This window comes from Pantoea sp. DY-5 (assembly GCF_019795955.1).
Lineage (GTDB): Bacteria > Pseudomonadota > Gammaproteobacteria > Enterobacterales > Enterobacteriaceae > Pantoea > Pantoea leporis.
The window spans coordinates 56,474-114,144 of the sequence record NZ_JAIMIE010000010.1; the positions used below are offsets into that span (position 1 = coordinate 56,474).

The 57,671-nt window shown below is 51.6% G+C and carries 55 protein-coding genes and 2 pseudogenes (1 of these 57 cut by a window edge); 14 read left to right on the top strand and 43 right to left on the bottom strand.

The window, feature by feature from the left end:
* Positions 1-718 carry the 5' end (the start) of a TraI/MobA(P) family conjugative relaxase gene (gene traI / locus K5Y30_RS23485; RefSeq protein ID WP_222213672.1) on the bottom strand. The gene continues 1,247 nt to the left of window position 1, outside the view, so only the first 718 of its 1,965 coding nucleotides appear in the window; the start codon lies at positions 716-718; the stop codon falls past the left edge of the window.
* Positions 715-1,059 carry a plasmid mobilization protein MobA gene (gene mobA, locus K5Y30_RS23490; protein WP_222213673.1) on the bottom strand — a complete coding sequence of 115 codons (345 nt, stop codon included), beginning with the start codon at positions 1,057-1,059 and terminating at the stop codon, positions 715-717. Before mobA ends, traI begins: the two co-directional genes overlap by 4 nt.
* Before the next feature lie 243 nt (positions 1,060-1,302).
* On the opposite strand from mobA, the gene K5Y30_RS23495 reads away from it, so the two are divergent.
* On the top strand, positions 1,303-1,632 hold the full coding sequence (locus K5Y30_RS23495; protein ID WP_222213675.1) for a hypothetical protein: 330 nt from the start codon (positions 1,303-1,305) through the stop codon (positions 1,630-1,632).
* Between the two features lie 40 nt (positions 1,633-1,672).
* Here K5Y30_RS23495 and K5Y30_RS23500 read toward each other — a convergent pair whose 3' ends face one another.
* From K5Y30_RS23500 to K5Y30_RS23595, 20 genes and pseudogenes are all read right to left on the bottom strand, one after another.
* The gene (locus tag K5Y30_RS23500; RefSeq protein WP_222213792.1) at positions 1,673-2,494 is read right to left on the bottom strand and encodes a DUF932 domain-containing protein; all 822 of its coding nucleotides are present in this window, start codon (positions 2,492-2,494) and stop codon (positions 1,673-1,675) included.
* A gap of 63 nt (positions 2,495-2,557) precedes the next feature.
* Complete coding sequence (locus K5Y30_RS23505; protein ID WP_222213677.1) at positions 2,558-2,806, bottom strand: hypothetical protein; 249 nt, start codon at positions 2,804-2,806, stop codon at positions 2,558-2,560.
* A 98-nt stretch (positions 2,807-2,904) separates the two neighbouring features.
* On the bottom strand, positions 2,905-3,165 hold the full coding sequence (locus tag K5Y30_RS23510; protein WP_222213679.1) for a hypothetical protein: 261 nt from the start codon (positions 3,163-3,165) through the stop codon (positions 2,905-2,907).
* Between the two features lie 696 nt (positions 3,166-3,861).
* Positions 3,862-4,053, bottom strand: a complete 192-nt coding sequence (locus tag K5Y30_RS23515; protein WP_222213681.1) for a hypothetical protein — start codon at positions 4,051-4,053, stop codon at positions 3,862-3,864.
* A 4-nt stretch (positions 4,054-4,057) separates the two neighbouring features.
* Positions 4,058-4,384 carry a hypothetical protein gene (locus K5Y30_RS23520; RefSeq protein ID WP_222213683.1) on the bottom strand — a complete coding sequence of 109 codons (327 nt, stop codon included), beginning with the start codon at positions 4,382-4,384 and terminating at the stop codon, positions 4,058-4,060.
* 90 nt (positions 4,385-4,474) lie between these two features.
* A complete protein-coding gene (locus K5Y30_RS23525) occupies positions 4,475-5,047 on the bottom strand; it encodes a hypothetical protein (RefSeq protein ID WP_222213684.1) in 573 nt (190 codons plus the stop codon).
* Entirely contained in the window at positions 5,044-5,193 is a 150-nt protein-coding gene (locus K5Y30_RS23530; protein WP_222213686.1) for a succinate dehydrogenase flavoprotein subunit, read from the bottom strand. The genes K5Y30_RS23525 and K5Y30_RS23530 overlap by 4 nt, the downstream gene beginning before the upstream one ends.
* A gap of 387 nt (positions 5,194-5,580) precedes the next feature.
* Positions 5,581-5,835, bottom strand: a pseudogene (locus tag K5Y30_RS24980) (DUF905 family protein); the annotation flags it as partial.
* Between the two features lie 795 nt (positions 5,836-6,630).
* Positions 6,631-6,948 carry a HigA family addiction module antitoxin gene (locus K5Y30_RS23540; protein WP_222213690.1) on the bottom strand — a complete coding sequence of 106 codons (318 nt, stop codon included), beginning with the start codon at positions 6,946-6,948 and terminating at the stop codon, positions 6,631-6,633.
* Positions 6,948-7,229 carry a type II toxin-antitoxin system RelE/ParE family toxin gene (locus K5Y30_RS23545; RefSeq protein WP_222213692.1) on the bottom strand — a complete coding sequence of 94 codons (282 nt, stop codon included), beginning with the start codon at positions 7,227-7,229 and terminating at the stop codon, positions 6,948-6,950. The genes K5Y30_RS23540 and K5Y30_RS23545 overlap by 1 nt, the downstream gene beginning before the upstream one ends.
* A gap of 79 nt (positions 7,230-7,308) precedes the next feature.
* On the bottom strand, positions 7,309-8,049 hold the full coding sequence (locus tag K5Y30_RS23550; RefSeq protein ID WP_222213694.1) for a plasmid SOS inhibition protein A: 741 nt from the start codon (positions 8,047-8,049) through the stop codon (positions 7,309-7,311).
* Positions 8,046-8,492 carry a conjugation system SOS inhibitor PsiB family protein gene (locus K5Y30_RS23555; RefSeq protein WP_222213696.1) on the bottom strand — a complete coding sequence of 149 codons (447 nt, stop codon included), beginning with the start codon at positions 8,490-8,492 and terminating at the stop codon, positions 8,046-8,048. The genes K5Y30_RS23550 and K5Y30_RS23555 overlap by 4 nt, the downstream gene beginning before the upstream one ends.
* A gap of 92 nt (positions 8,493-8,584) precedes the next feature.
* Positions 8,585-10,249: a DUF4942 domain-containing protein gene (locus K5Y30_RS23560; RefSeq protein WP_370634240.1), complete on the bottom strand. Its 1,665-nt coding sequence runs from the start codon at positions 10,247-10,249 to the stop codon at positions 8,585-8,587.
* A gap of 243 nt (positions 10,250-10,492) precedes the next feature.
* Positions 10,493-10,951, bottom strand: a complete 459-nt coding sequence (locus K5Y30_RS23565; RefSeq protein ID WP_222213698.1) for a hypothetical protein — start codon at positions 10,949-10,951, stop codon at positions 10,493-10,495.
* A gap of 170 nt (positions 10,952-11,121) precedes the next feature.
* Positions 11,122-11,499: a DUF1380 family protein gene (locus K5Y30_RS23570; protein WP_222213700.1), complete on the bottom strand. Its 378-nt coding sequence runs from the start codon at positions 11,497-11,499 to the stop codon at positions 11,122-11,124.
* A gap of 43 nt (positions 11,500-11,542) precedes the next feature.
* Positions 11,543-11,977, bottom strand: a complete 435-nt coding sequence (locus tag K5Y30_RS23575; protein ID WP_222213702.1) for an antirestriction protein — start codon at positions 11,975-11,977, stop codon at positions 11,543-11,545.
* A gap of 456 nt (positions 11,978-12,433) precedes the next feature.
* Positions 12,434-12,667: a hypothetical protein gene (locus K5Y30_RS23580; protein WP_222213704.1), complete on the bottom strand. Its 234-nt coding sequence runs from the start codon at positions 12,665-12,667 to the stop codon at positions 12,434-12,436.
* A gap of 13 nt (positions 12,668-12,680) precedes the next feature.
* Entirely contained in the window at positions 12,681-13,325 is a 645-nt protein-coding gene (locus K5Y30_RS23585; protein WP_222213705.1) for a DNA methyltransferase, read from the bottom strand.
* A gap of 321 nt (positions 13,326-13,646) precedes the next feature.
* Positions 13,647-13,892 (bottom strand): hypothetical protein, encoded by a 246-nt coding sequence (locus K5Y30_RS23590; RefSeq protein ID WP_222213707.1) that lies wholly within the window; start codon positions 13,890-13,892, stop codon positions 13,647-13,649.
* 36 nt (positions 13,893-13,928) lie between these two features.
* Positions 13,929-15,089 (bottom strand): DUF1281 domain-containing protein, encoded by a 1,161-nt coding sequence (locus tag K5Y30_RS23595; RefSeq protein WP_370634241.1) that lies wholly within the window; start codon positions 15,087-15,089, stop codon positions 13,929-13,931.
* 157 nt (positions 15,090-15,246) lie between these two features.
* Here K5Y30_RS23595 and K5Y30_RS23600 point away from each other — a divergent pair, with 157 nt between their 5' ends.
* Together K5Y30_RS23600 and K5Y30_RS23605 are read left to right on the top strand one after the other, a co-directional pair.
* Entirely contained in the window at positions 15,247-15,525 is a 279-nt protein-coding gene (locus K5Y30_RS23600; RefSeq protein WP_222213711.1) for a helix-turn-helix transcriptional regulator, read from the top strand.
* Between the two features lie 356 nt (positions 15,526-15,881).
* A complete protein-coding gene (locus K5Y30_RS23605) occupies positions 15,882-16,571 on the top strand; it encodes a hypothetical protein (protein WP_222213713.1) in 690 nt (229 codons plus the stop codon).
* Positions 16,572-16,722: 151 nt separating this feature from the next.
* Here the strand turns inward: K5Y30_RS23605 and K5Y30_RS23610 are convergent, their stop codons facing one another.
* Together K5Y30_RS23610 and K5Y30_RS23615 are read right to left on the bottom strand one after the other, a co-directional pair.
* Positions 16,723-18,426 carry an ATP-dependent helicase gene (locus K5Y30_RS23610; RefSeq protein ID WP_222213716.1) on the bottom strand — a complete coding sequence of 568 codons (1,704 nt, stop codon included), beginning with the start codon at positions 18,424-18,426 and terminating at the stop codon, positions 16,723-16,725.
* A complete protein-coding gene (locus K5Y30_RS23615) occupies positions 18,423-20,297 on the bottom strand; it encodes an ATP-dependent endonuclease (protein WP_222213718.1) in 1,875 nt (624 codons plus the stop codon). Before K5Y30_RS23615 ends, K5Y30_RS23610 begins: the two co-directional genes overlap by 4 nt.
* Before the next feature lie 554 nt (positions 20,298-20,851).
* Here K5Y30_RS23615 and umuD point away from each other — a divergent pair.
* The 4 genes from umuD (at position 20,852) to K5Y30_RS23635 (ending at position 24,186) form a co-directional block, all read left to right on the top strand.
* The gene (gene umuD / locus K5Y30_RS23620) at positions 20,852-21,301 is read left to right on the top strand and encodes a translesion error-prone DNA polymerase V autoproteolytic subunit (RefSeq protein ID WP_222213720.1); all 450 of its coding nucleotides are present in this window, start codon (positions 20,852-20,854) and stop codon (positions 21,299-21,301) included.
* Positions 21,302-21,309: 8 nt separating this feature from the next.
* Positions 21,310-22,584, top strand: coding sequence for a translesion error-prone DNA polymerase V subunit UmuC (gene umuC, locus K5Y30_RS23625; RefSeq protein ID WP_222213796.1), 1,275 nt, complete (start codon positions 21,310-21,312; stop codon positions 22,582-22,584).
* Between the two features lie 713 nt (positions 22,585-23,297).
* The gene (locus tag K5Y30_RS23630) at positions 23,298-23,522 is read left to right on the top strand and encodes a hypothetical protein (RefSeq protein WP_222213804.1); all 225 of its coding nucleotides are present in this window, start codon (positions 23,298-23,300) and stop codon (positions 23,520-23,522) included.
* On the top strand, positions 23,464-24,186 hold the full coding sequence (locus K5Y30_RS23635; RefSeq protein ID WP_255606772.1) for a replication initiation protein: 723 nt from the start codon (positions 23,464-23,466) through the stop codon (positions 24,184-24,186). Before K5Y30_RS23630 ends, K5Y30_RS23635 begins: the two co-directional genes overlap by 59 nt.
* A 2,595-nt stretch (positions 24,187-26,781) precedes the next feature.
* On the opposite strand, the gene K5Y30_RS23640 is transcribed toward K5Y30_RS23635, so the two are convergent.
* Entirely contained in the window at positions 26,782-27,741 is a 960-nt protein-coding gene (locus K5Y30_RS23640) for a ParB/RepB/Spo0J family plasmid partition protein (RefSeq protein WP_222213722.1), read from the bottom strand.
* The gene (sopA, locus tag K5Y30_RS23645) at positions 27,741-28,907 is read right to left on the bottom strand and encodes a plasmid-partitioning protein SopA (protein WP_222213724.1); all 1,167 of its coding nucleotides are present in this window, start codon (positions 28,905-28,907) and stop codon (positions 27,741-27,743) included. Before sopA ends, K5Y30_RS23640 begins: the two co-directional genes overlap by 1 nt.
* 499 nt (positions 28,908-29,406) lie before the next feature.
* Between sopA and K5Y30_RS23650 the strand changes: the two are divergent.
* A pseudogene (locus tag K5Y30_RS23650) lies at positions 29,407-29,742 on the top strand (Rpn family recombination-promoting nuclease/putative transposase); the annotation flags it as partial.
* Positions 29,743-29,785: 43 nt separating this feature from the next.
* Here K5Y30_RS23650 and K5Y30_RS23655 read toward each other — a convergent pair.
* Positions 29,786-30,349 (bottom strand): hypothetical protein, encoded by a 564-nt coding sequence (locus K5Y30_RS23655; RefSeq protein WP_222213726.1) that lies wholly within the window; start codon positions 30,347-30,349, stop codon positions 29,786-29,788.
* 321 nt (positions 30,350-30,670) lie between these two features.
* Here K5Y30_RS23655 and K5Y30_RS23660 point away from each other — a divergent pair, with 321 nt between their 5' ends.
* From K5Y30_RS23660 to K5Y30_RS23670, 3 genes are all read left to right on the top strand, one after another.
* A complete protein-coding gene (locus K5Y30_RS23660) occupies positions 30,671-31,378 on the top strand; it encodes a hypothetical protein (protein ID WP_222213728.1) in 708 nt (235 codons plus the stop codon).
* Positions 31,375-31,965, top strand: coding sequence for a hypothetical protein (locus K5Y30_RS23665; RefSeq protein WP_222213730.1), 591 nt, complete (start codon positions 31,375-31,377; stop codon positions 31,963-31,965). Before K5Y30_RS23660 ends, K5Y30_RS23665 begins: the two co-directional genes overlap by 4 nt.
* 1,333 nt (positions 31,966-33,298) lie before the next feature.
* The gene (locus K5Y30_RS23670) at positions 33,299-34,117 is read left to right on the top strand and encodes a hypothetical protein (protein WP_222213732.1); all 819 of its coding nucleotides are present in this window, start codon (positions 33,299-33,301) and stop codon (positions 34,115-34,117) included.
* A gap of 37 nt (positions 34,118-34,154) precedes the next feature.
* On the opposite strand, the gene K5Y30_RS23675 is transcribed toward K5Y30_RS23670, so the two are convergent.
* Complete coding sequence (locus K5Y30_RS23675; RefSeq protein WP_222213800.1) at positions 34,155-35,012, bottom strand: tyrosine-type recombinase/integrase; 858 nt, start codon at positions 35,010-35,012, stop codon at positions 34,155-34,157.
* 462 nt (positions 35,013-35,474) lie between these two features.
* Here K5Y30_RS23675 and K5Y30_RS23680 point away from each other — a divergent pair, with 462 nt between their 5' ends.
* Positions 35,475-37,172 (top strand): protein kinase, encoded by a 1,698-nt coding sequence (locus tag K5Y30_RS23680; RefSeq protein ID WP_222213733.1) that lies wholly within the window; start codon positions 35,475-35,477, stop codon positions 37,170-37,172.
* Between the two features lie 1,338 nt (positions 37,173-38,510).
* Positions 38,511-39,023, top strand: coding sequence for a ribonuclease E activity regulator RraA (rraA, locus tag K5Y30_RS23685; protein ID WP_222213735.1), 513 nt, complete (start codon positions 38,511-38,513; stop codon positions 39,021-39,023).
* Between the two features lie 73 nt (positions 39,024-39,096).
* Here rraA and dctA read toward each other — a convergent pair whose 3' ends face one another.
* From dctA to K5Y30_RS23735, 10 genes are all read right to left on the bottom strand, one after another.
* A complete protein-coding gene (dctA, locus tag K5Y30_RS23690; RefSeq protein ID WP_222213737.1) occupies positions 39,097-40,449 on the bottom strand; it encodes a C4-dicarboxylate transporter DctA in 1,353 nt (450 codons plus the stop codon).
* A gap of 70 nt (positions 40,450-40,519) precedes the next feature.
* Positions 40,520-41,461: a D-2-hydroxyacid dehydrogenase gene (locus K5Y30_RS23695; protein WP_222213739.1), complete on the bottom strand. Its 942-nt coding sequence runs from the start codon at positions 41,459-41,461 to the stop codon at positions 40,520-40,522.
* A complete protein-coding gene (locus K5Y30_RS23700; RefSeq protein WP_222213741.1) occupies positions 41,458-41,856 on the bottom strand; it encodes a VOC family protein in 399 nt (132 codons plus the stop codon). The genes K5Y30_RS23695 and K5Y30_RS23700 overlap by 4 nt, the downstream gene beginning before the upstream one ends.
* A 2-nt stretch (positions 41,857-41,858) precedes the next feature.
* Complete coding sequence (locus tag K5Y30_RS23705) at positions 41,859-42,836, bottom strand: hydroxymethylglutaryl-CoA lyase (RefSeq protein ID WP_222213743.1); 978 nt, start codon at positions 42,834-42,836, stop codon at positions 41,859-41,861.
* On the bottom strand, positions 42,833-44,020 hold the full coding sequence (locus K5Y30_RS23710; protein ID WP_222213745.1) for a CaiB/BaiF CoA-transferase family protein: 1,188 nt from the start codon (positions 44,018-44,020) through the stop codon (positions 42,833-42,835). The genes K5Y30_RS23705 and K5Y30_RS23710 overlap by 4 nt, the downstream gene beginning before the upstream one ends.
* Positions 44,021-44,220: 200 nt before the next feature.
* Positions 44,221-45,135, bottom strand: coding sequence for a LysR family transcriptional regulator (locus K5Y30_RS23715; protein ID WP_370634242.1), 915 nt, complete (start codon positions 45,133-45,135; stop codon positions 44,221-44,223).
* A 326-nt stretch (positions 45,136-45,461) separates the two neighbouring features.
* Positions 45,462-46,736, bottom strand: a complete 1,275-nt coding sequence (locus K5Y30_RS23720; RefSeq protein WP_222213749.1) for an LLM class flavin-dependent oxidoreductase — start codon at positions 46,734-46,736, stop codon at positions 45,462-45,464.
* Positions 46,733-47,734: a hypothetical protein gene (locus K5Y30_RS23725; RefSeq protein WP_222213751.1), complete on the bottom strand. Its 1,002-nt coding sequence runs from the start codon at positions 47,732-47,734 to the stop codon at positions 46,733-46,735. Before K5Y30_RS23725 ends, K5Y30_RS23720 begins: the two co-directional genes overlap by 4 nt.
* A 20-nt stretch (positions 47,735-47,754) precedes the next feature.
* Positions 47,755-49,071 (bottom strand): LLM class flavin-dependent oxidoreductase, encoded by a 1,317-nt coding sequence (locus K5Y30_RS23730; protein WP_222213753.1) that lies wholly within the window; start codon positions 49,069-49,071, stop codon positions 47,755-47,757.
* A gap of 25 nt (positions 49,072-49,096) precedes the next feature.
* Positions 49,097-50,365: an acyl-CoA dehydrogenase family protein gene (locus K5Y30_RS23735; RefSeq protein WP_222213755.1), complete on the bottom strand. Its 1,269-nt coding sequence runs from the start codon at positions 50,363-50,365 to the stop codon at positions 49,097-49,099.
* A 419-nt stretch (positions 50,366-50,784) separates the two neighbouring features.
* Between K5Y30_RS23735 and K5Y30_RS23740 the strand changes: the two genes are divergently transcribed.
* On the top strand, positions 50,785-52,386 hold the full coding sequence (locus tag K5Y30_RS23740; RefSeq protein WP_222213757.1) for an ABC transporter substrate-binding protein: 1,602 nt from the start codon (positions 50,785-50,787) through the stop codon (positions 52,384-52,386).
* 34 nt (positions 52,387-52,420) lie between these two features.
* On the opposite strand, the gene K5Y30_RS23745 is transcribed toward K5Y30_RS23740, so the two are convergent.
* From K5Y30_RS23745 to K5Y30_RS23765, 5 genes are read right to left on the bottom strand one after another with little or no spacing between them, the layout of a single operon-like run.
* Positions 52,421-53,092 (bottom strand): ABC transporter ATP-binding protein, encoded by a 672-nt coding sequence (locus K5Y30_RS23745; RefSeq protein ID WP_222213759.1) that lies wholly within the window; start codon positions 53,090-53,092, stop codon positions 52,421-52,423.
* On the bottom strand, positions 53,089-53,910 hold the full coding sequence (locus tag K5Y30_RS23750) for an ABC transporter ATP-binding protein (protein WP_222213761.1): 822 nt from the start codon (positions 53,908-53,910) through the stop codon (positions 53,089-53,091). The genes K5Y30_RS23745 and K5Y30_RS23750 overlap by 4 nt, the downstream gene beginning before the upstream one ends.
* A complete protein-coding gene (locus K5Y30_RS23755; RefSeq protein WP_222213763.1) occupies positions 53,891-54,832 on the bottom strand; it encodes an ABC transporter permease in 942 nt (313 codons plus the stop codon). Before K5Y30_RS23755 ends, K5Y30_RS23750 begins: the two co-directional genes overlap by 20 nt.
* On the bottom strand, positions 54,829-55,845 hold the full coding sequence (locus tag K5Y30_RS23760) for an ABC transporter permease (RefSeq protein ID WP_222213765.1): 1,017 nt from the start codon (positions 55,843-55,845) through the stop codon (positions 54,829-54,831). Before K5Y30_RS23760 ends, K5Y30_RS23755 begins: the two co-directional genes overlap by 4 nt.
* Positions 55,846-55,862: 17 nt before the next feature.
* Complete coding sequence (locus tag K5Y30_RS23765; protein WP_222213767.1) at positions 55,863-57,461, bottom strand: ABC transporter substrate-binding protein; 1,599 nt, start codon at positions 57,459-57,461, stop codon at positions 55,863-55,865.
* Positions 57,462-57,671 lie beyond the last annotated feature (210 nt).

Sequence of the window (57,671 nt, forward strand, 5' to 3'; positions counted from 1 at the left end):
AAAAGATTTCGCGCTTAGCAGCACCGCGAGGGGCAGAAGGCATGTCGCGGCGGGTACGATGGAGATCACCATACTGATCCATGTGCCAGCTGCCGTTATCCACGTTAAAACCAAACTCACGCTCCAGCACGCGGCAGCACTTCTGCAGCGTGTCCGCATCGTTCCACATGTTTTGTGCAGCATAGGTCTGCGGATGAACGCGGTTAGCCGACACGTGGCAGTGAACGTTGTCAGTATCGCGGTGAATGGCGGCCACGTACTGATGCTCTTCCATGCCGAGCTGTTTCAGGCTGTAGCGAACGGAGCGGAAAATCGCGTCCGGTGACGGGTCTTCTTCGCCCTGCCAGGAAAGAATGAAGTGATAAACCGCATCCTTACAGTGACGATTCTGGTCAGCTATCAGGTTCATTTCGGTTGCGGCAGTTTCCAGTGACCAGCAGTTGGTTTCACACAGCACCTCACCCGAGAGCACGCGCTGAATGCCCTCGGGTGAAATGCTGACAATTTCGCTTGCGGGTGCTGCACGCTTACGTCCGACGTAGTCAACCAGCTGACCAAATCCGGGCGTAGAAATGTACTCAGCTCCCGGAGCCTGCTCTGCTGCATCAGGGGATACAACCTCAGTACTTTTCTTTTCCTCGCGCGTGCTCACGTAGCTAACCAGCTTCTTAAAGCTGGTCTTCTTATCGCGGCGCTTTGGCGGGATGATCACGTTCATTCGTCTTTCATGTCCTCAACCGGCACCGGCGTCATGTCCAGCGCGTTAATAGCATGCTTGATGCTCGTCAGAACTTCGGAGAACTGGTGGCTGAGCTCGGTTGTCATGTTCGCCTGCATCTGGGTATACAGGTGTTTCTGCAGGCCGCCCAGACGTAGCAGCTCGTTCATCATGCGAATGTCGGTGCGTACGGTAATGCGTCGGTTGAGTGCCGTACGGCGCAGGTACTCAGATGTCGTCAGGCCGGCGGCCAGTGCCTTCTTATTGATGGCCTCAAACTCTGCATCGGTGCAGCGGCATTTAACCAGTTTTTCTCTCTGACGCTTTTCACTTTTCGACATAACTCAACCTTGGCACATTACCCGGGTCTCGGGGCGGAGCCCTGAGCAGGTCGTTTTGGGAATCACTGCCAGCGTGCTGGCGGTGGTCACAAAACATTTCCTGTCCCGTCATTTAATCAACTGTTCGTATTTTGCCACTTAGCTGGTCAGAAGTAAACCGGCGTCATGTGGGGTGAGGTACTGGAAATTCCCATGAATACGGGGCAGAATCACTGTTTTCACATGATTTTCATTGGAGTGGTTATGGCTACGCAGCAATTTTTCACACAGCAGCAGATTGAAGAGGCAAAAACCCGGCTGGAAAACCTTCCGGATTTATCGCCAACACGAATTACCAGAAACGATGCGCTGGAAAATCTTCGCTCCACAATTCTGATGCTGGCAAAAGAAAAGGGTTACACCGTTAAAGATATTAAGTCGGCGCTGGATTCAATGAAATTTGTTTTCAGTGAGCGATCAATTTCTGAAATTCTCAAAGAAGATGATAGCGGTAAAAAGCGTCAGGGCGGAAAGCTTAGAAGGAAAAGTGATTCAGTAAAAAATACAGGTGAGTCCGTTCAGCAGCAGAACTAATGACAAAAAAAAGGAGCCGTTTTGGCTCCCTTATCGTTTGTCAGGACTTCAGTTCCTTCATTTTTTCTGCAAGTGACCAGAGAAAACGATTGGTTTTAATATCACCATCAATACCGTTAATAGGGCGGGTTTTTGTAAGTCCACCTTTGGCCGTTCTCCCGCGCAGACCACCACGGATAACGTTCTCCTGTGTACGCTGATACACGGTCCACAGGTCATCCGCATTGTCTTCACGACGGCGAACCTGTAACAGCGAATCGGCACTGATTGGAACGTGCTGCCCGTCATAACGAAACTCCAGCGCAGTTTCAGCAAAAGCAGCCTGCTCGCCGCGATCGAGATAGATGCGCTTCATCTCTTCGCGTGAATGTTCGATTTCCCCGAACCGGTCCAGAATTTCATATGCGCCCTCAATCACCTTACCAACAATGTCGCCCTTGTGTGGCACGCGGATTTGCCCGAACACCTCGCCGCAAACCATACCGTTCGCACAGATGTGACGGAACTGGCCGGGGATCATCTGATAGCTGCTGCTGCCATCGTGGCTGTTCAGAAGCAGAATTTCTGAAACTTCTGAATCCTTAATCTGGTCGTGACGACGAAGGCGCAGAAGGTGCTTTGCGTGGTCGATGCGGTCAGTATCGCGCACGCGCTGCTGGCAGGCGTAAAACGGTTCGAAACCTTCCTGACGCAGACGGGTAAGCAGAGCGATTGTTGGGATATAGGTGTATCGCTCGCTGCGTGAGCCGTGCTTGTCTTCAGAAAAGACGCTCGGCACAACCTGCTTCAGTTCGTCGTCCGTTAGCGGACGATCACGACGAATAGCACCCGCACTGCGAAAACCGGAAAACATACGTCCCATCATAATTAAATCCTCACATCAAAATTTTTAGAAGCCGCCCCGTGAAGGGCGGCGGGTTGTTGGTCAGGCTACGGCACGGCGTATTTCAAGAGAGCGAAGGAATTCACCCCACTCGCTGCTGCGCATGGCAGGTACGCGAACGCTTTTACGCTTGCGCACGCAGTGCAACACGTGGCGGCTGCGCGCACGGATTTCCGGCGAAATCGCCTTCGTTTCCGGATCGCTGTGGCGATGACGCACCTGCACCTTCTTAACGCCGGGCTTTACATAACCTGCAACCGATGTGATGATGCTGAGGTCGGCAGTTTTCATGATTAACTCCATTTTTTCTGTTGACTATCCGGACGGTCATTTGGTCGTGTCGTCCGGGGTGAAGGGGCGGAATTTCCGCCCTTTTTCTTTGCCGCCTGTCAGGACTCGCGGCGGATAACCGTATAACCAATATCGAACTCGTAAACGGCAACCGGCCATCGGTTGCGCAGGTAAAGCTTCAGGGCTTCAGGCTCTTCAGTTGGCTCATCGATCACGTCCAGCCCTTCAAACGCATCACCGGTCAGACCCGACGGCCCCAGAAATTCACCGCATGACCAGACGTATTTGCAGACATCCAGAAACTGATTTGCTGTCAGCTCCGGGCCTGTAACTTCAGTACCTTCCAAAACGTTTTTCATCAGTCAGCCCTCATGCTGTGTGATTCTGTTCTGCAGCGCGTTGCGTTATCGCAGGACGGCGGCTGAAGCCAGAAAAGACCTCCTCTGACGCGGATTTTTCTTTTCCGGGCTGGCCTTTCGCGGCGAGGGCCGAGTAGCAACGACGAAGAGAGGGCATAAAGGGGCGGAGGCAAAAAGTTTTTGTGGCCCTTCCGCAAAAAGTTTTTGACGGAGTGCATTTCACCCCTTTTTGAACGAACCGGCGGTGCTACGAAAAGCCCCTCCGCGTAAGGCACGACCGGAAAAACGGGAAAGACGTCAGAAGGGGGAATTGCAGCCCGCAACGCGGGATGACAACAGAGTTCCGGCGGCTTTATGCCGGAACGGTGAAAGCAGACGGCGCAGCCGTCAGCGGCCGTTGACCCTGGACATCAGCCCGAAACCGCTTGCGGCCGAAACCCGAAGGGGTTCGGTGGCGCTTAGCGGCTTGCCGCTTAGCGACGTAGGGCTCGACGACCCGGCTTGCCGGGGAGCCGAAGGGGGCCCACGCAGTTGCTGTTGAATTGAATTTAACGGTGATCGGCGGGCAGAACGGATGAACAAAAAAGGTAAACGCACAGCATCATCACACCACAACGCAAAGGCGTGTTCAGCAGGACGGCGATGGCCGGTGCGTCAGCACCGGCTTTTCCCTGTCCCCTAGCTCGGGGTCAATGCTCAGGCGCCTGGCCCCGACTCTTTAAGCTGCCTGATAGCGTCGGCAATGGCGTTTTCAATAATGCTGCTGATCCTCAGGAGCTCATCGTCCTTCAGGCTGCGGTTGATACTGAATTCAACAGAATCTGTTACCAGCTGCACATAGCCTTCCTGCGAGCTGAACATCGCGTCGGTAATGTCGGTCAGGGTCATCTGTTTACTCTCCCACGGATTCAGAACTGAAATGCATCCGGGCCGTTTCCAGCAACGATTCAAACGAGGTGGCGCAGGCGTCCGGATAGCAGTGCGCGCACAGGTGCATCAGGTTTGACAGCAGGTCAGTGATGGCTGTTTCTGCCGGTTCGCAGTCGCCGTCAATATCGGTCGCGGCAGCAAAAAAGAGCAGCGTGGACGCTGCAACGCCCGTGCGGCGGGTGTTATCCGCTTCATACGGCAGCACATCGGTGTCAGCCGCTAAAATGCGCAAATCGTCGAGATCAGTCTCAGCGTCACAAGGTGCGGCAGCGGTTAATGCATGGTTCATAGAGGTTTCCTGGTCAGGCAGTCAGCTCTGCGGAGTCATCCGGAGCGGGTAACGAAAAGGGGCGGGGGCAACCCCCTGCCCCTTTTCGCATCAGGCGCAGATTTTGCGGTTATAGATGACTTTAAAATCGCTGCATTCAGCGCAATCGCGCAGCGGCACCAGGCGCACCACGTTTTGCGCAACACCGTTTATGGTCAGCACGCGCTCGATACCCGCGAGCCAGTCCTCCGCCGGATTCAGCGGGAACCAGAGATTGCTGTTGATGCCGCTCAGCAGCGGATCGCTGCAGACGTGTACCGCGCGACCGTAGCCCGTGGTTTCGCTGCATGTCACGGTAAGCTCTCCGCGCACGTCCCGGGTGACCGCGCTGCGGGCCAGCTGCGTGACGATATCGTCCCAGCTCCAGTCACTGTCATCGGGCACCGGCAGATCAAAACAGCGCAGCGATTTACTGCCCGCGCGCGCCATACGCTGGGCCAGCCCCATAATCGAGGCTTCGTGGCTCGCGGCGTCCGCGCCGGTTATCCAGTTGCCATTATGAAAAAATGCCTCATCGCCGTTATCCAGGCGGATAAAGCAGTATTCGCCCAGCACGCGGGTGATGTCAGCCTGGGTGACTGTCGGCAGGAAAACCGGGACGCTGAGGGTAATTTCGCTGCTCATGCTTTGTTCCCCGCCAGGTTATTAATGGTGGCCACGAACTGGCGCAGACGTGAAACCGGCCTGGCGATTACGCGCGCCAGCTGGCCATAGCGCAGTGCGTTTACAAAAGTCAGCACCTGTGCGACGATTTGCGGGTCAAAAATCATAAAACTCTCCTGAGGGTTTGGTTTTGATAAGGCAGTCAGGTGGGACTGGCCGCCGTGGAAAAAGCAGGGGCAACCCTGCTTTTTTTACGCCTGGTCGCTGTGAATATCAGAAGCTTTGTCCTGCCCTAGTTCGCGCGCAAGCCACTGACTGGCGTTCATCCAGACAGACTCGCCGTGAGGCCCGAATAGTGACAGAGCGATGTGCCCGGCCTTTGTCCAGGCCGCGATTGACGCTGCTGGAAGTGATGCGACCTGACCAGCCAGTGCAGTGGCTGCGACTGCTTTAGCCATATCATGCAACTCAAAACTGACAAATTCGCGGCGTTCGCTGAAGCTCAGGGCCTGCCTGTACAGCGCTTTCAGTGAAACCAGCCTTTCATCCAGCGACTTACATACACCGCTCTGCGTGATATGGCGACGAAGCCAGTAGCCCGCTTCAGATTCAAAGTTAAAAGCTCGCCAGATAAGAGCGCCCGACGGCTCACGCACGACCAGGCGGAAATGGCTGCCCTGATCGTCTTCAATGAACACATTGCTGAAGACGGCTGTGATGATTACAGCCTGCTCGCGTGTAAACGCACCGTCGCCCAGCGCCGCTACGCAGCGCAGTTCAGTGGTGGTGCCCGTCTGGGTTGAGGTCATGATGTGCTCCTTACTGGAAATTAATGGTCGGGCTGACGGCCGTGCGGTACCCGAAAAGCCCTTCTCTGACGCGGTTTTCTTCTTTCCGTTCTGGCCTTTCGCGGCGAGGGCCGAGTAGCAACGACGAAGAGAGGGCATAAAGGGGCGGAGACAAAAAGTTTTTGTGGCCCTTTCGCAAAAAGTTTTTGGCGGAGTGCATTTCACCCCTTTCTGCACGAACCGGCGGTGCTACGAAAAGCCCTCTGCGAAAGACCAGGACGGAATGCAGGGAAGCGTCAGAAGGGACGTTTCAGACCGCCCTGCGGGCTGGCCTTATAGTCCCGGCGGGGTTTACCGGGACGGTGAAAGCGACGGCGAAGCCGGCAGCAGCCGTTGACCTCTGCCATCAGACCCTAGCCATCAGGCACGGAACGCGTCCGTTTGCGTTCCGGCGGAGCTTGCCGGCTTTGCCGGTTAGCGGAGTGGGGCTCGACGACCCGGCTTGACGGGGAGCCGAAGGGGGCCATGCTGTTGCTGTTGCTGTTGCTGTTGCTGTTGCTGTTGCTGTTGCTGTTGCTGTTGCTGTTGCTGTTAAAACGTATTTTTATACGGCGGGCAGCCTGAATAGACAGAAGTAAGTCGGATGCTGAACCGGTTTTGAAGAGGGAGCTCATAAGCACTCGGGCGGAGAGGGCCGGTGCGATAGCACCGGCTTTTCCCGGGCCGCATCGCGGCGGTGTTGCCGTTCCCGGGCAGGCAGAAAGCGCAAAGCAAAACCGCGCCAGCCGGCGCGGTGTTAGGTATCATTCGCGAGGCCTACTTTCCTGGCCTGGCCTGTGCGGAATCGGCCATCATGCCCGGGTGCAGGTGCACGCCAGAAACGTCCGTGGTTTCACGCGCCTTGTGCAGGTCGCATGCGGCTTGCATGGATAACCAGAGACGCGCCGCAATACCCAGCCCCGCCTCCAGCCGCACCGCCATTTCAGGGCTGACGGACGCCTTTCCGCTGGCAACCTTGCTCAGCGCCGAGGCGGACACGCCCAGCTCTTTAGCAAGCACGCGCAGGCCGATATTGTTATCTTCAATGTATTCGGTGATCAGACCGCCCGGATGCGGGGGATTGAACATAGCCATCAGTGGTAGTCCTCCAGGTTGAGAATATAGGCGTCGCCGTCCGTGAATTCGAAGGTAATGCGCCAGTTAGCCCTGACCGTAATCGAAAACAGGTTTTTCCTGTCGCCTTTCAGGGGGTGGAAACGAAAGCCGGGATAGTTTTTGAACTCATCCGTGGAAAGCGCTTCATCGACGACCAGCAGGCGAAGCCGGATACGCTCGGCGTCCTGCGCCTGTACGCCACTGATATCGCCTTTTTCAAACAGCTTCTGTAATCCTTTGTGCTTCCAGCTCTTAATCACTTTTCGGCTCCATGTTTCCTGTCGAGAAACAGTATATCACATGTTTCGTATCGCGAAACAGTATGCGTATTAATATTTATCATTCCTGCTCTGACGATTTCCGGGTCGTCAGCTTGTTGGGCACCAGCCAGCGGTTCATGCCTTTCTGCGCGCTGTCCATGTGCAGCGACCGCAGGTGAATTTCTCCCGCCACCTCACAGGCGACGTCTCCGGCGTACGGCTGCAGGGTTTCCAGCCCGTTCAGTGACGGAAAGCGACGCGCCCACGTGGCGATCATGTTCTTCAGGTCGTTTTCCGGTACGTCGTCACACCAGACGGAAAACCAGCCGCGCAGCGTTTCCGGCGTGCGGAATGTCAGTTCTGTTTCAGCCTGCCGGATTCGGTTTTCAAGCTGGCGCTCCCGGTAGTCCTCTGCCTGCCTCTCGCGCCGCCCGGCATGGCCTACGGTCTTCATGGCGGCGTGTTTTGCGCGCTCCGCGCGGCGAAAAACGGCCTCCGGAAACAGGACCGTTGCCAGCTCGCCAGGCAGCGGCAGCGGGCAAACCTCGCCCGCCGTGCTGAGGAAGATATCCAGCGCACCTTCCCACTCCGGCAGCGGCGCGCGTTTTTCGCGCGGGCGCAGATAAATGCCCCGTATGCGGTTCAGTGTCTGGACGCTGACGCGGCTCCTGCCGCTCAGCTGCTTCATAAACGCGGCGGCCCAGGGATGGCGGGCCAGCCGTGTCCCCCGCTGCTGCGCGTGCTCAACCGCCGCGATTGCCTGCAGCGCGGCCTGACGTTCCGGCAGCAGGGTGACCAGTGAGTGTGATTTCGGGATCATGCGGCGTGCCCTCCCATCCGAAGCGCGGCGATCAGCTCACCGGCGCCGGTGAAGCCTGCCCGCGTGTACTCTGCGATTTTTTCAAGAGTTACGCACAGCGCCGCAGGGTCAAAGCGATAGCTGATGCTGAGAGGAACACGCGACCGGGTGCGGACATCGGTCAGCAGCGCGCACCACAGCGGCGAATCTTCCGACGGGCTGACCAGCTCGACGGCAAGCCCGGACAGATCGGCACGGGTCAGCCGCAGGTGAACCGGATGTGCTCCGCCCCACTCGCCGCGCATTTCGCAGTCAGTCTGCCAGCTTTCGGGCACCTGCAGCGCGTTCATCACGGCACCGCTCATGCGCTGGCGAAACGCCTCGCCCCGGTGGCGGTAGTCTTCAAAATCGCAGCCGGTAAAGCTCTGCAGGGTGTTAAGCGTAAATTTTTCTTCTCGGGTCATGATGTTGTGCTCTGCTCGATGTGCTGTTGTCCGGCCCGCTTTGCGGGCCGGTGCGGTATCCGGCAGGGTCGCCCCTGCCAGCCGGGCCGGTTTTATTCCGGCTTGTACGCCATGAGGCGCACCACACGAACACCGGTTCCCGCAAACATGCCCTCCATCGGCGCGGACCAGCTGCAGTCCCAGCCCGGCAGCAGGTCTTTGCGGTCGCTGCCTGCGGGCAGAATGGCCGCGAGGCGTCCGCCGTTCTTCACCAGTGCCGCCGCCGCGCTGAGGTGCGACACGGCGCGCCCTTCGCTGTACGGCGGATTCATCACCACCACGTCAAACCGCTGATCGGTCACATTTGCCCAATCCAGAAAATCGGCTTCGATCACCTGGTGGCCTTTGGCCTCCAGCACGCGGCAGTGCAGCGGCGAAATCTCCACGCAGGTTGTTTGCGCCTGCGGCATCAGGTCAGCAAGGCCGCCCATGCCTGCGCTCGGCTCCAGGCAGGTTTCACCCTCGCGGATGTCCGCATCGTCCAGCAGCTGCGCGGCGAGTTCGCCCGGGGTCGGGTAAAACTGGTGTGTTTTCTTTTCCGGCAGCGCGCCGGAAAGCTGAATATCTTCAAGCGCCGTGGTCGGGTCGTAATCGAATTCAAACCAGGTTAAGGCGTTGAGATTCTTTTTTACGCCGCCCAGGCTCAGCAGCACTTTTTCAGCTTCCGCACGCGCGGCCTTATCCTCGTCCGAATAGCCTTTAATGCGGCGGTTAAAAGGATTTGTCGTCACGGGCGGGAGCGGGTCCTCCCGGCGGTTGCGCTGCTGTGGCTCGGTGCGCTCTGTCTGAAGGTCGCTGAGCACGCCCAGCACGGAAAACGGCAGCAAATTTGTGTGCAGCTCATAGGTTTTCGGCTTCGTGCGCGGCTTCTGGCGGTGCTCCGCCGGGATGGCCGCCGGATGCAGATAGGCCAGAATGTCATTCAGGCGCCAGGCCATGTCCGGATGAATTTCAAGATGAATGGTGCCTTTCAGAAAGGCTTTCACGCGCAGCGCGCCGCCGTCGATCGCTACCCACTCCCCCGAACGGTCGCGCGCGATTTTCAGAATTTTATTGGTCGTGTTAAGGCCGGTCGCATCACGCCCCATAAACTTCGCGATCACCTTGCGCAGGTCGTCCACGTAGCCGGTGCGCTCGTAGTTGCACATGCCCCACTGATCGAACATGCATTCGATAATCATGCGCTTGCTGAAGCCTTCCGGGCGGTTGGTCACGTGGCTGCGTGACAGGATGCGGAAAATACCGTCAACGCGCTCGGAGAAAAATTTCTGACGTGAGAAAAGCAGTTCGGAGAGCGTCGCGCGCACCGCGTTTTCCTCAAAGTCCGGCGCTTTCTTTTCGCGGATCTGGTCGTTCCACTCGTTGCGGCGATCGTTAGGCATGTACTCGTAAACGTCCGTCAGGTTCAGCGCTTTCTGCCAGAAATCGGCATTCAGGGCCGCTACCGCGCCGGGCAGGTCAAATACCACGCGAACCGGCGGCATATTCAGACGTGTATCGCGCACGTTACCGCACAGAAAATACTCCACCGCCTCGCCGTTACCGCCTTCACGAATTGTGGCCGAAATATTCTTTAATTTTGCGTACATGTGTTCATAGCGGCCCAGCAGCCCGTCAATGACGTCAGTTTCAACGGGCGCAAAAAAGGTATCTGAAATCACTTCACCGGCGGCGGCGATCGGTGCGCGTTCTGTGGTCGCATCAGAGGTGACGTTCACGAGGGTATTTTGCATGGCATGGCTCCTTAAATCCGGCTGAGTAGGTGCAGCTCGCGCTGCGGACCCGAAAAAGACCTTCTCTGACGCGGGTTTTATCTTTCCGGTCTGGCCTTTCGCGGCGAGGGCCGAGTAGCAACGACGAAGAGAGGGCATAAAGGGGCGGAGGCAAAAAGTTTTTGTGGCCCTTCCGCAAAAAGTTTTTGACGGAGTGCATTTCACCCCTTTTTGAACGAACCGGCGGTGCTACGAAAAGCCCTTTGCGAAAGACCAGGACGGAATGCCGTAAAAGCCGTCAGGGACCGCCCCGGCGGTCTGCCCTGAAGCCCCGGAGGCCTTTTCCGGGGCGGTTAACGCACCGGCGCAAGCCGGTTGCAGCCGTTGACCTTCGCCATCAGACCGAAACCGCCTGCGGCCGAAACCCGCAGGGGTTCGGTGGCGCTTAGCGGCTTGCCGCTTAGCGACGTAGGGCTTGACGACCCGGCTTGCCGGGGAGCCGAAGGTGGAGCCATGCCCTTTAAGTGGATTTTTAATTTTTATAGCGGCCCGCAATCGCTCTCCGGCTCCGGCTGCAGGCATGCGTTTCTGGGCAGTTTCTGAGACTGACGGCAGTAAAAAAAACGGCAGCTCAGGGCAATAAATATCGCTATCCCTCACTCTGTAAAAACGAAAGTTAAAATCATTGAATTCAATAACTTTCTGCATAGTCTCGTCAGATTTCTGCTGGCTTCAATATCTCTATGTCCACGCCTTATTTCTGTTTTCAGCAGCACGGAAAGCGGCGCCGAAGGCGCCGCATAGCGGCCGCCGCCCTCAGGCGGCTGGGGTTTTCACGCGCCCGGATGTGGCACAGGGCTTCCCTGCCCTGCCCCGCGCTACCCGCGCATGGCCTCCTGTGCCTGATGGATAGCTTCCTCAGCGTCCGTACCGTCGCCCGTTTCGCCAGCCTTTCCGGCCAGCTCCAGCAGTACCTTCAGGCTCGCGGCCGGCAGGGTGACGTGCCGCGCTGCCTGCCTGTCGCGGCGAACCTGACACGCCAGCTCACGCACGGTGTCCCGGCCTATCCCGTAGCGCCGGTGATCGTCCAGCTCGCCGAGCTCATCCAGCACCGCGTGCGCCTCCTCCTCCGTCAGTGCCATTGAATCCGTAGAATCCTGAACGTCCTCCTCCGTCCATACCAGGATGGTGAACGGAGTGCCCGGCTGAAAGGTCTCCAGCAGCCAGGCGCAGATTTCATTTACGTTACCGTGCATCGTGTTATCTCCTTGTGGGCGGCTCTGCCGCCCCTGTTAGTGTTCAGTCAAGCGCGCGAAAAATGGCGGCGGCTTCGGAATGAGTTTCTGCCCAGACCATCAGCTGGCGGTGGCGGCGGCAAAACAGCGCACACAGCTCCTCCTCGTCGTGGCGGTCATACATCCAGCTGCGGTGGTTGAGAACCAGCGCGGTGATGATGATCCCCGCCGCATCAGCGGAGACCTCTGCCACAGACCAGTTTTCGGGATTCTCAAACCGCCAGGTGCCATCCGGCGGGATCATGTATCCACCGCCCTGCTCCAGGTGAACAAAAGTCCACTCACCGCCGTTGTAGTTCGTCATATAGCGCGCGGCGTACAGATAGACGTTGTTTTCAGCGCGCATAAAATCATCGCCAAACAGAGAAGGCAGAAAGCGCAGCTTTACGAAGCCGTCCAGAAAACGCGCCGCCAGAGGCGCGTGCAGTGCTGTGTTCATCAGAAACCTCCGCAGGTAAAGGGGATACAGTTCCGGCCTGTGCCGTGCCTGAATGACAGCCCGACGGACAGCGGCGTGATCAAGAGCGACGACGAGGCCGCAGCGCAAGCGAACGGAGGCGTGATTACGCACGGCGGCGACGCGAAGCATGAGCGGAGACGCGACGGGAGTAAGCGCGCAGGAGTGAGTGCGAACGGGGGAGGAGGAGAGCCTGCGGCTCTTGAACACGCCGCCGTCGGGCTAAAGTGAAGGCACGGCACTGGCCGCAGACCGCACGGACGTTTATTCCCGCACGCCGCCGGCGTGCATAAACGGCGGAGCTCGCGACATCCTTTTTGTCTTGTCCACATCCGGGGTGCATATCCGCCCCGGAACCCTGTGGATACATTTGTGCAGGCCAGGCAACGGGGGGAATATCCGGGGGCGGTTACTTTTTAACCGCCCCACAGAATCCCGTCACCTGCGCAGACAGCCCCGCAGCTGCTCCGCGCGGCGGCCTGCATCCCTCAGGGAATCGCAGATATCGTCAATTGCCAGCAGCGTCAGTCGCACCGCGGGGGCGTCGCTGTCCCGCGGCCAGCGCTGGCGCATCGCGTGGATCCGCAGGAACAGCTCGATCAGGGTCTCGTCGATATCGGCCACGTCGTCAGCCAGACGATCGGCCGCGTGTTGTTCTGTCAGATTAAGCATTTATCGGTCTCCGTTATGCCGCACGCGCGGCGCGATGTGCGTAAAGGCGGCGCAGGCCGGCGGCGTGGTACTCCTCCAGGAGCTCGATCCCAATCCAGCGGCGGCCGCACTCCTGTGCGGCAACACAGGTTGAACCGCTGCCCGCAAACGGGTCCAGTACGATCGCGCCGGGCTGGGTGAAGGTTTCAATCAGCGGCCGCAGCACGCTGACCGGTTTTTCAGTCGGATGATGGCGGTTGCCGGTGTACTGCCAGGGCATGACGTCAGGAAGCGGCTTTGCCGGCAGCTGCGGGCGGCCTTTGGCCAGGAGGTACGCGCTCTCGTGCTGGTAGCCGACGAACGCCGACTTAGAGGCGTAGGGTTTGGTAAAGACCAGGTGGCCGACGACGCGAAAACCCGCGGCTTTCCACGCCTGCATAAAAATGTCCACGCGGTTCCAGCCGCAGAAGCTCACCGCCAGGCTGTTGTCCTTAAGCACCCGGTACATTTGCTGGCTTGCCGGCAGCACCCACTCGCTGTTTACATCGTTCGCTATCGAGCGGCCTGAACGATCCTTAAAGCCGACCAGGTACGGCGGATCGGTGAGGATGAAATCAATGCTCTTGTCCGGAAAGCCGCCCATAACCTGTACGCTGTCGCCGTGCATGAATCGAGACATAGTGATGCTCCTGTGTATGAAGGGGCACCGGTAGTGGTGCCGTGACCTCCACACAGACGGGCGATAAGCAGAGCAAACAAGGGCGGACGCGGAAGCCGCACGCGCCGCCGGAGCGGACTGAATGTCCCGCGCACGGCGGGGAACGGGTGAGCAGGACGGCGCCAGCTTACCTTGTTTGCGAAGCAGCCCGGCTACCGTGAGGGCACGGCACTTTATACCCGCCGTTTTCCGGCCTCAGGACGGGAAACGACATGAAGGCGGAGCGCAGCGACGTCTTTCTCCTTTCCGTAAAGAGCGCCGCCCGCGGGCGGCAGCCTTCGCTTACTTCAGCAACCTGCGCGCCAGCACCGTGTCTGCACAGTGGCGCAGGAAATACCAGCTGAGGCTGTTCTCAGCGTCGAGCGTGTTGTCAGAGAGCGCTAAGGTGGCCACAACTTCCTCCGGCGTGAGCTCCGGGGCCACGTCTTCTAAGTCGTCAGCTATCCAGAAGTGACCCAAGCAGGGCGTGTCGGGGGCAAACCTCTGCAGATGCTCGATCAGTTTTTCAATGGTCAGGGATGCATTCATTTTCTGTCCGGCGGGCCTGTGCCCGCCGCCTCCTGTTCAGCCGCCGTAGCTGGCCACGTTGTCAATGATCCATGCCGGGCCGGTCACCTCACTGAACCCGAACTCGTCTTCCTCATCGCCCCACTCCAGCGAGTCGCAGCACTCCCCGGTCTGACAGCCCGCTTCATAAACAGCCCATCCGCAGTAGCTGCTGCCGGACTCGGCATACCAGTGCTCAACGGTGACGCCGTAACGCTCGCTCAGCGCTGACAGCACGTCCGGCGAGGGAGGCGACCAGGGCGTATCAAAATCAGCGTCAAAAGTGATGAGCCCGGAGTGCGACACGTCAAGATTGTGCGCGTGTGGCCACTTTGTGCCGCAGCGCTCAACTACGTCGGTAAACCCGTCCGGCACACCGTGGAGCAGGCGTCCGTTATATCCGTTTATCTCCGCATCAAGACGCGGCGGGATCAGCTGCAGCATGTCGAACGGAAGTGCCTGCAGCGGCAGCGCGTCTTCGCGGCACTGGCAGTCCCACGACTCGCTGAGGCCGTTATTACCCCGCATCCAGTACCAGTCACCGTGCTTTATCTGCCACAGCCCGGCGATCACCGTCTGCTGCTCTGCAGAGAGCGATGACCACGTCATGCGCTGGAGACCGCTGGCCAGCCACAGTTCGTGCAGCTTGTTGCAGATTTCCGGCGTCAGCTCTGCGCCGTCACGCAGCTGCGCCACCCACTGCGTAAAAGCGCGGTTCTGCGGAGTATCGCTTCCCGTCCCCTTCACCAGAGCGGGATACGAGGCATAGTCCGTCGCTTCCACCGGGCGCAGCAGCCCGGCGCAGCCCGCCAGAAAGAGCTGGATCCCTTCTGCAGCCGCCCGCGCGTAAAGCGGAACGCCCTCCCCGCCTTCAATCAGCGACCGCGCATTTTTTACGTGATATTCCGGGCCTGAAACCCGCAGCCTGTTGGCACACCAGTTTGGCATGTTGACTCCTCCGTTAAGGGTTGCACGGCACCATCTGCACCGTGCCGCCACGGAAGCCGGGCGCAAAGCGGAGCAGGCAACGGGCGAGGGAGAAAGCCGCACGCGCCGCCGGAGCGGACTGAATGTCCCGCGTACGGCGGGGAACGGGTGACGACAGACCCCTTGCCGGCGCAGCGGCACGGCTAAGGTGAAGGCACGGTGCAGGCCCGATGGCACAGAGGGAGCTTGCATGGCGTTTTTAGGATCGGGCGCCAGCCTTTGCAGTGCTCTGGCGTCGCGCGTATGGGAGAAGAGAGAGAATCCCGGATGATTTATAACTTCTGAAAAAGTGCAGTTTCTGCACTTTTTATAGATAATAAAACGAGAAAGATGGGCAAGGAGAAGGAATATGACGGGTTGGCAACTGAGGCTCTGGCGCCGGAGCCTGCTCTGGAGCCGTGACAGGGCTGCTGAAGAGCTCGGGGTGAGCCTTCGCACGTACAAAGACTACGAGAACGCAGAACGCGTCAAGCGATCGGTGGCGATGGCCACTGTCACGCTATCGCTTATCAACGTTATGCCGGCGCTGAAGTCCGATCAGCTCAGTAAGGAACTTCTGCTGCAGATGCTTCAGAAAATGACGGCCGAGGTCTCAGGAAAAGAAACTGTAAGCGATTTTGGCAGGTGAGCGGCTAAAAGATGGTGTTTTTATTAAGCCGACAAGGCGGACTGACGTTAGGCTAATGTCCGCTATGAGCGAAAAGCGGACATTGGACTTTCCAAACTTACAAAGTAATCTAATTTGTAGGGTTATCACGTGATAAATGGACAGAATTGGCAGTTTTAAAGGCGTTATACATCAAGGAATGATTTCCATGTCCCGCAGGACATACCGCGCTTTGAGCCAGTTTTGAAATTCAGTTGTACTCTCGTCCTTCTGTAAGTTCTTCCGTTTCCAAGCCAAATTGAGACTTTAATTTATCTTGATAAATACCGCCAATTAGTTTGAATATGGTGCAATTTCTCAACACAGGGTTTACCCAGATGGCTATGTCACCTCCTCCTATTTTTGAAGGCGACGACTATTACAGCGTCTCTGAAGAATTTTTTAGCAAATTACCAGCTGATTTAAGAGCGCCTTTTGAACAAATAATGAAGAAAGGGGCGGAGATTATTAGCGGTTGCGATAAAGAGATTGAAAGTCTGATTAGACTTATAAAGGTAATACCTACTACAACAAGCCTTAGTTACATTTATCGTCGGCTTCGTACGACCAAGTTTGAAATCACTACTGAGTCGATGCTGGAACAGGAGATGTTAACAACCGCTTTTGTGGTCAGCTATGCACGCTTGTTCGCCAAAAGCAATGGCACTTACGTTCTCCAGCGGAATGATCTCCCTGTCCACCTACGGGATGTTCATGATGATCTGTATAAAATTCGTAACGAACGTTATGCCCATAACGGAGGCCATAAATCGATTGATAGTTTAGTAGGGTTTGCGTTCAGCGGCACACAATTTTATGTGCAGGCACAAATGAGTTTAGGGCTTCATATAGGCGGAAGAAATGAGTGGGAAGACCTAATCAAATTCATCGACACTTCAATTCACGAACGGCTTTATAAAATACTTGCGCGTTTGAAGGAGCAAACGGGCTATGAATGGATATTTCCAGACGGCCCGGCACCAAGTTGGGTGGGCGATTACGGCGATTGGATAAGTCGTGCGAATTGATCGGCATCATTGACCTTCAAAGTCATCAGTCAATAGGCACGCTTTTAAACCTCTTTTACGGAACACCGAAACCGGGCAATTAGCCCGGGCAAGAGCGGCAGAGCTAAATTTTTCTCTTCAATTTAGTTCAGGCAGGATCAATGACAGCAAGTTAGGTCCATTCCTGAAAACCAGCTGTAATGAGATCTTCTTTTAATTCTTTAAGGCATGATTGTGGTACAGCCAGCCAGAACAAGTTCTTTGCCCGAGTTATTGCGACATACCCGATACGTCCTTCTTCATCACCTGTACCTGAAAGCAGTGCTTTGATATTGGATTTCTTAGCCACATACATAACCGCACCGATAGACTCCCCTTTAACCTGATGAACCGTCTCGACTCTTAGCCCGTGTCCTTGAGCCGAAACTATACTGGTCAGTGTCTGATCTGGTAATAATTTCTTAGTAAGTTTAGTTCCTACATTGCCAGCAACTTTATATCCGCAGTGCTTTTCAATCTCTGCGAGAAGCATTTTAACATTCGTTAATAGCTTGGAGTGCCAGTCAGTCTTAGCCACAAGCGCAGATGAAGGAAGTCCCAAATCAGAGTTACGACTGAAACACCATAATAATCGCTTTAGTCCCTTTATCTCAGCATCATGTGATACCCCCTGAAGTCTAGAACTGAGGCCATGGGGTATATCCTCCAATAAGCTGAGAATAGCCCGGCAGACCAAGTTAAAGCATCCATGGTAGTTACTATGCTGATCCCTTAACAACGTTGCTTCTGCTAACACCTTAACCATACCTTGTCCTGGAGGGACAGTCTTACCCGCAATTACTGCGGCTCTGTCTGCTCCCCGACAGAGGAGCACAGCATCCTGATATTGCATGCCTAACTCATCAATATGGGCCTTGAATGCATCAGTTAATTTGGGAAGTTCCGAATCACTGTATCCAATAAAATAAGCTCCACCTTGTTCGCCATGGCGGCATGGTTCGTCTTCGCGGCCACTAAGGATGTTGGCGATATTTATGATTGGAGGCAGAGAACGATAATTGCGAGTAAGTTTGTAACCGGTAACGTCTTCACGATGCTCATAGCTCTTAAGGAACTCACCGTCAGCACCAGCGAAGCCATAGATCCCCTGATTAACATCTCCGATAAGCGTAAGCTGAATCCCTGCAGTAATGAGTAGCTTTAATATTTCCTTATGCACTGTGCCTAAGTCCTGAGACTCATCGACAAGGATTTGCGGGTAGCGAGCTGCCAGAGCCCTCAATACTGCAGGTTGAGAATTCAGAGTTTTATACACCCAGTACCGACCAATCTCATGAGTGTAAGCACCTAAACGGCCAAGGTCATGAATGATCTTTAACACCTTGTCTTTATCAAGAATTTCAAGGTTATTTCTTATATCCGAATAGAAGACGAAATCGCCATCGATTATGATGATTTTTATGTCTTTTAATGGCAGTGGGGGATAACCTTCACGCCAATATCTAAAACTTGTAAGAAAAGGCTCCGAGCCAGAGACCAAGTACGCGGCTTGAGTCGCGGCCATAGTCCTGCTTGCATGGGGACGTAAAATATGTTTGGTAAAGAAACCGTCAAGTGTATCGACTTCTATCCTTCGACGATTAGCATCGTCTGGTAGGCCAGCAGCGAGCTCTGCATAGCCTGTATTAAAGGTATTGACAGCAACATTTGAGAAAGACAAAAGCACAACACGACCACGACTATTTTGCATTTTCTGCCGAATAGCAATCAGGCGTCGAATAGCTGTAGCTGTCTTCCCACTACCTGCACATGCTGTGATAGCAATTGGCCCTAGCGGCGCACCAATAATATCAAGCTGTTCCTCTGATAATTTCACGGCTTGACCACTCCCTGACATACATGCTGAATGGCTTTATTAAGGTACTCAGGGACTTCAAAACCAATTTCTTTCGAAATCTGATCTGCTAATGCCTGAGCGAATCGACCTTTCTGGATATTAGCGCTATCTTTACGCTCAAACATGCCACAGAACAGCGATTTGGCTTTAGCCGTATTGTCTGCTTGACCATCTACGATCTTACGGAGAGCCTTTGAAATCCTTGGATGTGGATCGGCTAATGCAGTGAGCATAGCGTCGCGGTTTGCTTCAATGAGCGCCAGATCGTATTCCAGGGTTTTCAATCCGTGAAAAACTTTCACGAAATCATCTTCACGTTTCTTCATCTTAAGAGTATTACCAGACAACCTCACTTGGTCTCCAAGTGCGGGATACACCTCTTTCCTTTTAACTTTTTTCTTTTTTCCAGCCTTGTCAGCTGGATCTTCACCATCAGGCGCGTCAGTCTCTTCCTGGTAGGCGGCTTCAGCAAGTATGTCGTCAATTTCTTCTTCAACCGTTCCCCCCTCTGCTACGTCTTCAACCTCTTCTTCTTCAAATGGATCTGCATCGGTTACTACAGCGACAGGGATTCTCAGCCCCTGCTCTCCAAAAAGCGGGAGGAAGGAGTCAAAGTTTAGCCCTTCGACGCTGATAAGACTGACCCCATATTTTCTGAGATCAAAGTCCATTTTTTTAGCGAGCGCATCAATCAACATGAGTTCTGCAGCGCCCTCAACGAAAATTACCCGGCGGGCAAAAAACAGTTCAGCCCTAGTTACGTCCAAATACCGCTCCAGCTTTTCACGTTTTCCCTTTTCAAATTTGATATCACGTGGAAAGAACGTCTCTACACCGGTCTCGTTTTCGATAAGGCATACAAGGGAATCAAGTTTTGAATTACTAGCAAAATTGGGTGAATGGCTAGTCACAAAAAGTTGTACAGATTTTTCGCCTTCACCCGTTGGAATCCCTGAAAGGTACTGCAATAGCACACGTTGCAGTTGAGGATGCAAATGTGCTTCAGGTTCCTCAATAATCAAACTCCTGAAAGCAGAATCAGTATTTTTAGCCAATTCACTAAGTACTACCGCCATGAAGATCAGATTATTGAAACCCAATCCATTCTTCTCAATTTCCATGGATTCAGCCGTCAGGGTCAGTCGGGAAGAGAGGCGCTGAAAATCAGTCACGCTGAGCCCGACGGCAAGCTCCTGCGCTAGCTGAGCACCCATCATGGAATCATGTCTGGTTGATATAGCTTTATGGGTACTTTGAATGGATTTGTCTTGTTTAAGTGTTTCGTCAAGTTGCTTTAAAGCCGTATCTATTGTGTCACGACCTGCATCATCGGTGAGCAAATGAAGTAATCGAGCCAACTGGCTGTTACGGTTAGGACGAAGGCCCTGCGCGGCATCGCGGAGAGGCTGGAGGTAGACCCCCCGAAGGTTCTCCATCATATCTGAGGTAAGCGAAACCTCTGGGTGATCACCGCACCAGCGCCGGACTTTGAATCGTCCCGTCTTATCCATATCGGTATACTGGACATGGATATGCGCCTCCATGTTCTTGTCCCCATTCGGCTTGAGGGCAGCAATAAAGTCCGCTTCATCTTCAAGGCTAAGATCTCGGAATACAAAATGGAAACTTATATCACCAGTTGGTTCGCCCTCATGCGGACGGTGCCTATCAGAACCATCGAAGCGAGGATAATTCTCATCGTGACCTGCAAGAAGCGTCCGGAGTGCATCGATTACTGCACTTTTCCCTACGTTGTTTGGGCCTACCAGAACATTTAAACCGGGTTGAAATTTCAGCGTGGCTTCGCGCAGTTTGCGAAAATTCTCTATAGTGAGCTCTGCAAGATACATAAAGATCCCTGTCCTATGTTGCTATTCTGAATAAATTACGCGAAGCGTGAAATTATTCCAGCTTGAATAAGCACGTATTCATTGACCTGCGTCCAATTTTTTTGACATGAAATTTCTATCGAAACGTCCGCTTCTGGCACTTAACGGGCATCTTATGCCTGTACTCTACTTCAAAAAAAATCAGGCTGGCATGCTGTGCGGAGACTTTTTTCTGATGCCTCAATACGTCATTAAGCCGCTAGATTTTTGCTCCAGACCACTGGTACCCAGCTGGCGCCGTAATAGTTGAATTCACTTAATTCCGTTCAGCTCAGTAAAGACTTCATGCTGCAGATGCTTCAGAAACTAACGGCCTAAGTCTCAGGAAAATAAAACTGGTCGCCATTCAGGCAGATGAACGGCTAAACGATGCTCATTCAGCTTAGGGGACTTGTCAGACAAATCCGCCTCAATAATACTGTATATAAAAACAGTATCAATTTAAGGAGGATTTTTATGCGCGACGTACAGACAGCAATTGCCTTATCCCCGGATCATCTGCAGAGGGCAGCTCTATGAAACAGGCAGTCTGTTCTGCGGATCTCACTTTGCTCTGGCCACCCATTTTTACGCCCAGAGTACGCGTGCCGCTCTTCGCGGAGCCCTGCGCGGCCGGCTTCCCCTCCCCTGCACAGGATTACGTCGAAAAAGAGCTCGACCTCAACGAGCTCTGCATTCGCCGGCGCGCGTCGACGTTCTTCGTGCGCGCCAGCGGCAACAGCATGCAGGATCTCGGCCTGTTTGATGGCGACGTCATGGTGGTTGACCGGGCAGAAGAGGCCGCGCACCACGACATCGTCATCGCGGAAGTAGACGGCGAGTTCACGGTCAAGCGCCTTCAGCTGCAGCCGTGCCTTGCCCTGCTGCCCATGAACCCGGCCTACCCCATCATCTATCCGGAGGAGCTGCAGCTGCTTGGCGTGGTCACTTGGTTTTTCAACAGTACGCGCGCACGCCGGAGGTAACCATGCCTATGTTTGGAATAGCCGACGCGAACAAGTTTTATGCCAGCTGCGAGGTGCTGTTTCGGCCGGACCTGCGCGGCAAACCCGTGGTTGTGTTGAGTAATAACGATGGCTGCGTAATCGCAAGATCGGTCGGAGCAATCGCCATGGGTATCAAAATGGGCATGCCGTGGTTTCAGCTTAAAGCTCAGAAATACCCTGATAAAGTTCACGTATTTTCAAGCAACTACGCCTTATATCACTCGCTTTCGCAGCGCATTATGACAGCGCTGGAAGAAATGACGCCCCGGGTTGAACAGTATTCCATTGATGAAATGTTCCTCGATTTAACCGGCATCGATGGCTGCGAGGACTTTGAACATTTCGGGCGGCGCCTGCGCGCGCACGTGCTGGCCACAACCGGCCTGACCGTGGGCGTCGGCATGGGGCCGACCAAAACTCTGGCGAAATCCGCGCAGTGGGCCAGCAAGGAGTGGAAGCAGTTCCGCGGCGTGCTTGCGCTGACGCCCGGCAATCCTAAAAGAACCGAAACCCTTCTCCTGAATCAGCCCGTAGAGGAAATCTGGGGCGTGGGGCGTCGCATCGGCAAGCGCCTTAACCTGATGGGTATTGAAAATGCCCTGCAGCTGGCGCGAGCGCACCCTGCCCTGATCCGCAAAAATTTCAGCGTTGTGCTTGAGCGAACGGTGCGCGAACTCAATGGCGAATCCTGCATACCGCTCGAGGAGATGCCGCCGGCAAAGCAGCAGATCGTCTCCAGTCGCTCTTTTGGCGAACGCATCACCACAAAGGTGGCCATGCAGGAGGCGCTCTGCCAGTACGCCACGCGTGCAGCCGAGAAACTCAGGAAAGAGCGCCAGTTCTGCCGGCACGTTGGCGTATTTATCCGGACCTCGCCGCACGCGAAAGATGAGGTGTTCTACGGCAACAACGCGGGCGAGAAGCTACCGCGTCCGACGCAGGATACGCGTGACGTCATTGAGGTGGCCATGAGATCGCTGGACCGCATCTGGCTGGAAGGTCGACGTTATATGACGGCAGGCATCATGCTTGATGACTTCACGCCTCATGGCGTCAGCCAGCTGAACCTGTTCGATGAAGATCAGCCGAGAAAAAACAGTGCGCAGCTGATGAAGGTGCTGGACGGCATAAATCAGTCCGGGCTGGGAAACCTTTGGTTTGCGCGTCAGGGAGTGAACAACGAGTGGAAAATGAAACGGGAGCTGCTTTCCCCTGCCTGGACCACAAACTGGAAAGATATCCCTGTGGCATTTGTCAGATAAGGTCTGTCGAACAAATCCGGATAAGAAGGCGATCGTTATCAGCGCTGCCCGTGATGAGCAGCGCATCAGCAGTCTCGATTACTTTGGCCGGACCACCGTGCTTTTTTCACAGTAGACGACGCTGTTAGCCGGCACATTTTTATTCACGAAGGTCATGACGCCGATCGTCACGTTATCACCGATTATTATTCTCCCTGATTCATCCTCAGCGTTTTTCTGCCCAATCGCCATATTCTGACGCAGCTTGATGTTACGGACGATGACTTTTTAAGCTCTGACGAGAATCCCGACGTAGTGATTTACTTTCACCCGGGACCTATAGAAGCCTTACGACTAATGTCAGTTCCCTGGAATTTCAGAAGGTTGTGACGGTTGTGCCCCCTCTTTTTTTTTCATGCATGGAGGCAGAAGGCAGCATATGAGTGTTGTTTTTGTTCAACTCCTCTTACGCGCTCGCCGCAAGTCATGACCGAGCTTGCTCGCGAATGACTGAGGAAGCGAAATTTCATCCAATCTAATATCGTCTGCTTACGCTCGATGTTTTCCAGTGAGAGGTTATACACGTTTTTCACAGGACTAAATTTTAAAGGATTTTTAGGTATTTTCTGTATTTTAAGCTTTTTAGCCCGCTGTGAAGCCTTGTTGTAACTGTCTTCATTGATGACAGTTATGGGAAATGGCGCATGTATTGATGGGAAGGAAGACAACTAATAATGGGATTCGATGCATCTTCATATGGGAAGTGCATCAACAAGCTATGGGAAATACATCAAGTTAAAAATCAAGCTATCCACATGTTGATAAGTGCGATGTTAAACGTTGCAAATTTCTCTCCTGATGCGAATATGGGTAATAATTTTTTACCCACAAAGGCTTTGGATGAGCAGAATCTCACTAAAAAGTTACAAGAAAAAGGTAAGCATCAAGCAGTCAAATGAGCTAACCGAAGCTGCCTACTATCTTCCACTACAGGCAAAGCGCGTGCTCTGGCTTTGTCTGATGCAGGCTTATTTTAGTGAGGCATCTGAAGATCTTGAGTCTGATGTATTGCCGCTCTTTAGCGTGAGCGTCTCCGACTACGTTAAGTATTTCAACGTTGCAACCGCTGTTGCAAGTCGCGATGTTAAAGCTGGCGTAAAGGCCCTAGGTGAGTCGACAGTGACATTTTATCCAAGAGAAGGAGAGTTCGAGCAGGTTACCCGTCCATGGCTCTCTGAGGCAGGGATGAAGCGAGGCAGAGGCTCATGGCAGATAGAGTTTAATTACAAGGTAATGCCCTTCTTGGTAGGATTGTCATCTCAGTTCACCACCTATTCCCTTTATGACTGTGGCCAGCTCAACAGCGTCAAGGTTATTCGACTTTATGAAAGCCTGTGCCAGTTCCGCAGTACCGGAACATGGATAACTGATCACGAATGGCTATGCGAACGCTTTATGCTGGCTGATTCACAGCGATCAAACAAAGCAGAGATGAAGAGAACTTTTCTTGAACCTGCTATCAAGAAGATTAACGAGAAAACCCCATTAAAAGTCAGCTACAGCACTCAGGACGATGGTCGCCTGCTGTTTAGTGTTATGGATAAACCTCTGTCTGCCAATTGACAGTCTGCAAGGCTTAGAAAGTTGACTTTCTTCCCACATTTCCCCGAAGTTGATGTTTTTCCCATATCATCAACTGACTAACTTGATGTCTTTCCCATAATGCCCTTAAGGCTTGCCGGTAAACTTGACCTGTTTCCCATATAACTCTGACACTGATCGTATCTGGCTGACTATTGGAGGTTCAAAGTTGACCTGTTTCCCACACTAGACAGCCGGACATAACTCCTTTACGTATGGAAAGGTTTCAAAGTTGATGTATTTCCCACAGTCAGTTATACGCTACTTAATGTATAGGCCTCACCCTGACAAACTTGATGTATTTCCCACAGTAATATTCGTGATGAAAACGGGTGTGTCGGTTAGGTCTTTTAAACTTGATGTATTTCCCATCACATAAAATTCAGCCCTCCTAAACTTGATGTATTTCCCATGTTATCCGCGATGTTCCCTGACTTGAAAGAGGTCTTTAATCGGTCATGGAGTGGTGGCGAATTTCGCATTTTCTCAGGTACATAGCTTTTCACCCGAGCGCAGCGGGCATAGATCACCGGCTGCATGCCGGCAATAACCTTACAACGTCTTTCAGAATACAAATAAGAAAGGAATGAATAATCAGAAGACTTTGAAGGCCATGATGTGGTCATCCTTTCACCGCGCAGTTGCCGGACATCAATATAGTGAAAATCGTTAGTGCGAACCGCCTTATCCAGCTGGTCAGATATTATGCTCACGCTACAAACAGCCTCATTCAGCCATTCTTCTGGTCCCTCCCCCCTCGTTAGTACACGATGTGTTTGTAGAGTCCGGTATCATTAAGGTCATTACCTTTTTTAAGTCGTTATCCCTTTCAGCGTGATTAATAGGCTCTTCAGGTTACTGTAACCGCTGCTTATCGTGTGCCTACGTCGTGGTTGAAGGCGTCATCTTCAAACCGTATGCAGTAACGCCGCCACTCGCGCTGTGCGTAATTGCCCACCCCCGTTACGCCTTGCCTTGGGGCCAGCATCTGCGGTCCCGGAACAGCCCTGGCCGGGAAAAGAGCCTGCTCATTCACGCCTAAACTCGGGAGTAAACGTTCTTTCACTCATCAGGTCACTCCCGTATGAATGAAATAATAACCCCTTAGCATGTCCAAATTTGTCAGACCACTACAATAGTAAGTCACTCGCGTGGCTGCCCCCTCTCTGAAAGGAATATCAGTACTGTCGACAAACAGATGCCTTTATTCGGACCTTTCTGCTCCAAATAGATGAGATGTTCAGTGCAAATAGGGCTAGCGAGCAAGTTTAGCTTCCTGCTCAGGATACGCGTGATGTGACTGGCGTAGCCATGAAACCTGGCTGTACGGGCACCGTTATAGGACTGCGGGAATCGTGCATGGCGACTTCATGCCAAACGGTGTCAGCCTGCTGAGTTGGTTTGATGAAGCGCGTCAGGGAAAAATAGTACGTGGCTGATGAAAGTTCTGTACGGGCTCAACAATTCCGGTCTCGTAAATCTGAGGTTTACGCAACGGGGATCAATAACGAAGGGTAGATGATACATAAGCTACTAATTTCCAATGGATGGCTATTCCTGTCCTTACGGTCTAATGGATACCGTCTTCAGGACATGCATCATGCGGCAAGGGTTACAGTTTATTCGGAGTTGGCGAAGGTCTTATTATGCTTAATTCGGCGCTAATCAAGCATTTTAGCTCGTCTACTTTCATCAAATCACAGAATGAATGGAGGGCTCAGCGAATGAATAAAGATAATGTGCCGGCTCCTGCATGAATAGCAAAACTCATGGTTGCTTAGGAAAAAGTATCACCAGACCGGGCGAATAAATGGGTTACGTTCAGCTAGTTAATCATGTCTGCAACGTCATGTTCACTCTTAAGAAAATCGTGTTGATGTACGAAACTGACTTATCTATAGTTCCATTTGTTTGTTTTGAAAATTCTGGTTTTATGAGCGAGTGCAATTTTTTACAGCGTTTACGGCATAACGTCACGATGACGTTTTAAAGCTAACGACGTTATTCTTTGGGCAGACCAAGAGTTCTGAGCCTCCTTGTCAGCATGTCGGCGCCTATAATGCGGCTTTACATTGCAGCCTTCTCTGCTGGGATCATGAGTCCATCTAATGAGCTTGTCATACAGATATGAGTTTTCTCAATGACTCAGCAGTCATAGGTTTTTTCCTCACCAACATTTCTGGCCTCTAACCAATCTGGGACCATGGTCCCAGACAATTATTTACCGGATGTAACACGACTTGATATATGAGTCCTTCATGCTTGCAAAGTCGACTTTCAGATTATTTCTTCAGTCCAGTTGAGACCATGGTCCCAGTTAGTGATTCATACCCGATTTATGACTTCCTGCTGAAGCAATGAAGTTCTGACATCGTATTTTTGAAGGATTGTAACCAGTTTTGCGAGGGGAGAGCGCTTTAATATATGAATACAGATTACAGGTTGGGACCGTGGTCCCAACCACTGAAAAAAGTGTCACATACATTTTTATAGAAGGAAAATTGGAGGGTCCGATGGAAAAATAAAAAAACAGATTCCAAAACAGCGATATCCGGGACCATGGCCCCGGAAATGAAGTTAATGTTTGGTATGACTTTTTTCCATTATCTCCTCGAGCTGTTCAACAAGTCCCTGAGGAACCTTTGTGATGTCAAGATTGTAAACCACACGGTTGCCCTTATACTGCGCCGTCATTCCGGGTCCAAAATCCCGCTTGTAGACGTTTTGCCTGGAAGGCTCGGATTTAGATTTCACAGCATTCATCAACTCTTCCAGGAGCTCATCCGCTTCTAATAAAATTCCATCTTTTCGACGTGCTGTTAACTCGGCGACTTTGTTTGTCAGTAACGCCTGATGTTCTGCAAAAGCACGGTTTAACTGCTCGCCAGCGCGGGCAGAAAGTTCGCCAGGATGGGAGAAAAGAGCAATAACATCGAAAGGTAATTTTGAGGTGTTGATGCAACGGGTGATCACCTTTCGGGAAATATTTTCAGCATCAGCCAGCGCTGAAATATTATTACCAAATTCATTCTGCAACCGAGTGGCATAACGTCTGCCGCGTTCATATGCGCTGGTTGGCCGATAATCATTACCCAATTTGCAGAGCGCATCCATCTGCTCATCATCCAGATCCCCAACAAGAACACGGTAATCAGAAGATGTCAGTATCGCGGTCATGCGGCGGCGACTGCCGTCAGCAATTTCTATATGGTCATCTACCCGACGTCCAAACGCAGGCGTCTGCTGCCCCACCGTCAGAAATGAGGGGATCAGGTCATCCAAAGCGTCCTCTGTCAGGAATGCTTGGACCCGCTCGTTACCCGCCCAGACAAGTGTTGTGCTTTCAATGGAATCAGCCGGCACTGTTTCAAGCACGAATTTTACGTCACGGCCGCACACGGGCAGGACAACACTATTGCCTTTTGTGAGCGTGCCAACCCGTGCAATAAGAGAGTCAACCATCGGCGCAGCAGGTGCTGACGTCGGTGTTTCAGATGCAGAACGTGAAGTTTTCGGAATAAGAGGCGCGCGTTTCATCAGCGTAGCTCCCAGCGAGGTTTAATAAGACGGTCAAAAATTTCATTGCAGACAGGTTCCCAGATGGCCAGAGCATTACGCCAGGCGCCTGTTGAGGAACGTTGATCGATAGCCTGTTCAAAGACCGTTCGCATACGTATCTGTCCTTTTCCGACCTCGTCCGTTTCGCGAACAACATTTTTGAGAACCATGCCACCCCAGGCATCACGGATCTGTTCTTCCATCCAGGGCGACTGAGAACCGTTACTGTTGCTGTATTTGGTTAGCAGTATACGCACGTCCGGTTCAAAGCCCTGCAGGTCGACATTTTTAAGCAGGTCACGGAGCATATCGAAGAACTGCAAAGCCGATGTGTAATCAAAAAGCTCCGCCGGCGTAGGCACAATGAGAACATCTGCTGCACAGACAACGTTAATCGTACCAATACCCAGGTTGGGAGCGCTGTCGATAACGATGACATCATAGTCATGCGCGACCGATTCTATCGCCAGCCTCAGCATCATATGAGGTTCAGTCGGCAGCTTTCCCTGATCATAACGGCCCATCAGCTCCGTTTCGATACGGTGTAACGCAAGGCATGAAGGAATAATATCCAGACCTGGCCAGCAGGTTGGCTTGATGGCATAGAAGGCATCGTCCCGCTCGCCCAGGTAGAACGGGAGTAGGGTATCGTCCGCGTGAATGTGCAGGTCGGGTACCCATCCGTGATACATCGACGCGGTACCCTGAGGATCGTTGCCCTCGATGATCAATACGCGAAGCCCTTTCAGGGCCAGATCTTGAGCCAGATGCACCGAGACGGATGTTTTGTACACGCCGCCTTTGTGCGCAGCCACGCCGATAACTGGCGGCATGCTTTCATTGGGCCTGCGCAGGCGGGTGCCGAAGACATCCCGCATATGATTAATCTGTTCAATCGTATAACCAACGCGTTGCTCAACCCGGCCGCGCATCTCCAAGTCCGGATAAGGCAGGCGTCCGGCTTTTTCAGCATCCCGAATGGCCTGTGGTGAAACGCCGATAAGGTCCGCGGCTTCGCCTACGCGCCATCTGCGTGTTATTTTTCGCGCCTCAGGGCTGTCATCATTGAACTGCGCAACGGCAATGGCGCGGGTCATATCGTGTCCGGCAGCAATGCATTGATCCAGTGTGTTCTTCAGGCCCAAAATAATTCCTCCCTATATCATCTTTGCATTTATTTATTAAATCTTGAATTTTGATGCAAAGCAACACCAAATAAGCAAACCATCATGTTTTATGCAAAGTATTGTTTGCGCATGGCGCGCAGCCGTTTCTGATGAAGTATCTGTATAAGATGCAAGGGGAGGGGATGGCATAGTTAAAAACGGGGGCTGGCTATCATCAGATATCCCCGCAGCCTGCACGTAAACCGGGGATATCGACTGCGAATTCTGACATGACCTACCCAGGTAACCATACGGGATGGAAAAATAAAATCCGGGTCATCCAGAAAGTGCTCGTTGCTCAAATTTATGAAGATAATTACGGGAAGGAATACCGCGTAATATTGTCCTACCAGAAATGGTTCGACGTGCCAATGACAGCGGAGTCACTGGTACCGCGCAGTGCCTGCCGTCGCTTCCCCTGGCCTGAGAAGAAAGGAACCAGACGTGAAGAAATGACGACGCGGCCTTTAAGGCTTTCCTGACACATCCCGACAAAGCCCGAGACTTTCATCGAGTTGCAGCTGTCGGCGGAGCTTCGCGTCGTCTGCGACCTCAGCACACTAAAACTAGAGTCGGGCAGCTGCGTGGAGGAAAGCCTGCGTGCTTACTACAGCGACGTTCTTTACAGCCTGAAAACGCCGCCGGCGACGGCTACTTTCGCGTGCTCATCGAGCACCAGTCGACGCTTGCCGGTCGCCTCTACGGCGCACCGTTCCCTTTGGTCGACGTCAGGGTTATCCCGGACGAGGAGATCATGAACCATCGCAGCATGGCGGCACTTAACCTGCTGCAAAAGCACATACAACGGAACAACCCGCAAAGCCCTGGAGAGAGTCATACGGAAAACGTCAGCCTCTTCAGCTTCCACCAATAAGATGCTGGCAACGGTTTTTGGGATCCCAGTTCCGTTTCAGGGGAGTTTTGAAATCTGAAAAGATGCTGGTAGCTTTGGTGTAAGCTGTTACCGGGTAGTCAGACGGAATTTCTCTCGCCCCCAGGGCGGGATCCAGGAAATAGCGTTTACCCGGTTCCGGGATGAATGAAACCCAGCGTGATTCGGTAAATCCGTCTTTATTGTACGTCATTTTCCCGTCAACCAGTGCCCACTGGCCTGCGGAGTAGAGCTGTTGCAGCGCCATCAGCTGGCCGGGCCTGACTTTAGCGGACATCAGTCTTCCCTCAGAGGGAAGAATATTAGAACCCAACTCGTAGCGCTCCTTTCTGTCGAAGCAGTTGCCCGTCTTCTCATACACGGAAAGGTAGAAAGTACCGACAAAACCTTCAGGATCCTGGGCAAAGACGGTCGCCGCATCCTGACCGGTGTAGTTGGAATAGTCACGGGGCAGGAGGGCAGAACAGCCGGCAAGCAGCACAGCGGGTACCAATATAAAAACGGCGCGACAGGGGCGCATGAAAGGCATAATTTACTGCTCCACATATCAGAAATATGAACATGTATCGGCTTCACCGTACTGAAAATTAATGCTTTTTGACGGGAAAGCACTTTTCGTCAAAAGGCTGTATATATTATCGAACTGATTACTTTCAGTATCTTACTGAGCGATCAATAGTGTAAACGTTGCCAGCAATGCAAAACCCCCTCCTGAAAACCATCAACATTTCTGATAAGAGGCCGATAAACCACAACAGAGACGTTGATTTGCTGTCTGAGACCGGCCACACCCAGCGTGATAATAAAGTCAGCTCTCCGTCAGCAAAACATTCCGGAGGATATGCATTCAGTGAAACTCTATGAAAACGTGGTCATTGGTAATTTCCTTTACGGGCTGGGTGTTTCTGTGGGGGCCCAGCTGGGAGGAGAGGTACTTCCAGCGTCGGTGAACCTTCTACAGCAGACACCAGAAGATAAGGCGCTGGGTGACGTACTCCTTTCGTTCCCCGGCACGCTGCGGCTGATTGAATTCAAAAACGCGGCTAACCGGTCAGATAAAGAGGAAACCCGCTTCAGAAAGCTCTCCCACGCCCTGGAGTGCCGTAAGGGACTGAGTGAGGTTTCTCACCGGATCCACTGGTACGTTGAGACCACCCCTGACGTTCAGTCGGGCGTAAAAACCTACTTTTCGAGCTATCTCAGCGCGCTCTCTCAGCCTGCCCGTCAGGCAGAGCCCCTGAACCTTGAGCGCTTTATTGCACATACAACGCGCAGCATCTTTTCAGCTCAGACGGACGCAGAAGATCCGGTGGCCGTCAGTAACTACCTGAAACTGATCCGGTGGTGCCAAGACGTGGATGAAGAGAGTAGCGCCGGGGCGCTTATCGTCGTGTGTGACGGCCGCGGCAATCTGCACTATGCCGAGCTGAAAAACATCATGGAGCTGTCGATGACGCATGAAAAATGGCTCGAATACAGACTCAGTATGGAACACAGCAAAGAGCTGGAGAGGGAAAAATCAATGGATTACGACAGAGGAATGGATCTGAGCCTGTGAAAAACACAAACATAAACACAATCAGCGACCACGACATACGCCTGTTCTTTGACGCCGCAGACAGGCTGCTTCAGGCCGCAAAGGAGCAGGGAAAAAACGCCGAGCGTGCAACCTCAGGGCTGGTTCAGTCCGCCGCCGTCCAGGAACGACAGATGAGGGCAGTCAGGGATGATGTCATCAATGCCATCACGTCCATGGCCAGCTCAACGGCTGAGGAGTCAGCACGGCTTCTGGCGGACCATTTCCGGGAAGCCGATCGGGCCGCAGATGCGGCAGCTGAACGCTATGAGCGAGCCAGCCGTTCGCTTGACTGGCGAAGATGGCTCTGGTTTCTAACTGCACAGGGGGTACTCTGTACTGTGGCCATCGTGCTGATCCTGAAGCTGGTTCCCTCGCTGGATGAGATACAGGCGCGACGCTCAACGCTCGCACAGCTGCAGGAGCAGACAGAAGGCTTACCACTGTCCTGGACAAACTGCACCACCGCTGAAGGAAAGGTCACCCGGTGTTTTCGGACGGACGATAAGGCAGGAAATTTTACGTCAAAAGATGGTAGCACCTGGCACGTTCCATGGAAGAAGCCTTAGGCCCGGCAGGGCTCCGGATAAACGCGCTGGCGGCTCCTGGTCTGCAATGGCGCCAGGCCTGGCAATTCGTCAGCGTCATCGACTGCACCTCCGGACGGAGGATCGCAACGCCTTAAAAGATGAAAGACCCCTCCGGTTTCCCGGAGGGGTCTTAGCTTACCGGGTGATTTCAATCAGAAAAATCACCACGCTCAGGGCCATTCGGAGCCCCTTCAGCACATATAAGAACGCGTCCATATGTCATCAGCCTGTGGTACTGGGCGTCACCTGGCGCAGTCAGCCACGAAATTCCCGCTGCGCTTTTTTGTGCTGTTTACAGTACACAGACAACACGTTCAGCTCCGTCCCGGATGGCGCTGCGTACCGTTGCAGTCGGTACGTCGGGAACTTAATCTGTGCTGACTTCAGAACCGGCCCGCTTGATACCACCCGCGGGTTTTTGATATTCTCGTCAGCACAGTACACAGACAACACGTTCAGTGTCGTCTGAGGAAGCGGTTAACCTGCGTTGCAGCGCGGGGTACCCTTCCGGAAAAAGATCAGCCTGCGGCTGGTCTTTTTTTTTGCCCTTTCACTCAACGCACGCCAGAGCGAGCGGTATGATGAGTTCAGTGGATAAACACTACATACTGGGGGTAGCGATAATGGAATGTCTATATGCGCTCTGTACGGCAATAGTGTATGAATTTACCGGTGCTTCACAAGAGGCATAATGGTCAGGAAAAGAGCCTGACTTTCCGGGTCCATAGCAGATCCCTTGAAATCACAAGGCCAGACGTGATGTCAAGGTCTGCAATAAATATTTTTCATAACGACTGTTTGCGCATTTATTAAGCAAATGAGTTCTGCGGGATCCGTAAAAACAGGATTATTCCGCTGTCCGAAGCGCAGAGCCCACAGGATTTCTGATCACGAAATGGCTTCCGGATCCACTAAAATCACATACTTGGAGGGGGGGACCTGTCATTGCTCCCTCCGTGATACCCACATCCGCTCCCCTGTTAATCCTGTCATGCATGCATTGTGAAACATGCACAACCTGTGGATAACTTTTTTATTTTGCATAATGCAAACAGTTTTTTTGCAGGTATGTTCAGCGTGAAGCCCCGATGCAATAAAGGGCTCCGCGCCCGACTGAGGTCCTCTCTCCGGGCGTTCATAATAAGAGGGCAGAGATGAGGTCAACCTTTTCAGCTGTCAGCTGACCTTCCGGTCAGGGAAGTGTTACCCGATGTCGCGGGTATCTCACGCGCGTCATTAACCACTTTCTGAGATACCGACAAGCCGGATGAGATGGCCGATAATCTGCCGCTGTCAGATCACGAGGGAAAAGATGATGTCTGAAAATCAGAGTGATGCGGTGGAAGGCATAACCGCAGTGTTGAAGAAAAAGCTGTCTGAGTGGCGGCAGGAGGCTGATCCCATTTTGCCCGGCGCCTGGCCGGTGTTTGAACGCCTTATTGCGCGTCAGGTGGAAATGACCCCGGTATGGGAAGAACTTGCGGACAAAGGGGTGTCGGGCACCCGGCTCTGGTTGTTGACTGAGCAGTGTATTCTTGCCGCCGTGGAGGGAGAGAGCGGTGAACACGCGCAGATGCGCGCCGAATACCGGGAGCTACAGGCGCTGAATGAAGCTATTTCAGCGATGAGCATCAGGCTTGCACAGCTCATTGATGAAAGAGCCGCATTGCTTAACCGAAGCGGACATTTCTACGTGGAGCGCATGCTCAGGCTCCGGGAGTTTATCGACGCGGCAGGATTTCATAACGGCCATTACCGCTCAAGGATCCAGCCCGAACTGGATAAGCTGAATGAGTTTGACAGGAAATACTGGCCGGAGATGCCGGCGCTGCTTTACGCGCTGGGAGAAGAGAAAACCGAAATCAGCTTCCGCTATGATGCGAGCAAGGCAATTGTGCTTGCCCGTCCCAGCCTGCGCACGGACTTCCTCCGAAACATTTTTGACCGCATTCGGGAGATCAGCGATGGCAGCGCGTATGGGCTGCGCCCAGACTTCAGGCTGTCGGACGCCTCCCTGGCCACGCTCTGTAACGTGGTGTTAGATCTGCCGCCGGATGAAATGACCGATGCGGCTTACCTGAAAGGAGCCAGACAGCGCCTCCGGAAGCAGGGCTACAGCGCGGCATGGTAACGGAAAGTCAATGGCGACACGGCGGGATTTTCAGCCGTCACCGGAGCGGGGTAAGAAGGGCATACGCTTCGGTGGCGTCCATCGAGAACCGCACGCCGAGCTGGCGGGTCACGTCCAGCGCGAACACCCGCGTGTACCACTCCGTCGACTTCGCGTCCTTATGGCCCATCAGCGTCTGGATCACCTTCTGCGGCACCTGGTGCTGCACCAGGTGCATCGCAAACGAATCTCTAAAAGTCTTCGGCGTCACCGGGCGGATGGAGAAGGTGACGCCGTCACGCGCCGCCGCCGCGACCGCCTGCGAAATCCAGCTGCGCGCCGTGTCCTCACTTCTGATGTCCCAGAGCCGGCTGCCCGCCGGCAACTGCGCCGTCGCAAACCACTCCCGCAGGCGCTGCACGAATCCCGGATCGGTGAGCGGCACCGCGCGCGGCGGGTTGTCGCGGATCGCGGCCTCGGTCTCGCGCTCAGCCTGCTGCTCCTCCTTCGTCGGCCGTCCGCGCCGGCGGCTGCGGCTCTTCGCCGCCTCTTCCAGCTTCCGCTGCTTGAGCGTGCGCAGCACCACGAACGGCGAGGCGAGCGGCGCACCGGTGAGCGGGTCGTCCAGCACAAAGTCCTCACGGGTCAGCGGCAGAATTTCATTCAAACGCCCGCCGGTGTTCCACAGCGCGTCGATGAACAGGCGTTTGCGGAGATCGGTCACCTTTGCCAGCAGCACGGCCACCTCGGGCGCCAGCAGGTAGCGGGGCATGTCGGTGCCGTAGGCGGCGGCCAGGTTGCGCAGCGCCACGGCGCTCCCGTAGTCAAAGTAGCGCGCGGCGCCGGTTACGGTCACGTTTTGTTCAGTGACGCCGCTGCGTGAATTCTGCGTCAGTTCGCGGGGTAAAGTGCCCAAACTTTTAATCTCCGTTGTCTGGCGGTGTGGAACGTATTTTCCCCTGTCTGTCCAGCGAAAACCACGGGAATAAATCGATCCCCGGCGGATCCGTTCTGGATCGGTTTTCCGGCTTTTTTCCCGCATAGGGAGAATAACCTGGACGGCGCGGATTAAACAGCGCGGCGATCGCGCGCGGTTTGTGACGCATTTCGGGCGTAACCTGCTGAGTAAAAAGGGAAAGCGGGGGGAAAGGCGGGGCAAGAGCTATACCAGGCACTCTTGGTTGAATGCCTGGTTGCAAGAGGAGTTAGTACAACAGGCAATCGCTGATAAAGGATCTCGCTCAGTCATAGCGAACAGCTACGGACTTTTTCAAGGGAAATATGAACGTCTAAATTATGTTTACATGTCACCAATATCGATTCCACTACATCATGGTACAATTATGATGACTAAGATAAACGCCATTAAGGAGAATACATGAACTGGGCAGATAATAAAGACTATAAGGCATGCTGGATTAAAGAGGGGAAGAGTGTTGGGGCTGGAGGACAGGGAGAGGGTTTTAAAGTGAAAAATAAGAATAGCGGTGAATTAGCATTTCTTAAGGTCATCAAATCCAGTAAAGATAAAGAGCGCCGTGCAAGATTCTTTCTTGAAGCTTCAGCCTTTCATGCTATTAAATCAGAAGGTGTGCCGAGATTAATTGAAAGCAACGCTCATCAACACGAAGATTTATCATTCACACCTTATATTGTTACCGAATTCCTTGCTGGAAAAACATTATCTAATTGGCGTGATATTCAGTCCTGTGTGGAACCTGATGTGGCTGTGGCTTCAACGAAGAAATTGGCTGAAATAGTCATGAAGTGTCATTCCGTAAGGGTAATTCACAGGGACATCAAACCAGATAATATTATTCTTCTGGATGATAGACCCGAATGTCCTTATTTGATAGACTTTGGACTTAATTATCATGATTATACTGATAGGGATTTAATGACCTCAGTCGGACAAGAGGTAGGAAACCGCTTTTTGAGATTACCGGAACTATCCGCTGGAAGCCTCGATAAGCAGGACCCACGTTCTGATCTTGCTTTTACGGCAGGCATCCTTTTTTATCTGATAACCGGAAGCCATCCGGACGTATTATTAGATGGCCGTAACCGCATGCCTCACCAGCGTGAAGAGCTGACCGATCAGTTCAGGAAGATGAATGCTAGCCATAAAAAGAATATGATGGCATTTTTTGACAATTGCTTTGCCTATCAGCCTGAAAAAAGATACCCGAATATGGAATTCTTTATCAATAAGCTGGACCAAATTTTACTACCTGAAAAAGTCTCCACGTCGGTTAAAGATGATTTCAATAAAATCCTGTCATTGTTAACTCTTCCTGCCGAAAAACAGAAGGCTGAATCGTTAAAAGCGATGAAAGAAGCCTCAAATCAGGTAGCCCTGGTTTTTAATAAAATTTGCTCCAGCCTTAATGGAAATATTGTTGCTCAGCAAATCAACTATGAAGAAAGCTCAGAACGCTGCCTGACAAGCTACGCATGGACCAAAACCGCCACAGATGAGGCCTACGTGCTGACAACCGTTAAAACAGTAGTTAACGGGAGCCAGGTCATTATAAGTTTTGGAGCCAAGGAAATCCACCGGACGTCTGTCACCCCCCTCATCTGGAACAGCAGTTTAAAAAGTGATATCGAAACCGATATTATGCCTCGTCTTCTGGCAGCATTGAATGACCCCCAACTTCATATTCCGGAACAGGAATATTTTAAGGAAAATCAGCCGTATCTAAAACTGGCTGATGCAAGACTTGAGGCAGAAAAAAAAGGTAAATGGATAATTTCTTTTGTCTATGACGATAAGATTGGTGACCGCAAGGATTTTAACTGGGCACTAAGATACTTTCTGTGGCATCAGGAAACTCGCGCCTTGATTAATGATAACTTCATAACTGCTCTCGTACCTCTTTCGGACATTTCAATTTATTCGCATAAAATGTCAGGAAGTGGAATGTTAAATGGAAGATGCGTTTTATTGAATGCGCAGCTGGATATTGAATCTCATGATGGCATGAACGGGAATCCGGAAGACAGTGAACTCATCATCCGTAATTTCATCAGTCTCCATAAAATAAGGACGAGACCTGAAAATTCAGTTAAATAGCCGTTCGGAACAGCAGGCCACGTTGAGATAACTCCGTCAGGATTGTGCACTCTGATCAAAAGCCAACAATTAAAGATCACTAATCGAAATAAGCGATGTTAAAGATATCACCAATTACCTTAAACCAACCGGGATGAAAAAGTCAAATCACAGAGCTGTCTGGCATGCGCGTCACGTCAGCAATGTGTGGTCATTATCTTGCCGAGAGCAGATAAAGATCAAATAGAGCTTTCTACCATATTCTTTAATGTATAGGATAATAAATAGAGAAGTTAAATGAGCAAAGGAAAATATATATGGCGAAGTTGTGTTGGAGACCCGTATATCAGTAATGAAATCAGAAAAATGGCAGTACTGAAGACCGGTGCATCAACTGCTAAAACAGAAAAAACTGTGCTGCTCAGTGAGCTGGTAGCACCGATGCACAGGATGAGACTTCATTGATATTTTGATGAACATACATAACGCCTTTAGCGAACAGATAGATAAAATAGATGGATGAGACCGAACAGTTAAAAAATTGTAAGCATTTAGCATAAGCACACATATACAGGCTGACAACAGAGTCTATCCGCTTTGCCGAATATTAATATGATCCGCTATGGCATGAAACAAACCATTACTGTTAAAATAAACTCATGTAGCTTCGTTAAAGTGAAAAACCGATACATAATCTCTACAGGAAGATGTCTAGTGGGACAAATGATGTACTATGCACTTTATGCTGGACGCCAGGTGACCATATAAAAAAGATAGGGCGCGCTGAGACGCTTAGCAGTCTCTGATGTATCGGGAACTTTGCGCATTTTATATAGCCATGATTGTTGGGCGCTTCTATTCATTAATAAAATGGACTTTCATTTCTGGCGCCTGTGATGGTAAACCGCACAGGTGAAATAATTACTCCAGTTAAGGAATGGGATTATTTAAGAAGTAATTAATGAGGATAGAAATCCATGGATATCCTCCATAAATTATTTGAAGATAACTGTGCTGTCGACTCCGATGTAAGCAATATAATAATTGTTATTGTTTGTACTAATTATGCCTTATCGAAGGCTGAAATGAGAAAAGTTGCACAAATATCTCAGGGTGAATTGGCCTGCATGACTTATCCGAAACTTGCAACCGGTTATTGAAGCACATTATTTGTCTAAGAATGTGATAAATATATCATCATCTGACAATGTTATTGGTGTGCTAACGCAGATAGCTTTTTGCAAAAGCTGTTCTGTATGCTGTGAAATACAAAAAATCAAACACAATCTGTTTATTATAATGATATTTACACATTTTAATAAACAGAACAATAGTGACTTTCAAATAAGGAAAACGCTTATGGTCAATTTTACCAGTACACCCGATCTTGTAGATCATTTTTTCCATCATGCTTTCATTGCTGATGCCGGATTACACAGCTTTGGTGGTAAAGAAAAGTTTTTTGGGGAGATACAGACAGTTTTCTGTTTTGAAGACAGTACTCAAATAGCAGCAAATCTTGACTCAACGGGGCAGGGAAAGGTCTTGGTGATCGATGGTGGGGGGTCACTCAGGATGGCATTAACGGGGGATGAAGTGTTGGGGAGAGGAGTTTCAAATGGATGGGAAGGAGTAATTTTAAATGGCTGCGTTCGTGACTTGCCAAACGTGAGAAAGCTCTGCGTGGGGGTCAAAGCCCTCGCAGCGCATCCAGGAAAACGTATTCGTCGCGGGGAGGGAGTCTCTGGTATACCTGTTAACTTTAAAAATGTTACTTTTACACCCGGCGATTATGTTTTTTGTGACGAAACGGGTATTGTAGTTTTGCCCCGTGACATTGCCCTGAATTCAATATCTGAGTTGCAGATTTAGATTAAAATTGATGGGATTGACTGGCGACGTCTCTGATAAAAAAGAGGTAACAACTGTTACCTCAATATGATATTCAGCTTTTTGCGGATGAATTTTTACTCACCACTCGCGCTATAACATAATTATCATTCGCTTTTTTCTTAGTGACTTTCATACCCAACTCTTCGTGCAATTTCGTCACATCTAATGACCCATTCCAGCGTGAAATAACCAAAGTAGCTACACCATTACCGATCACATTTATCAGGGCTCCACCTTCAGAAATAAACCGGTAAACACCAAGAACAAGCACCAAGCCAGCTGCAGGCACGCTGTTCATAGAACCCAGCGTTGCCGCAAGCGTGATGAAAGCACCCCCACTGACGCTCGCTGCTCCTTTGGACGTGAGTAACAGAATAACTAACAGTGAAATCTGATGCTGCACGGACAGGTTAATGTCCAGAGCCTGCGCGATGAAAACTACCAGCACGGTCATATTGATGCAACTTCCGTCCAGATTAAAGCAATATCCGGAGGGTACTACCAGGCCAACTACCGGCTTATCACAACCAAGTTTTTCAAGCTTTGTCATCAGGCGTGGTAAAGCGGATTCTGAGGATGAGGTTCCCAGAACTAATGCCAGCTCTTCACGTATGTAGCACAAAAAGCGCCACAGACTGAATCCGCATAGTTTTGCCACCACATTGAGGATGACAAAAACAAAAATGAAGCCGGTAGTGTAATAACATACAAGCAGTGCACCATATGAGGACAGGGAAGATACACCATATTTCCCGATCGTGAAGGACATCGCTCCCATCGCGCCTAATGGTGCAACGTACATCACTATTTTCAACATACGGAAGAAAGTTTTGGCAATCAGATCAATTGTATTAAGCAGAGGTTTCCCAATATCCCCCAGAAGCTGAAGGCCGAAGGCAAAAAGAATTGAGATAAACAGTACCTGAAGGATATTCCCTTCTGCAAATGCGCCAAATACGGTGTCAGGTATGATGTGTGTCAAAAAACCTGTCACTGATTGTTCGTGAGCCGCTTTGGTATAAGTTGCAATAGCTCCGCCATCAAGCGATGCAGGATCTATATGCATCCCTTTTCCGGGGCTCATCAGATTTACACCAATTAAACCGATGATCAGGGCAAGGGTTGTGAGAACCTCAAAATAAACGAGTGACTTCCAGCCTACCTGGCCAACGCTTTTTAGGCTTTTCATGCTGGCGATACCACTGACAATGGTACAGAAAATAATAGGTGCTATCAGTAAGCGAATGAGTTTAATAAATGTATCGCCAAGCGGTTTTAAATCCACTCCCACTGATGGATAAAAGTGCCCTATACCTATACCAATGATGATGGCAATAATGACCTGTACATATAGATGTTTATACCATCTTTTGTTGTTTTTCGAGGTAGCGATGTTCTGAGACATAATATTTCCTCGGATGAGATACTATATTTGTAGGGACAGTTAAAGGCGCGTCATTGCACGCCATTTTTATTCAGGCAACGCGATTTTTTATTACGCCAGCGAAAAAACCAGCAAGATTGTAATTAATCCCTTTGATAAGATTTTGCACACCTGTCTGACTCGCCCAGGCAATATGAGGCGTGATTAACAGGTTTTTATGCCGAACATGAAGAAGCTTATTTTCCGGGGAAGGCGGTTCTCTAGTCAGTACATCCAGCGCTGCACCCGCTATTTCTCCTCTGCTGAGGGCGTCAGCCAGGTCGTCCTCATTGATTAATCCCCCTCTGGCCGTATTTATCAGCAAAGCACTGGGCTTCATTCGTGCCAGCACGTCCTGATTAATGATCTGATGAGTTTCCGGAGTCAGGGGGCAATGCAATGTCAGGATATCGCTCTGCGATATCACGTCGTCAAAGAGCGTGTAGCCCTCCCGTACGCTGCTTTGCCCGGGCCGTTCAGCAAACAGCACATTCATGCCAAGCGCTCTGGCCAGACGGGCAACGGCACACCCAATATCTCCGCGTCCGATAATGCCCAGCGTTGCCTCCTGAATATCACCGATCGGCGATTTATGCAGGCAGAAATGCGAGGACAGCGTCCACTCAGTATGTGACGAGCAGCTGTACTCAAGAAGGTGACGCCTCAGGGCAAAAACAGAAGCCATCACGCTCTCAGAGACGCTGCGGGTCGAATAACCCGGCACGTTACTGACCGCTATCCCTCGCGCCCGGCAATACTCCGTGTCAATACAGTCATAGCCTGTGGCCGCAACGCAGATAAAGCGCAGGGAGGGCAATTTTTCCAGGGAGACTTTACGTAACGGAACTTTATTGGTGATAACAATTTCTGCGTTATCCAGAACGGACACGATATCCTCTTCGCGCGTGCTTTCCCGGTAAATCCAGTTATCGCAGCTCTGAGGTTTTTTTAACAGAACGGGCAACGTCCCCGCATCCAGCGTCACAATTTTCATATCGCCCCCGGTGACTGGTCCTGATAGCGTGAGATCTCAATGAGATTGAGGTCGGGATCCCGAAGGTAAAACGACGTAATGGGACCGCACGCCCCGGTGCGGGTTACCGGTCCCTCGACAAGCGTCACGTCAGACTGCTCCAGATGCGCCTGTATTTTTTCAACCGGATAAGCACTTATCAGGCAGATATCCAGTGAACCCGGCACGGGGAGATGCGCTTTGGGATCTATTTCTTTGCCGTATTCATGGACATTGATTTTTTGCTGGCCGAAGGTAAACGCTATTCTGTTGTCACCAAACTGGATCAGTTTCATGCCCAGCACGCGAGTATAAAAATCTGTGCAGGCTTTGATATTCCGGGTGGTAATGACAATGTGATCAATATGGTCAATCATGTTTAGCTCTCTGTTTTTCTGAAGCAATCAAAATTTTGTTCAAGCGATGCCGGTATCTGATGTAACTCAGAGCGCTGGCCGGCTTTTACAACTGCGCCATGCACCTTGTGCCCAATGAGTGGCTCGAGGTCACGCGATATATCGAGAAGAGCAGGCAGATCCACATTGGTCTGATAGCCCATCAGTTCAAGCATATGCACCATATCTTCCGAACAGACGTTGCCGCTGGCGCCCGGCGCGTAGGGGCATCCGCCGAGGCCCCCTGCTGATGAATCAAAGCGATCAATGCCTTCAGAGAGCGCTGCAACGGTGTTTGCCAGCGCGAGTCCGCGGGTATCATGAAAGTGCAGGGTGATCTCTAAGTGCGGGAAATGCTGTTTTACCATCCGGCTCAGCGTGGATACCTGGACTGGAAACGCCATTCCTGTGGTATCACATAACGTCACGCCGCGAACGCCCAGATTAGCGAAGCGATCAACAAAATTCAGGATCGTATTCTGCGGTACGTCGCCCTCGAACGGGCAACCAAAAGCTGCTGATAAAGAAACGTTAATTGCAACGGGCGTGTTATTCAGCTCGTGGATCACCTGGGTCAGTTGCGAAAAAGACGCCTCCCGGCTCATGCGCAGATTCGTGTTGTTATGGCTTTCGCTCGCGGACATGACCAGATTGGCTTCATCAATCTGGCAGGCCATGGCCCGTTCCGCGCCGCGCAGGTTGGGCACCAGTACGCTGTATTCGACGCCTTTTTCCCGGCGGATCCCGTGCATCACGGCTTCAGCATCTTTCAGCGCCGGTATGGCTTTCGGAGAGGTGAATGACGTTACCTCTACCTTAGCGAAACCGCATGCACTCAGGCGGTCGATCAACGCAATTTTGTCCTGTGTTTCTACAAAGACGGCCTCATTCTGTAACCCGTCCCGCGGGCAGACTTCCTGCATGTAAATGCGTCCGGCCGGGAGTTGTTGCTGTAGAGTCATACCGCCCCCTTTTCTTTCAGTATCTGGCGTTGTTTCGCATCAATGCCCAGTTCAGACAATACCTCTTCCGTGTGCTGGCCCAGCACTGGCGCTGCATGCCTGACGCTTCCTGGAGTGGACAGCAGTTTAGGAACGATGCCCGGCAGGATAACCGGCGTGCCGTCAGGCAACTGCGCTGGTAACAGCATGTCGCGCGCTTTATAGTGAGGATCGTTGGCAATGTCCGCTGCGTCGTAGATTTTTCCGGCCGGAATACCGGCCTCATTTAATGAGGCCAGCACTTCAGGAAGGCCACGCTGACTGGTCCATTTTCCAATCGCTGCATCCAGCATTTCGACCTGCTTCACGCGCCCGTCATTGTGTGCCAGCGCCGGATCGGCGGCCAGGTCCGGGCGTTCAATAATCTGCATCAGACGCTGAAAAATAGAATCGCCATTTCCAGCCACAAGCGCGTACTTGCCGTCTTTACAGCGGTAAGCATTGGTTGGCGCAATGCCGGGCAGGCTGCTGCCCGCAGGCTGACGGATATGATCGAATACAGCGTATTCAGGTATCAGGCTTTCCATCATGTTGAAGACGGATTCATACAGCGCCACGTCTACCTGCTGCCCGTGACCGGTCGTTTCACGGCTCCGAAGTGCGAGTAAAACGCCGATGACGCCGTGCAGGGCGGAAAGAGAGTCTCCAATGGACACGCCGACGCGCACCGGCGTTCTGCCGGGTTCACCCGAAAGATGACGTAAACCTCCCATCGCTTCACCTATCACGCCGAAGCCTGGCCGATCCCGATAAGGGCCAGTCTGCCCGTAACCGGAAACACTTAAGGCGATAAGTCCGGGGTTGTTCGCATGCAGGGTTTCCCAGCAGAGTCCCCATTTCTCCAGGGTTCCGGGACGGAAGTTCTCAATCAGTACATCAGCAGTACTGAGCAGTGACATGGCAATCTGCTGACCTTCTGTCTGCCGCAAATCCAGCGTGACGGAGCGTTTATTGCGCGACTGTGCTGCCCACCAGACAGATGTTCCGTCATGCAGCATGCGCCACTTACGTAAAGGATCGCCTTTGCCTGGCGGCTCTATCTTTATGACATCAGCGCCAAATTCTGCCAGCATCCGTCCAGCCATCGGCCCGGCAATAAGCTGGCCCATTTCAATAACGCGCAGCCCTTCGAGTGGTAAAGCCATGCTTCCTCCGTTCACTATTTCGTAACATAAGAAAGCATTGCTCTGCATAAGGAATAAGAGAATTCACATTTTTTCAAAAGTACTTTCCATTATGGAAAGTGGGGAGAAGGGGTAGATTGATTGATTATTTTAATTAATTGTTTTTAAACATTTTTAATTAACTACTTCTTGGTGCACTTGTAAAAAGGGCAAGTTAATTGCTATTCAGGGGATGATGAATCTGAGACACTCATCAAATACTCCATGAGCTTGATGGCTTCGGGAGGAAGGATTTTTTTAGCATTAATACCAAGACGCAACGTCCTCAGCGCCCAGTCGTCTTTCAGCGTAATGGCTTTCAGAGATGAACCAAGAAGGGCCGGCGTAATGGCTTTCAGAGGTAAAATACCTATACCCAGGCCTGCCTGGATCATGCGGCACACGGCATCAAAACTGGTTACCTGAATGTTGACCTTCAGTACGCGGCCTGCGCTTACGGCCGTATCGGTTATTCGCCGGAGCAGCGAACTCCCCTGGTTCAGGGCTACATAATCCCAGGCGAGGGTTTCTTCGAACCATATGGCTTCATGCGCTGCCAGAGGATGGGCTGCAGGCACAAGCAGTACAAGTCTGTCCTGTCGCCATGGGAACGTTTTTAACACTGTCGCATCAACGTTATCTGCAAAAATACCGATATCAACGCGGCCTGACTCGACTGAGTCAATAACGGCATCGCTGAGCGCCTCTTCAAGATAAATCCTGATTCCCGGGTTCAGTGCGAAGAAAGTGGCAAGATCTTCAGGAAGGAACTGGATTACGGCTGAGACATTCGCAGCAATCCGGACATGGCCAACAGCACCGCGGGCATAGTCGTTCAGTTCACTTGCCATGGAATTAACACTGTCGAGAATTGAGCGTGCATGCCTGAGAAGACCGGCTCCTGCTGTAGTGAGCTCAATACCCCGGGGTTGTCTGGTAAAGAGTTGACAGTTAAGATTCCGCTCAAGCTCACTGATCCGTTTGCTGACTGCTGAGAGCGTAATGCTGGATAATTCAGCCGTTCTGGTCAGACTTTTGCAGTCAGCGGCCGTAACAAACAGGCGCAACGTATTGAGGTCGAAATGACTAATGTTCACGAAGAGACCCATCAAATTAATTATGAACGAACAGCATATCTTTGGCACGGGGAGCAAAAATGGGCTTTTAACAGTCCTGTCGAGGTTGTTCAGTCGTCTTACCAGGCAGGCCTGTCGTTAGCAGACGGTCTTATACCACCTCTGACAGGTCTTCTTCTGCCTTCAAGGCCGTATGATTTCAGGAATGCCTGTCACTAATAGATAGTTCTCTTTTTTAGCCATCTTAAACGAATCTGTGGTGTCTGTTAAACCCGCGCTGATCCAGTGCCTAAGCAAGCGCCCGAACCATCGGGCACTATTATCCTGATATTAACCTACTGCATTTTTTATTGAACTGTCATATTCCAACGTTCTCGCAACGTTTTATCTTCATACTGTTCGCGAAAAATGCCTTTCTTTCTTAATAGTGGCACAACTTCATTAACAAAATCTTCCAGGCCACTCGGTAGAATATCTGGCATCAGATTAAAGCCATCCGCACCACCCGATAAGAACCACTCTTCCATAAAGTCAGCAATGGCTTCCGGAGTGCCTACAATACGCTTGTGACCGCTACCCGCCAGGGCGGATACCGCTTCCCGCACGGTGTAAGGGCGTTCACGCAATAAACGCACAGAGGCTTCACGGAAGCCCATCGAACCTTTAAACAGTTGTGGGTCAGGGTAGTCCGAAATGGCTTCCTGAGGCAAAGGATCATCGGGATCAACCTGGGATAAATCAAAGCCCAGTTTTTCACTCAGGCGACGAATTTCATAATCACCGGGCTCTTTAGACTTTTGAGCCAGTTCGCGCGCTTCGGCTTCAGCCTGGGTACTGCCAATCACCGTGACCAGACCGGGTAGAATCGCAATCTCTTCTGGTTTTCTACCGTGCGCGACTGCCACATTTTTCACGTACTGATAATGTTCCTGCGCGGCGGAAAGCACCATCTCCGCAGCGAATACCCCATTGGCGGTTCTACCCGCTAGTGACCGTCCCTGATCCGAACCTCCTGCCTGAATGAACAGCGGGTAGCCCTGCGCGGAGCCAGGCAAAGCAAGCCGGCCATGCACCTGAAAGTCTTGATTGTTAATATTGACATCATGCCCGTAGTAAGCAGCACGCCACAGTTGTGCCACCACATCCACAAAGGCTTCTGCCCGGCGATAGCGCGTTTCACGATCGGGATTCACCTCTACACCAAAGTTAGGCCCGGTGGCCGCACTGTAGGTTGTGACAGCATTCCATGCCGCGCGCCCTCCGCTGATATGATCGAGGGTCAGAAAACGATCTGCCAGTTCAACCGGATCGTTATAAGTGGTAGAGAGCGTACCCACCAAACCGAGATGCGTTGTCGCTTCTGCGACCGTGGTAAGAATCGCGGTGGGCTCCAGTGCTCTTGCTCCACGGCTGCTGCGTGGGTCGTTAGTCAGAGAGGGGTGATCCGCCAGAAAGAAAGCGTCTAAGGTACCCCGCTCTGCGATACGTCCGAGTTCCGCATAATAATCTGCCGACATCACCGTGTCGGCGGGAAGTCCAGAATAAGCACGTGCCGAGCCCGAATGACCGAAGTCCAGAACGTTAACGTTAATTATCAGTTTACGTGCGGTGCTGTTTTTCATGCTGGCTCCGGGTTTTTAGCGGAAAATGCGGGGGCGTTGTCCTGTAGATTAGGTTCAGCATGTCGCGTAATGCCGAGCACCTCACGCAGTGAACTTGCCGATGCACTATAGCGGGTCAAGGCTCTGAGACGTGGGATGGTCAGCATATGATCAACCAAATCCGGCAGTGCATCGCTGATGGCGTAGATGACCAGGGCAGTGACATCCGGATGCTGCTCCAGAAGATTTAGGTTGTCCTGCTTCAGCGCGTTTAACGGGAGGCGAACATGTAACTGAATCGGTTCACCGTTCTGACGTGCTGCGTCAAGCTGTGGGGTAGCCCAGTGAGTGAAGGTTTCAAGATCGGAGAAATCCACGATCACCGCGTCGGCCTCTGCCACACACTGTCGTTGTTCTTCCCGGTAGGGCGACGTGGGTACACGCCAGAATAGTAACGGCTCTCCCTGTAGCGTGGTCGGGCTGTTGAGGGGACCAGAGGTCGGGAAAACCCCTTGATGGTGGGCATAACGCACCACCGCCTGCGCAGAGGTCGCGGGATCAGCGGACAAGGTTTCACGTGGCCAGGTGCGCCAGAGTTTGCGTATGGCTAACATGCCATCGGCAACCGCATGGGCATCCAGCGGGGCAGTTGTCCACGATGATTGTGCATTGAATCCCAGCGCCTGCGCCGGATCCTGTTCGCTAATCGCCACGCCTGTGCGCCCTTGGCTAATGTGGTCAAAGGACGCAACGCGGCGCGCAATATTAAAAGGATGATCGCGTTGAAATGACGCGGCCATGACGAACCCTGTCTGCGTTAACTTGCGTGAGAGCCAGCCAGCAACAATGCCCGGGTTAGGCGATACGCCCTTCAGCGTGGTACTACGCTCACCACCGATAAACAGATAGGCAGGGTTGATCTGCTTTAAATAACGCGTAACGAGGTGGTTGCCTTCCACAATGGCACGAAGCAGGTCCTCTCCCGGCAGTTCAACGCCGAGGCGGAGATTATTTGACATACAGACCTCAGAGAGATGAGTTAACGATGTTCTGCCGGAAGGGGCAGCCCATAATGTTCACGTAATGTGTTGCCACTGTATTCACGGCGGAATAAACGGCGTTCCTGCAGAATGGGTACCACCTGCTTCACAAAGGTCGTCAGACCGGATGGCAACAGTGCCGGCATGATATTGAAACCGTCGGCAGCACCTTGCTCAAAGTAGTGTTGTAAGGCATCAGCGGCTTGTGTCGGCGTCCCAACTAGCGTCCAGTGACCCCGGCCGCCTCCCAGACGTTTAATCAGCTGCCGTACGGTCAGATTTTCACGTCGGGCCAGTTCGACAACCAGCGTTCTGCGGCTGCGTGCGCCTTCAACCAGCGCCTCTGGCGGCAGATTGTCAGGAATATGGCGGTCCAGATGCAGATCGTCCACCGGGATCTGCAGCACACTCGCAAGCTTGTTCAACGCGTATTCAGGAATAATTAACGCGTTTAGCTCGGCTTCAAGTTCGCGCGCTTCGGCAAGCGTGTCGGCAATAACCGGCACGACACCCGGCATAATGATCAGATGATCCGGATTTCGGCCATTGTTGGCTGCCCTTGTTTTCAGCTCCGTGTAAAAGACTTGTGCCTCTTCATACGTCGTCTGGGCCGTAAAGACCGCTTCCGCCCACTTCGCGGCAAAAGCTTTCCCTCCTTCGCTGGAACCCGCCTGCACCAGCACCGGGTAAAGCTGTGGACTACGGGAGATATTCAGCGGGCCTTCAACGGAAAAATGTTCGCCGTGATGCTTAACTTCTATGATTTTGCTGGCAATGGCATGGATACCCGCTGCTTTATCTGCAATGACTGCATCCGGCTGCCAGGATTGCCAGAGTTGCGTCACAACCTGCACAAATTCATCTGCACGATCGTAGCGCTCCGCATGCCCCGGGTGGAACGGGAGACCAAAACTGCGCGCCGCCTCTTTAATTGAGGTGGTCACAATATTCCACCCTGCGCGGCCGGCAGAGATATGATCCAGTGAACTCAGGCGGCGTGCCAGTTCATAGGGCGCGTTATAGGTGGTGGAAGCCGTGGCAATCAGTCCAATCTTGTCCGTACTGGCAGCGATAGCAGACAAAAGGATCGTGGGGTCAAGACGTGCCGTTGGGCGTCGTCCTGGTTCTCCCATCATTGCCGGGCTGTCGGCCAAAAACAGCGAATCAAATTTGGCCTCTTCGGCCAGTTTTGCCAGGTGCTGATAGGCCTTCACATTGACATTGACATGGGGATCGGACTCCGGCATCCGCCATGCGGCTTCATGATGACCGGTATCAAAAATAAATAAATTGAGATGGAGCTGACGTGTACTCATCACTGTGTTTCCTCAGCAGGGGGCGCTAAACCCCGAGCCCCGCGTCTTCACTGGCCAGATTTTTGCTCTTATCTTTTTTATCAAAGGGTGATGTGCCTTTCAGGCGATACTCGCCCAGCTGGCGATGGCGATAAATCAAAGGATTGTGTGAGGCAAGCGTACGAACATTGCGCCAGTGGCGATCCAGATGGCGGCGTTGATCGATGGCAGAAGCACCGCCCACCTCGAAGATCTCATTCGTGACGCGTAGGGCAACATCAAACACCACCGTTTGCGCGCGATAGGTATCAAGACCCGCATCTCTTTCCAGTTGATCAATCTCCTGCTGCGTCAGTGACGTGTCACCACGATGTTGCGCATAGCGGGCGTCTGCCAGCTCATCAAGTTGACCGGCAACCTGGAGCACCAGCGCCTTAAGAGAATATGCGGCGGCATCGGCACGGCCGATGACAGACTGCACGAGGGGGTCGTCGGCAGGGACCTGTGCGCTTGCCTGGTTATAAGTGCGGTGGCGTGTGGCCACAAATTCACTGATTTCATCCGTTGCACGACGCACAATGCCCGCAGTCGTCGCGAGGTGAGATAACTGCACATGCGCATAGTGACCTCCCGTACCGCGAGCGGGGGGCATAATATTTTCTTTATCGACCAGGGTATTCGTAAAGATCGCGGTACCGCTGCCGCTGGACTTTTGACCAAATCCCACCCAGTCATCGATGACTTCTACGCCCGGTGCATTAACAGGCACCAGCACGGTAACAACTTCATCCTGATCGTTAGTGGCGGTAACGGAGAGGTAGTCTGCATAAATGGAACCGGTAGAGTAATATTTTCCGCCGTTCACATAGAACTTACCGTCTGACTCCGTGACACGCGTGGAGGGTTTACCATGCTGACCGGTACGCTCAGCACTTCCCGCTGCAATCACGACGCCAGAGGCAATTTTCTTCAACCAGCCACTGCTCCAAGGGGTATCACGCTGTTTTAGATGCCCTTCAATAAAGCGGAACTGTACGCGTAGTGCGTGAGACAGGTTAGAATCAGCGGCGGCCAGCTCGATTAATAGCAAATGAAGCTGACGTAAGCTGGCACCCAATCCACCGTATTCACGAGGCACGCGTACGGCGGTAAAACCGGATTCACGAAGCCATTTCACTTCTTCAAGAGGACGACGTCCATCTATTTCACGTTGTATGGCATTTTCTGCGATGCGTTTAAATACGGGGCGAAATACATCCAGAAGTTCTTTATCGGTCGGAGGATTTGAACGCGCCGAAAGAGATAATGCACACATGTTACACTCCAGATAGTTGTGGTCTGCTATCAAACGCTCTTAATATCCCTGATATTCAACAAGGCGAATAATTCAGAAAGGGTGAGTCATTATTAGCAACATTGAGTTTGTCAAAAATAAATTATCCCTTTCTGAAGGTGAATGAAATGGCTTCCAGTTGATGCAATGTCAATGCGGGTTTCTGTGAAGGAAATAAGGACGTTCGGGTTATAATGAGCAGGATAAAAAGGGAAATTACCGTCAAAAAAAGCATCGCCCCCCTGATTTTAGCAGTATTCTCCGTTCGCATATTCATTTTCTGACAAAGCTTTTCTGTAAATCAGCTAATGATAATGCTTATGCAAAAAAGTCGTTTATCTCTGTTGCGCGCCGTTTTTAGCCTGTGCGGGCTATGCATTATAAAACTCACAGGAAGGATCATGACTAATAAAATATTAAAACGAAAACCGCTGGCATTACTTTTAGCGGGAATCACGGCTTCACTCTTCTCGTCATGGGTGCAGAGTGCCACACCTCCGGATACATTAGTGGTAGCGAAAAATATAGAAGACGTCATCACCCTTGACCCTGCTGAGGCCTATGAAAATAGCACCAGCGAAATTCTTAATAATGCTTATTCACGTCTGGTACGACGCGATCCGAAAAATCCTGCCACCATTGAAGGTGACGTTGCGTCCACCTGGAAAGTCTCCGATGATGGGAAAACCTTTACGTTCACTATTCGGCCTAATGAGCATTTTCCTTCTGGCCGCGCCATTACTGCAGATGATGCCGTATATTCGCTGCGCCGCGTGATTTTACTCAATAAAACACCTTCCTTCCTGTTGAAAACCTTTGGTTGGGACAGTAAAAACATCCTGCAGAACGTCTATTCTGACGGGAATAATGTGGTCGTGCATATCGCAGACAGTATTGCTTCCGATCTGGTATTACAAATTCTTGCTTCGGCACCGGGATCGGTTTTGGATGCAAAATTGCTGGAGGAACATACCAAGAACAATGACTATGGCAATGGCTGGTTGCGCACCGCATGGGCGGGCAGTGGCCCCTTTAGTATTCAAACCTGGCAACCTAAACAAGCTATTGTGCTTGAACGCAATCCCACCTATTTTGGTGATAAAGCCCATCTGGCGCGCATTATATTCCGACACGTCGCCGACAGCAGCACGCAGGCGCTGCTGCTGGAAAAAGGTGATGTTGACGTGGCGAATAATCTGCAGCCCGACCAGTTAACAAAATTGCTGCAAAATAAGCATTTCACTACCGTTGACACGTTGCGGTTCACCCAAATTTATATGCCTTTGAACCAGACAGATGTACCTTTGCAAAATGTAAAAGTGCGCGAGGCATTAAAATGGCTCATTGATTATCAGGGCATTGAGAAAAATCTACTTCAGGGGCAATGGGTCGAGCATCAGTCTTTCATCAGTATTGGCCAACCGGGCGCCCTGACTGAAAATCCTTTCCATCTGGATGTTGCTCGGGCGAGAAAATTGCTGGACGAAGCCGGGTATAAAAATGGCTTTGATTTGCGTATGGACGTTGAGAATGCAGCTCCTTATCCAGATATCGCGCAATCGATTCAGTCCACGTTTGCACAAGCGGGAATACGGCTTAAGCTGGTCACTTCAGACCGCCGTCAGATCGTTACCGAATACCGTGAACGTAAACATCAGACTATTTTGTGGCATGCATCGGGCTCCTATAACGATCCTAACGTATCCGCATCAGATTTTGCCTATAACGTTGATAACAGCGCCAACTCCACGAATCGTAATCGTGCCTGGCGTAGCAACTGGATTAATAACAATATCAACCAGCTTACGGATAAGGCCTTACATGAACGCGATAAAGCCAAACGTATTGCGGAATATCAGCAGTTACAACGCGAGATGTGGAAGGTTGCCCCGTTCATACATTTATTCCAACAGAAAGAGCGCCTGGCAATTAATACGAAAGTCAAAAATCTGATTACCGGTCCTAGCGACTCAACGCTGTACGATGAAGCGATTAAACAATAGATAAAATCCCCGGAGTTTCCTCCGGGGATTTTATCTAATTCACGCGGCTAAAGTGGCCTTTGTTCAAGTGCATTTCTTCATCACACAAAAACTCGATTACGGCTGGATTATGGCTCACCAGCAGATAGCTAATATGATGGCTTTGTTTAATATCTTTCAGCAGATTGAGTATTTCAGCTTGTACTGAAACATCTAACGCGGAAGTCGGCTCATCAAGAACAACCAGTTTGGGTTTTAAAATTAACGCGCGAGCAATTGAGACACGTTGTCTCTGGCCCCCAGAAAGCTGATGCGGATAACGGTGCAAAAAACTGTGATTCAGACCGACTTCCTGCAGGGTCGAGATGATATCTGCGTCATCATGCTTGATGTCATTGATCACCAAAGGTTCAGCCAGAATTTTTCGAATAGTGTGCCGTGGATGCAGTGCGCCAAAGGGATCCTGAAACACCATCTGAACACGCTGTGAAAACGCACTGAGTTTTTGCCCTGGCTTACGCGCCGTACCCTCAATCTCGATGGTGCCACTGTCAGGTGTGAGCAGCCCCATGACAATTTTCAGCAGTGTTGATTTACCAGAACCCGATTCACCACTGATGCCCAGGCTTTTTCCCTGAGGAAGGGCAAAATTAATATCCTGCAAAATTGTTTTGTCGCCATAGCGCAATGAGACATTTTCAATCGACAGCACGTTATGACTCGTCATGCAAAGGTTCCTTCTCTTAAGGTCGGCAATCGATCCGGCATCTGGCCTGCTCGGGGAATGCATTTCAGGAGTCCTTGCGTGTAAGGGTGCTGAGCTTCATCTATGCGTTTTGCCGCCAGCGTTTCCACGATGTTGCCGCGGTACATCACAATGATTTGGTCACAGAACTGGGTAGCAAGATCGAGATCGTGAGTAATAAAAATCATGCCCATATCATGCTGTTTAAATTGCTGGTCGAGCTCCTCAATCACGCGCAAAGCGGTTGAGCCATCCAAGGATGAAGTGGGCTCATCGGCAATTAACAGCTTGGGTGATGCAGCCATCATCATCGCAATCATTACACGTTGCCCCATCCCCCCGGAGATATGATGCGGCCAGGATTTAAAAATTTTCTCCGGGTCTTTAATATGCAGTTTTTCCAGTGATTCCAGGGCTTTCTGCCTGGCGAGTTGACGTGGAGTACCAAAATGATAACGATAAACCTCCGCGATCTGTTCGCCTATCTGCATGACCGGATTCAGTGAATAGTGCGGATCCTGCATAATCATCGCAATCTGTCTTCCGCGCATCGCCTGACGCGCACGGCGGCTTAAGGCCGTCACATTCTGATCGGCAAACAGGAACTTCTGTGAGGTGACCTGTGCCTGATCAGGCAAAATACCTGCAATCGCACGAGCGAGCTGCGTTTTCCCCGATCCTGATTCCCCTACAATAGCGATCTTTTGCTGGTAGTTAAGTGTCAGACTGACCTCATTGACTACGCGTCGATTCTGATAAGCAATCGACAGTTTTTCCAGTTCAAGCAGTGGGCTGGTCATGTTGTGACAGCTCCTTTTTCGGGTCGAAGGTATCGCGCAGGCCATCGCCTAAAAGGGTGAATGCAGCGCTCATCAACAGGATCGAAAGACCGGGAAACAGCGATATCCACCACGCGGTAGAAATGTATTGACGGCCTTCCGAAATCATCGCGCCCCATTCAGGTGTGGGCGGTTGAATCCCCAATCCAAGAAACCCCAGACCGGCAGCAATAATAATGATTCCCGACAGATCGAGTGCCAGGCGAATAAAAGCAGAAGAGGCGCAGAGTGGCAGAATGTAATGCACAATAATACGCATGTCAGAAGCGCCAGAGAGACGTGCGGCTTTGATGAAGTCCATTTCCATGATGGTTAACACCTCGGCACGCGCCTGGCGAGCATAGGGCGGCCAGGCACTAATGACGATCGCAAACACGGCATTAAACAGGCCTGCTCCTAACACCGCGGACAGTGCCAACGCTAACACCAGTCGTGGGAACGCAAAAAAAATGTCCGTAATGCGCATAAACAGGGTATCAATCACGCCGCCGTAATAACCCGCCAGTATCCCAACCAATAATCCCACCGGCGCAATCGCCAGTGCGGAAAACAAAACGATGATCAGCGTGGCGCGTCCGCCGTATAACACCCGGCTAAGCATGTCGCGTCCGAGCTGGTCTGTTCCGAACCAGTGTTCAGCGGAAGGCGGTTCAACGCGGTGGCTCAAGGATTGCAGTATCGGATTGGCATGACTGATCCAGCCTGCACAGGCCACGGCTAAAACGGTCACCAGTAAAATCAACGTACCGGAGAGTAACAGGCTATTGCTCGTCAAAATCTTGTACGCGTTTTTCACTTGCTGGCGAACGCTAATCAGCCTTGGCAGAGCGGGATCGCTTATGGCCACAGGCTCAGTACGATCAATGTCAGATTCATAGGTCATTTTTTAGCTATCCTGGCGTCGAGGAGTGGATAGAGCGCATCTACCAGTTTGTTCACGACTAAATAAAAGATGCCAATAAAGGTCACCGCTCCCATGACGGCAGGGAGGTCGGCGCTGAAAATGGATTGTGTGATATAGAGGCCCAGGCCTGGCCAGGTAAAAATGGTTTCCGTTAAGACGGCTCCTTCGATCAGGTGTACGTAGCACAGTGCAGTCGACGTCACTAAAGGCACGGCAATATTGGGCAGACAATGACGCAGAATAACCACGTGCTCTGGCATACCCTTCATGCGAGCGGTAGTGACATATTCCGAGGTGAGGGCCTCAATCATGTAACCCCGCGTCAGACGGCAAAGATAGGCAGCACTTGCCAGCCCCAATACCAGTGAAGGCAAAATGAGGTGCGCAACAGCATCTTTAAAGGCGGAGATATCGCCTTCACTCAGGGTGTCATAGAGCAGAAAACCTGTTTTCAAAGGAATGCTGTATTGATAGGCAATATCTATGCGACCCGGACCGGGTGCCCATCCCAGCTCTACGTAAAAAATGAGCAGGAAGATGAGACCCAGCCAGAATCCTGGCACCGCGTGCGAGAAAATGCTTAATACCCGGATCAACCGGTCCGGGATTTTATTACGGTAGACTGCGGCCAGAATGCCGGAAGGTATACCTAACACAAGGCCAATCAGCATGGCCGTTGTGCCGAGCTCAACCGTAGCAGGAACCGCGAGCAGAACGTCGTGCAAGACCGGTTTACCGGTAGTGATGGACGTGCCCAGATCGCCATGCACCACTTTTTCCAGGTAGTGGAAAAATTGTGTCGGAATGGGATCATTTAACCCCAGTTTTGCTTTCTCCTGAGCGTAAACATCGGCGCTGGCATGCTCACCCACAATCGCTAATACCGGGTCGATGGGTAATAGTTTTCCGATCAGGAAGGTGAAGCACAGCAGTCCGACTACTGTGCTCAGGAAGATTGCCACATTGTTGCCAAGTCGTTTAATTACAGGCATCAGCTTACTCGTCTCACTTAGCGTTTAACCACGTAGTTGTAAATCGTGGCATCGTAATTAGGGCCAGTGATCAGGTTATGTACATGGGTATTAGTCGCTAACCGCTCTTTTTGCTGGAAGAGGAAGATATACGGTGACTCTTTCCACATTTCACGCTGCAGTTGTTGATAATCCGCAATACGTTTTGTTTCGTCCTTTTCGTGCAGGGCAGTGTCAGTCAACTTGTTAATATCGGGGTTAATCCAACTGCTGCGCCAGGCGCGGTTACGATTGGTCGAGGCCTCACTGTTGTCGATGTTATAGGCGTAATCTGCCGCAGAGGCATTAGGGTCGTTATAATCCACTGACGCATGCCACAGAATAGTCTGATGTTTACGTTCACGGTATTCAGTGACGACCTGACGGCGATCAGAGGTGACTAGCTGCAATTTAATGCCTGCCTGGGCAAACGTGGACTGAATCGACTGCGCTATATCCGGATAAGGCGAGGCATTTTCCACGTCCATTTTGAGTGCAAAGCCATTTTTATAGCCCGCTTCATCAAGCAGGGCTTTCGCTTTGCTGACGTCTAAATGATACGGGTTCTCTGTGATGACGCCACGTTGCCCAATACCATAAAAGGACTGATGGACGACCCATTGGCCTTTCAGCAGATTTTTTTCAATTCCCTGATAGTCAATGAGCCACTTCAATGCCTCACGGACTTTCTCATTTTTTAATGCATCCACTTTCTGATTCAGAGGCATATAAATTTGGGTCAGTTTAAGTGTGTCAACGGTAGTAAAGTTCTTATCTTTCGTTAAATCACTTAACTGATCGGGCTGGAGATTGTAGGCTAAATCAACATCCCCTTTCTTTAATAAGAGAGCCTGGGTACTGCTGTCAGGTACATGGCGGAAAATAACACGCTCAATTTTAGCTTTATCGCCATAATAATGATTATTTTTTTCCAGTACGATAGCCTGTTTGGGTTGCCAGGTTTGAATACTGAAAGGACCACTGCCGGCCCAGGCCGTGCGCAGCCAACCGTTACCAAAATCATTATCTTTGGTATGTTGTTCTAACAGTTTTTCATCAACGATGGACGTGACGGATGTAGCCAGAATCTGCAGCACCAGTTGTTGAGCTATCGCATCCTGGATGTGTAATACCACTTTTCCGTCAACCGCTTCGACATTCTTCTGGATATTATCTTTATTCCACCCGAAATTACGCAGCAGGAAAGCGGGTGTTTTGTTTAACAGAATGACACGCTGTAAAGAGTAAACCACATCGTCAGCACTAATTTTACGTCCTGAGGGGAATTCCTCATTCGGATTAAGTGTAAAGGTGTAAGTTTTACCATCATCGGAAACCGCCCAGCTTTGTGCCACATCACCAACGATTTTAGTGGCATCCGTTTTGTCGCGATGAACTAAACGAGAATAGCTGTTATTAATGATTTCACCTGTGGTGTTTTCATAGGCTTCGGCAGGATCAAGAGTGATAACGTCCTCAAGATTTTTTGCAACGACTAATGCATTTTCTGGTGTAGCAGCATGAGCTAAACCGGCCATAGCGCCGAAACTCATAACCAAAAGAGCTAAAGCTTGTTTTTTTTTAGTCAAAAAAGTCATTTTGTAATTCCTGCGATGTAATGAACTCCCGACACGTTATTGGGGTTGTACGATGTGGCTAAAGTATTTTTAAGCATTTACTAATGCATATGATGTATTCAGCATAAGCTAATGCGAAAAATGCAGTAAGATGGCGTTTTTAATAACTTTTCCTCTTCGTTTTATATAAAAGATAATAAAAAAGCATTTTTTTCAGAAAGTTTTCTTTTT

Bases quoted from the DNA above. Each gene is read 5' to 3' on its own strand.
- mobA (WP_222213673.1), bottom strand. From the start codon at position 1,059: ATGTCGAAAAGTGAAAAGCGTCAGAGAGAAAAACTGGTTAAATGCCGC.
- K5Y30_RS23495 (WP_222213675.1), top strand. From the start codon at position 1,303: ATGGCTACGCAGCAATTTTTCACACAGCAGCAGATTGAAGAGGCAAAA.
- K5Y30_RS23500 (WP_222213792.1), bottom strand. From the start codon at position 2,494: ATGGGACGTATGTTTTCCGGTTTTCGCAGTGCGGGTGCTATTCGTCGT.
- K5Y30_RS23505 (WP_222213677.1), bottom strand. From the start codon at position 2,806: ATGAAAACTGCCGACCTCAGCATCATCACATCGGTTGCAGGTTATGTA.
- K5Y30_RS23510 (WP_222213679.1), bottom strand. From the start codon at position 3,165: ATGAAAAACGTTTTGGAAGGTACTGAAGTTACAGGCCCGGAGCTGACA.
- K5Y30_RS23515 (WP_222213681.1), bottom strand. From the start codon at position 4,053: ATGACCCTGACCGACATTACCGACGCGATGTTCAGCTCGCAGGAAGGC.
- K5Y30_RS23520 (WP_222213683.1), bottom strand. From the start codon at position 4,384: ATGAACCATGCATTAACCGCTGCCGCACCTTGTGACGCTGAGACTGAT.
- K5Y30_RS23525 (WP_222213684.1), bottom strand. From the start codon at position 5,047: ATGAGCAGCGAAATTACCCTCAGCGTCCCGGTTTTCCTGCCGACAGTC.
- K5Y30_RS23530 (WP_222213686.1), bottom strand. From the start codon at position 5,193: ATGATTTTTGACCCGCAAATCGTCGCACAGGTGCTGACTTTTGTAAAC.
- K5Y30_RS23540 (WP_222213690.1), bottom strand. From the start codon at position 6,948: ATGGCTATGTTCAATCCCCCGCATCCGGGCGGTCTGATCACCGAATAC.
- K5Y30_RS23550 (WP_222213694.1), bottom strand. From the start codon at position 8,049: ATGATCCCGAAATCACACTCACTGGTCACCCTGCTGCCGGAACGTCAG.
- K5Y30_RS23555 (WP_222213696.1), bottom strand. From the start codon at position 8,492: ATGACCCGAGAAGAAAAATTTACGCTTAACACCCTGCAGAGCTTTACC.
- K5Y30_RS23565 (WP_222213698.1), bottom strand. From the start codon at position 10,951: ATGCAGAAAGTTATTGAATTCAATGATTTTAACTTTCGTTTTTACAGA.
- K5Y30_RS23570 (WP_222213700.1), bottom strand. From the start codon at position 11,499: ATGCACGGTAACGTAAATGAAATCTGCGCCTGGCTGCTGGAGACCTTT.
- K5Y30_RS23575 (WP_222213702.1), bottom strand. From the start codon at position 11,977: ATGAACACAGCACTGCACGCGCCTCTGGCGGCGCGTTTTCTGGACGGC.
- K5Y30_RS23580 (WP_222213704.1), bottom strand. From the start codon at position 12,667: ATGCTTAATCTGACAGAACAACACGCGGCCGATCGTCTGGCTGACGAC.
- K5Y30_RS23585 (WP_222213705.1), bottom strand. From the start codon at position 13,325: ATGTCTCGATTCATGCACGGCGACAGCGTACAGGTTATGGGCGGCTTT.
- K5Y30_RS23590 (WP_222213707.1), bottom strand. From the start codon at position 13,892: ATGAATGCATCCCTGACCATTGAAAAACTGATCGAGCATCTGCAGAGG.
- K5Y30_RS23595 (WP_370634241.1), bottom strand. From the start codon at position 15,089: ATGCAAGCTCCCTCTGTGCCATCGGGCCTGCACCGTGCCTTCACCTTA.
- K5Y30_RS23600 (WP_222213711.1), top strand. From the start codon at position 15,247: ATGACGGGTTGGCAACTGAGGCTCTGGCGCCGGAGCCTGCTCTGGAGC.
- K5Y30_RS23605 (WP_222213713.1), top strand. From the start codon at position 15,882: ATGGCTATGTCACCTCCTCCTATTTTTGAAGGCGACGACTATTACAGC.
- K5Y30_RS23615 (WP_222213718.1), bottom strand. From the start codon at position 20,297: ATGTATCTTGCAGAGCTCACTATAGAGAATTTTCGCAAACTGCGCGAA.
- umuD (WP_222213720.1), top strand. From the start codon at position 20,852: ATGAAACAGGCAGTCTGTTCTGCGGATCTCACTTTGCTCTGGCCACCC.
- umuC (WP_222213796.1), top strand. From the start codon at position 21,310: ATGTTTGGAATAGCCGACGCGAACAAGTTTTATGCCAGCTGCGAGGTG.
- K5Y30_RS23630 (WP_222213804.1), top strand. From the start codon at position 23,298: ATGGGATTCGATGCATCTTCATATGGGAAGTGCATCAACAAGCTATGG.
- K5Y30_RS23635 (WP_255606772.1), top strand. From the start codon at position 23,464: ATGAGCAGAATCTCACTAAAAAGTTACAAGAAAAAGGTAAGCATCAAG.
- K5Y30_RS23640 (WP_222213722.1), bottom strand. From the start codon at position 27,741: ATGAAACGCGCGCCTCTTATTCCGAAAACTTCACGTTCTGCATCTGAA.
- K5Y30_RS23655 (WP_222213726.1), bottom strand. From the start codon at position 30,349: ATGCCTTTCATGCGCCCCTGTCGCGCCGTTTTTATATTGGTACCCGCT.
- K5Y30_RS23670 (WP_222213732.1), top strand. From the start codon at position 33,299: ATGATGTCTGAAAATCAGAGTGATGCGGTGGAAGGCATAACCGCAGTG.
- K5Y30_RS23680 (WP_222213733.1), top strand. From the start codon at position 35,475: ATGAACTGGGCAGATAATAAAGACTATAAGGCATGCTGGATTAAAGAG.
- rraA (WP_222213735.1), top strand. From the start codon at position 38,511: ATGGTCAATTTTACCAGTACACCCGATCTTGTAGATCATTTTTTCCAT.
- dctA (WP_222213737.1), bottom strand. From the start codon at position 40,449: ATGTCTCAGAACATCGCTACCTCGAAAAACAACAAAAGATGGTATAAA.
- K5Y30_RS23695 (WP_222213739.1), bottom strand. From the start codon at position 41,461: ATGAAAATTGTGACGCTGGATGCGGGGACGTTGCCCGTTCTGTTAAAA.
- K5Y30_RS23700 (WP_222213741.1), bottom strand. From the start codon at position 41,856: ATGATTGACCATATTGATCACATTGTCATTACCACCCGGAATATCAAA.
- K5Y30_RS23705 (WP_222213743.1), bottom strand. From the start codon at position 42,836: ATGACTCTACAGCAACAACTCCCGGCCGGACGCATTTACATGCAGGAA.
- K5Y30_RS23710 (WP_222213745.1), bottom strand. From the start codon at position 44,020: ATGGCTTTACCACTCGAAGGGCTGCGCGTTATTGAAATGGGCCAGCTT.
- K5Y30_RS23720 (WP_222213749.1), bottom strand. From the start codon at position 46,736: ATGAAAAACAGCACCGCACGTAAACTGATAATTAACGTTAACGTTCTG.
- K5Y30_RS23725 (WP_222213751.1), bottom strand. From the start codon at position 47,734: ATGTCAAATAATCTCCGCCTCGGCGTTGAACTGCCGGGAGAGGACCTG.
- K5Y30_RS23730 (WP_222213753.1), bottom strand. From the start codon at position 49,071: ATGAGTACACGTCAGCTCCATCTCAATTTATTTATTTTTGATACCGGT.
- K5Y30_RS23735 (WP_222213755.1), bottom strand. From the start codon at position 50,365: ATGTGTGCATTATCTCTTTCGGCGCGTTCAAATCCTCCGACCGATAAA.
- K5Y30_RS23740 (WP_222213757.1), top strand. From the start codon at position 50,785: ATGACTAATAAAATATTAAAACGAAAACCGCTGGCATTACTTTTAGCG.
- K5Y30_RS23745 (WP_222213759.1), bottom strand. From the start codon at position 53,092: ATGACGAGTCATAACGTGCTGTCGATTGAAAATGTCTCATTGCGCTAT.
- K5Y30_RS23750 (WP_222213761.1), bottom strand. From the start codon at position 53,910: ATGACCAGCCCACTGCTTGAACTGGAAAAACTGTCGATTGCTTATCAG.
- K5Y30_RS23755 (WP_222213763.1), bottom strand. From the start codon at position 54,832: ATGACCTATGAATCTGACATTGATCGTACTGAGCCTGTGGCCATAAGC.
- K5Y30_RS23760 (WP_222213765.1), bottom strand. From the start codon at position 55,845: ATGCCTGTAATTAAACGACTTGGCAACAATGTGGCAATCTTCCTGAGC.
- K5Y30_RS23765 (WP_222213767.1), bottom strand. From the start codon at position 57,461: ATGACTTTTTTGACTAAAAAAAAACAAGCTTTAGCTCTTTTGGTTATG.